The 57671-nt window shown below is 61.5% G+C and carries 45 protein-coding genes, 1 tRNA gene and 1 pseudogene (1 of these 47 running past the window's edge); 8 read left to right on the forward strand and 39 right to left on the reverse strand.

Annotation, left to right across the window (positions count from 1 at the left end; translation table 11 throughout):
* Positions 1 to 1829: 1829 nt before the first annotated feature.
* Together C8267_RS09345 and C8267_RS09350 are read right to left on the reverse strand one after the other, a co-directional pair.
* Positions 1830 to 2846 carry a helix-turn-helix domain-containing protein gene (locus tag C8267_RS09345; RefSeq protein WP_106634438.1) on the reverse strand — a complete coding sequence of 339 codons (1017 nt, stop codon included), beginning with the start codon at positions 2844 to 2846 and terminating at the stop codon, positions 1830 to 1832.
* Positions 2847 to 3838: 992 nt separating this feature from the next.
* Entirely contained in the window at positions 3839 to 4828 is a 990-nt protein-coding gene (locus C8267_RS09350; RefSeq protein WP_106634439.1) for a hypothetical protein, read from the reverse strand.
* Positions 4829 to 5514: 686 nt separating this feature from the next.
* Between C8267_RS09350 and C8267_RS09355 the strand changes: the two genes are divergently transcribed.
* Complete coding sequence (locus C8267_RS09355) at positions 5515 to 6114, forward strand: ribonuclease HII (protein WP_087361956.1); 600 nt, start codon at positions 5515 to 5517, stop codon at positions 6112 to 6114.
* A 628-nt stretch (positions 6115 to 6742) separates the two neighbouring features.
* On the opposite strand, the gene C8267_RS09360 is transcribed toward C8267_RS09355, so the two are convergent.
* The 8 genes from C8267_RS09360 to dprA all read right to left on the reverse strand — a co-directional run bounded on the left by C8267_RS09360 (position 6743) and on the right by dprA (position 13281).
* Positions 6743 to 7213, reverse strand: coding sequence for an ExbD/TolR family protein (locus C8267_RS09360; RefSeq protein WP_442778180.1), 471 nt, complete (start codon positions 7211 to 7213; stop codon positions 6743 to 6745).
* A gap of 3 nt (positions 7214 to 7216) precedes the next feature.
* Entirely contained in the window at positions 7217 to 7822 is a 606-nt protein-coding gene (locus tag C8267_RS09365; RefSeq protein WP_087361957.1) for an ExbD/TolR family protein, read from the reverse strand.
* Between the two features lie 9 nt (positions 7823 to 7831).
* Positions 7832 to 8251, reverse strand: coding sequence for a hypothetical protein (locus C8267_RS09370; RefSeq protein WP_106634440.1), 420 nt, complete (start codon positions 8249 to 8251; stop codon positions 7832 to 7834).
* A 27-nt stretch (positions 8252 to 8278) separates the two neighbouring features.
* Complete coding sequence (locus tag C8267_RS09375) at positions 8279 to 9082, reverse strand: MotA/TolQ/ExbB proton channel family protein (protein ID WP_106634441.1); 804 nt, start codon at positions 9080 to 9082, stop codon at positions 8279 to 8281.
* A gap of 424 nt (positions 9083 to 9506) precedes the next feature.
* On the reverse strand, positions 9507 to 10541 hold the full coding sequence (locus tag C8267_RS09380) for an asparaginase (protein WP_106634442.1): 1035 nt from the start codon (positions 10539 to 10541) through the stop codon (positions 9507 to 9509).
* Positions 10542 to 10544: 3 nt separating this feature from the next.
* Entirely contained in the window at positions 10545 to 11171 is a 627-nt protein-coding gene (locus tag C8267_RS11175) for a TIGR04076 family protein (RefSeq protein WP_106634443.1), read from the reverse strand.
* A gap of 20 nt (positions 11172 to 11191) precedes the next feature.
* Entirely contained in the window at positions 11192 to 12178 is a 987-nt protein-coding gene (locus tag C8267_RS09390; protein WP_106634444.1) for a TatD family hydrolase, read from the reverse strand.
* The gene (gene dprA, locus C8267_RS09395; protein ID WP_106634445.1) at positions 12175 to 13281 is read right to left on the reverse strand and encodes a DNA-processing protein DprA; all 1107 of its coding nucleotides are present in this window, start codon (positions 13279 to 13281) and stop codon (positions 12175 to 12177) included. Before dprA ends, C8267_RS09390 begins: the two co-directional genes overlap by 4 nt.
* 306 nt (positions 13282 to 13587) lie before the next feature.
* On the opposite strand from dprA, the gene C8267_RS09400 reads away from it, so the two are divergent.
* Positions 13588 to 13658 (forward strand) — tRNA-Cys (locus C8267_RS09400).
* 90 nt (positions 13659 to 13748) lie between these two features.
* Here the strand turns inward: C8267_RS09400 and C8267_RS09405 are convergent.
* From C8267_RS09405 to C8267_RS09415, 3 genes are read right to left on the reverse strand one after another with little or no spacing between them, the layout of a single operon-like run.
* Positions 13749 to 16769 (reverse strand): type I restriction endonuclease subunit R, encoded by a 3021-nt coding sequence (locus tag C8267_RS09405; RefSeq protein ID WP_106634446.1) that lies wholly within the window; start codon positions 16767 to 16769, stop codon positions 13749 to 13751.
* Between the two features lie 5 nt (positions 16770 to 16774).
* A complete protein-coding gene (locus C8267_RS09410) occupies positions 16775 to 18232 on the reverse strand; it encodes an AAA family ATPase (RefSeq protein WP_106634447.1) in 1458 nt (485 codons plus the stop codon).
* A gap of 16 nt (positions 18233 to 18248) precedes the next feature.
* On the reverse strand, positions 18249 to 18581 hold the full coding sequence (locus C8267_RS09415; protein WP_106634448.1) for a restriction endonuclease subunit S: 333 nt from the start codon (positions 18579 to 18581) through the stop codon (positions 18249 to 18251).
* Between the two features lie 176 nt (positions 18582 to 18757).
* Here C8267_RS09415 and C8267_RS09420 point away from each other — a divergent pair, with 176 nt between their 5' ends.
* Positions 18758 to 19738 (forward strand): IS30-like element IS4351 family transposase, encoded by a 981-nt coding sequence (locus C8267_RS09420; protein ID WP_005794072.1) that lies wholly within the window; start codon positions 18758 to 18760, stop codon positions 19736 to 19738.
* Here C8267_RS09420 and C8267_RS09425 read toward each other — a convergent pair.
* The 11 genes from C8267_RS09425 to C8267_RS09465 all read right to left on the reverse strand — a co-directional run bounded on the left by C8267_RS09425 (position 19707) and on the right by C8267_RS09465 (position 30969).
* Entirely contained in the window at positions 19707 to 20663 is a 957-nt protein-coding gene (locus C8267_RS09425) for a restriction endonuclease subunit S (RefSeq protein ID WP_106634449.1), read from the reverse strand. The genes C8267_RS09420 and C8267_RS09425 overlap by 32 nt on opposite strands.
* Positions 20660 to 21145 carry a hypothetical protein gene (locus C8267_RS10955; protein ID WP_158699770.1) on the reverse strand — a complete coding sequence of 162 codons (486 nt, stop codon included), beginning with the start codon at positions 21143 to 21145 and terminating at the stop codon, positions 20660 to 20662. Before C8267_RS10955 ends, C8267_RS09425 begins: the two co-directional genes overlap by 4 nt.
* Before the next feature lie 2 nt (positions 21146 to 21147).
* Complete coding sequence (locus C8267_RS09430) at positions 21148 to 22680, reverse strand: class I SAM-dependent DNA methyltransferase (RefSeq protein ID WP_106634450.1); 1533 nt, start codon at positions 22678 to 22680, stop codon at positions 21148 to 21150.
* Between the two features lie 134 nt (positions 22681 to 22814).
* Positions 22815 to 24173: an AbiH family protein gene (locus tag C8267_RS09435; protein WP_106634451.1), complete on the reverse strand. Its 1359-nt coding sequence runs from the start codon at positions 24171 to 24173 to the stop codon at positions 22815 to 22817.
* A gap of 91 nt (positions 24174 to 24264) precedes the next feature.
* A complete protein-coding gene (gene mobV, locus C8267_RS09440) occupies positions 24265 to 25689 on the reverse strand; it encodes a MobV family relaxase (RefSeq protein ID WP_106634452.1) in 1425 nt (474 codons plus the stop codon).
* Between the two features lie 245 nt (positions 25690 to 25934).
* Positions 25935 to 26120: a toprim domain-containing protein gene (locus tag C8267_RS11145; protein ID WP_326938171.1), complete on the reverse strand. Its 186-nt coding sequence runs from the start codon at positions 26118 to 26120 to the stop codon at positions 25935 to 25937.
* Entirely contained in the window at positions 26039 to 26806 is a 768-nt protein-coding gene (locus tag C8267_RS11135) for a CHC2 zinc finger domain-containing protein (RefSeq protein WP_326938170.1), read from the reverse strand. The genes C8267_RS11145 and C8267_RS11135 overlap by 82 nt, the downstream gene beginning before the upstream one ends.
* A gap of 2 nt (positions 26807 to 26808) precedes the next feature.
* A complete protein-coding gene (locus tag C8267_RS09450) occupies positions 26809 to 27099 on the reverse strand; it encodes a helix-turn-helix domain-containing protein (RefSeq protein ID WP_010262055.1) in 291 nt (96 codons plus the stop codon).
* A 245-nt stretch (positions 27100 to 27344) separates the two neighbouring features.
* Positions 27345 to 27749: a hypothetical protein gene (locus C8267_RS09455; protein WP_106634453.1), complete on the reverse strand. Its 405-nt coding sequence runs from the start codon at positions 27747 to 27749 to the stop codon at positions 27345 to 27347.
* A gap of 6 nt (positions 27750 to 27755) precedes the next feature.
* Positions 27756 to 29597 (reverse strand): RNA-binding domain-containing protein, encoded by a 1842-nt coding sequence (locus C8267_RS09460; RefSeq protein WP_106634454.1) that lies wholly within the window; start codon positions 29595 to 29597, stop codon positions 27756 to 27758.
* A 55-nt stretch (positions 29598 to 29652) separates the two neighbouring features.
* Entirely contained in the window at positions 29653 to 30969 is a 1317-nt protein-coding gene (locus C8267_RS09465) for a site-specific integrase (protein WP_106634455.1), read from the reverse strand.
* A 615-nt stretch (positions 30970 to 31584) separates the two neighbouring features.
* Between C8267_RS09465 and C8267_RS09470 the strand changes: the two genes are divergently transcribed.
* Entirely contained in the window at positions 31585 to 32727 is a 1143-nt protein-coding gene (locus C8267_RS09470) for a TlpA family protein disulfide reductase (RefSeq protein WP_106634456.1), read from the forward strand.
* Positions 32728 to 33056: 329 nt separating this feature from the next.
* Here C8267_RS09470 and xylE read toward each other — a convergent pair whose 3' ends face one another.
* From xylE to C8267_RS09540, 13 genes and pseudogenes are all read right to left on the reverse strand, one after another.
* Positions 33057 to 34445, reverse strand: a complete 1389-nt coding sequence (gene xylE, locus C8267_RS09475; protein ID WP_106634457.1) for a D-xylose transporter XylE — start codon at positions 34443 to 34445, stop codon at positions 33057 to 33059.
* Between the two features lie 142 nt (positions 34446 to 34587).
* A pseudogene (locus tag C8267_RS09480) lies at positions 34588 to 35435 on the reverse strand (xylose isomerase); the annotation flags it as partial.
* A 921-nt stretch (positions 35436 to 36356) separates the two neighbouring features.
* Positions 36357 to 36920 (reverse strand): sugar O-acetyltransferase, encoded by a 564-nt coding sequence (locus tag C8267_RS09485; RefSeq protein ID WP_087361991.1) that lies wholly within the window; start codon positions 36918 to 36920, stop codon positions 36357 to 36359.
* A gap of 779 nt (positions 36921 to 37699) precedes the next feature.
* Complete coding sequence (locus C8267_RS09495) at positions 37700 to 38848, reverse strand: amidohydrolase family protein (protein WP_106634459.1); 1149 nt, start codon at positions 38846 to 38848, stop codon at positions 37700 to 37702.
* A complete protein-coding gene (locus C8267_RS09500; RefSeq protein ID WP_106634460.1) occupies positions 38808 to 39635 on the reverse strand; it encodes a DUF4296 domain-containing protein in 828 nt (275 codons plus the stop codon). The genes C8267_RS09495 and C8267_RS09500 overlap by 41 nt, the downstream gene beginning before the upstream one ends.
* The gene (locus C8267_RS09505) at positions 39632 to 40843 is read right to left on the reverse strand and encodes an FtsX-like permease family protein (RefSeq protein WP_087361995.1); all 1212 of its coding nucleotides are present in this window, start codon (positions 40841 to 40843) and stop codon (positions 39632 to 39634) included. The genes C8267_RS09500 and C8267_RS09505 overlap by 4 nt, the downstream gene beginning before the upstream one ends.
* 34 nt (positions 40844 to 40877) lie before the next feature.
* Positions 40878 to 41216 (reverse strand): 30S ribosome-binding factor RbfA, encoded by a 339-nt coding sequence (gene rbfA, locus C8267_RS09510; protein ID WP_087361996.1) that lies wholly within the window; start codon positions 41214 to 41216, stop codon positions 40878 to 40880.
* A 4-nt stretch (positions 41217 to 41220) separates the two neighbouring features.
* Entirely contained in the window at positions 41221 to 42033 is an 813-nt protein-coding gene (locus tag C8267_RS09515; RefSeq protein WP_087361997.1) for a porin family protein, read from the reverse strand.
* Positions 42034 to 42057: 24 nt separating this feature from the next.
* Positions 42058 to 44100, reverse strand: coding sequence for an Ig-like domain-containing protein (locus C8267_RS09520; protein ID WP_442778181.1), 2043 nt, complete (start codon positions 44098 to 44100; stop codon positions 42058 to 42060).
* A 5-nt stretch (positions 44101 to 44105) separates the two neighbouring features.
* Positions 44106 to 45074: a hypothetical protein gene (locus C8267_RS09525; protein ID WP_106634461.1), complete on the reverse strand. Its 969-nt coding sequence runs from the start codon at positions 45072 to 45074 to the stop codon at positions 44106 to 44108.
* Positions 45068 to 45577 (reverse strand): 2-amino-4-hydroxy-6-hydroxymethyldihydropteridine diphosphokinase, encoded by a 510-nt coding sequence (gene folK / locus C8267_RS09530; protein WP_087362000.1) that lies wholly within the window; start codon positions 45575 to 45577, stop codon positions 45068 to 45070. The genes C8267_RS09525 and folK overlap by 7 nt, the downstream gene beginning before the upstream one ends.
* Before the next feature lie 18 nt (positions 45578 to 45595).
* Complete coding sequence (locus C8267_RS09535) at positions 45596 to 46741, reverse strand: DNA polymerase III subunit (RefSeq protein ID WP_106634462.1); 1146 nt, start codon at positions 46739 to 46741, stop codon at positions 45596 to 45598.
* Positions 46742 to 46824: 83 nt separating this feature from the next.
* On the reverse strand, positions 46825 to 48294 hold the full coding sequence (locus tag C8267_RS09540) for an oligosaccharide flippase family protein (RefSeq protein WP_087362002.1): 1470 nt from the start codon (positions 48292 to 48294) through the stop codon (positions 46825 to 46827).
* Between the two features lie 1068 nt (positions 48295 to 49362).
* Between C8267_RS09540 and C8267_RS09555 the strand changes: the two genes are divergently transcribed.
* Complete coding sequence (locus C8267_RS09555; protein WP_087362005.1) at positions 49363 to 49851, forward strand: DMP19 family protein; 489 nt, start codon at positions 49363 to 49365, stop codon at positions 49849 to 49851.
* Between the two features lie 753 nt (positions 49852 to 50604).
* Here C8267_RS09555 and corA read toward each other — a convergent pair.
* Together corA and C8267_RS09565 are read right to left on the reverse strand one after the other, a co-directional pair.
* The gene (gene corA / locus C8267_RS09560) at positions 50605 to 51558 is read right to left on the reverse strand and encodes a magnesium/cobalt transporter CorA (protein WP_087362006.1); all 954 of its coding nucleotides are present in this window, start codon (positions 51556 to 51558) and stop codon (positions 50605 to 50607) included.
* Positions 51559 to 51633: 75 nt separating this feature from the next.
* The gene (locus C8267_RS09565; RefSeq protein WP_087362007.1) at positions 51634 to 52410 is read right to left on the reverse strand and encodes an MqnA/MqnD/SBP family protein; all 777 of its coding nucleotides are present in this window, start codon (positions 52408 to 52410) and stop codon (positions 51634 to 51636) included.
* Between the two features lie 1832 nt (positions 52411 to 54242).
* On the opposite strand from C8267_RS09565, the gene C8267_RS09575 reads away from it, so the two are divergent.
* The 3 genes in view from C8267_RS09575 to C8267_RS09585 are tightly spaced (each overlapping or abutting the next) and all read left to right on the forward strand, a layout consistent with a single transcriptional unit that may run on beyond the window.
* On the forward strand, positions 54243 to 55229 hold the full coding sequence (locus tag C8267_RS09575; protein WP_106634465.1) for a hypothetical protein: 987 nt from the start codon (positions 54243 to 54245) through the stop codon (positions 55227 to 55229).
* Entirely contained in the window at positions 55226 to 57598 is a 2373-nt protein-coding gene (locus C8267_RS09580) for a hypothetical protein (protein WP_106634466.1), read from the forward strand. The genes C8267_RS09575 and C8267_RS09580 overlap by 4 nt, the downstream gene beginning before the upstream one ends.
* On the forward strand, positions 57595 to 57671 hold the beginning of the coding sequence (locus tag C8267_RS09585; RefSeq protein ID WP_087362765.1) for a hypothetical protein. 208 nt of this gene lie beyond the right edge of the window; only the first 77 of its 285 coding nucleotides appear in the window; the start codon lies at positions 57595 to 57597; the stop codon falls past the right edge of the window. Before C8267_RS09580 ends, C8267_RS09585 begins: the two co-directional genes overlap by 4 nt.

Raw genomic sequence — 57671 nt, forward strand, 5'->3', positions numbered from 1 at the left:
GCCGCGGTGTCAACAGGCGTCGTGCTGCGTTTGCGGGGTCCGGGCGGGTGGTGGAGCGGTGGAGCGAGCGGTGTTTCTGACGGCTGTGGGAACTTGTGCCGGGTTGCCGCGGGGGCTTCCGAGCGGTGACGCCGCGGTGTCAACAGGCGTCGTGCTGCGTTTGCGGGGTCCGGGCGGGTGGTGGAGCGGTGGAGCGAGCGGTGTTTCTGACGGCTGTGGGAACTTGTGCCGGGTTGCCGCGGGGGCTTCCGAGCGGTAGCGGCGCGGTGTTAACGGGACGCGTGTTGCGTTTGCGGGGTCCGGGCGGGTGAAAAATGGGAACCGGGGTGTGAAGCAGCTTTCAGCGGCAGGCAGCCGCGGGCCCGGGGATGTTTCCGGACGGCGGGTCTCCGGGATTGCGCGGTTGGGGTGGCTTGAGGGAAAAGGCGGCGCGGAATGAAGGGGCCGGCAGGAGCGGTCGGTTCGGCCGGAACAGCCGGAACAATCGGCGCGGTTGCTCCTTTGCGGGCCCAGGGCGGGGTGTTTCCGGGCGGCAGCTGAGTGAGGATGTTTCCGGGTGGCAGCGAAGCGGGGCGCCGGGTCTTCTGTGCGGATGTCCGCTGCGGAACGCAGAGCGGGCCAGCGGCGCGGTTGTGCCCTCCTCCTCCGCCGGGCTCTGGGCGGATGCCCGGAACCGGTACGTGCCGGGGCTGCGGGAACCGGGCGGCTTCGGAGCCGATGACGTGTGTCGTCTGCCGGGGCAGCGGTCGGGCCGGAGTTGGGGTCGAGGAGGTGTGTTGTGTCGGGGTCGGCGGGGGTGTGTTGGGGCTGATGGGGTCGTGCCGCTATTGCGGGGTGTCGGACGGATTTGATGGGTGCGGAGGGTTGCAAAAAGGTTTGTGCCGACGAAACGGCGACTCTTTTCGTTTGGTGCATCGGACCGATTCCGTTCCTGCGGTCAGGGCACAAAAAAAGGGGACCGCGTATACCTGCCGGTATCGGGGCCCCTCTGGTTAGGTTAGTTAGGTTAATGAGAAGCGGGAGATTCCCACGTTGTGATACACAAAGGTAAATCGATTTTTAGCGAAATCCAAATATTTTTCTTACAAAATTTACAATTTCCTCCCCTTGGATGCGATGATTTATAATTGAAATTTTTTAATTAGTGCAAAATTTGTAATTTTTTCAACTAATTCCGAACTCCGTTCTCAGCTCTTTGCAACGGGGCGAATCGCCGCTGTGCGGTCTGGGGCGGGGTTTTTCGGCCGTTTGGAAGGGACGAATCCGAGGGCGGGTGAGGCCGATTTGTTGCGTGCGGTTCGGGTTTCCGTTCCGCTTCGCTTCGGCAGCGGGATGGCCGATAGGGAGCTGGAGGGGTGAGGGAAGCGGCGGCCGGGGCTGGCGGTCGGTGGTATGGGCGCGGACGGGCGCGACAGTCTGGTGTCAGGCTGAGACCGGCAGGATGGAGGACAAACGAAACGGAGCTCCGGGGCCGGTGAGGCTTCGGGGCTCCGTCTTCGGAGGCATTTCCCGGTCTGGAGCGGGATGTGGGTTTCGGCCGTTCGTCCCGGCAGGAGCAGGGCCGGTGTGGACAAGGTACCGGGCTCTCCGCCGGCACGCCGTCCTGTCGTCCCGCCGTGCTGCCGTCCCGTCGTGCCGTCCGACCGTTTTCTTCGCTCCGCTTCCCCGGTGCGTGTCGTTCCGGCGTGAGCCTTAGCGGCGGGCGGACCTCAGGTCGTGGCAGCTTCGGCCGGCTCCATAGCGGCGGGCTGAGGCTGTTTGCGGGCCGGAGTCTTGCGCAACACTTCTCGCAGCATCGTTCCGGCGTGAGCCTTAGCGGCGGGCGGACCTCAGGCCATGGCAGCTTCGGCCGGCTCCATAGCGGCGGGCTGAGGCTGTTCGCGGGCCGGAGTCTCGTGCGGCGCCTCACGGGGCGGCGTTCCGGCAGCGCCCGGCCGTGCGGAGAGCGCCTCCTCCGGCTGCGTGCGGGGCTGGCTGTCCCCCTCGGCGGCGCGGAGGTGGCGGCTGCGGTAGGCTGCCGGCGTCATGCGGTACTCCTTCTTGAAGAGCTTGATGAAGTGCGACGTGTTGGGGAAGGTGCACTCCACGCCTATCTCCGAGATGGACTTCGAGGTCGAGATAAGCAGCAGCCGCGAGTGCATCAGCCTCTGGCGGATGTACCACTTGTGGGGCGGCATCTCGAAGTGGCGCCGGAACTCCTTCTTGAACGAGGTGAGCGAGCGGTTGGTCAGCCGCGCCAGCTCCTCGATGGAGATATCCTTGAAGATGTGGTCGTAGACCGTCTGTTCGAAGTTCTCCTTGGCCGTGTCGATGTTGCTCAGCAGCTTGCTCTTGATGCAGCAGTCCTCGTGCGAGGCGATGAGGTAAATCAGCTCCGTCATCTTGATGCTCTCGGCGGTCTCGTCCTGCAGGAAGCTCTCGTCGCGCAGGTAGTTGTTCGTGTTGACGAAAAAGTTGCGCAGCGAGCTCCATGCGGGCATGGCGACGTGGGTGCGGTTGTGGCAGTTTTCGCACGAATGGTCGTTCGAGATGTTGAGTCCGTAGGTGATGTTCAGGTGGAGCAGGATGCGCTGCAGGTCGGCGGGCGTGTAGTAGAAGAGCACCTGCTCGAAGGGCTGGCCGTTTTCGGGGACGTTCTCCACGTAGTGGTGGCCGAGCCCCAGGTAGAAGACGTCGCCGCGGTTGAAGGCCTGGCGTTTGTCGCCGTCGTAGACATACTTCGTGCCGCGCAGGATATAGCCTATGGCGTAGCGTGAGAGGGCCAGCGACTGGATGCCGTTGTGAAGCGTTTCGACATACTTCACAATCATCGGCTGTTGGGCCGAGGGAGTTGTAGAATTCTTCATGCAGTAATTGTGTTTTTGGTTTCGGTGAACAGGAAGTTGCGTCTAGGTGTTCACCTCCAAATATACAATATAATATTTAATAAATAAAATAATAAATACCCTATTTGTGTCATAATGGGGCGAATAGGACCGAACGAGGTGCGAGGGGGTCCGAATCGGGTATCGGCGCAGCGGCGCAGGCGCTTGTGCAGGGCTCTGCGTGGGGCTTTGTGCGGGGGTATGCGCGAGGGTGTGCGGGGGTATGCAGGGGTATGCGGAGGCGTCGAGTGTGTTGGAACAGGGCGGGTTGCGGGACGACTGCGGGGGAGAGTGTTGCGGGGGGGGAGTGTTGCGGCGGGAGGGCTATCGGGATGGAGGGCGGACGGGGCGGCGGGACGAAGGGGTGCGGGGGTGGTTGTGGTGAGTTGCGGATGGTCTCTTGCGCGGTTGCTGCGGGACTGCTGCGGTAGGCTGGCCGGTTGTGGAGGCAGTTGGGTGCAGGCCGGGGCGGCGGTTGCGGGGACTTGCTGCGGGAGTGGTTGCTTCGGGGAAGGAATGCTTCGGGGGGAGGAATGCGTGGGGATTGCCGGTTTTGTTGCGGTATGGGGCGGCGGATGGATGTGGAGGAGTTGACCGGAAGGCGGGGTTTCTGTCCCCGGGGCGGGCTATCGGGATGGAAAGCAGACGGGGCACAGCGGCGGGAAGGGCGGTCGTAATGAAGGGGGGCGGGAGTGGACGTGGAGGCTGTCGGGGGCCGACAGCGGGGATAGCAGTGTGGATGGTTTGAGGAGTGTCCCGGGGCAGGGCGACAGTGGGGTCGTGCGGCCCTTTGCCGCGCGTTATGACCGGTTCTTTTTGTTGGGAGGAAGACCCTTTGCGGCGGTGTCCCCTTTTATCGGGAGTGGACCTTTGCAGCGATGTTGGCAAGCCTTTTTGGGGCTGAACAATCCTTTGCCGCGGTGCGGTGCAGGTTTTTCCCGGACCGGAGGGGATGTGCTGTGGCGAGGGCCTCGTTACCGGAGTGCGGCGGTGAGCTGCGCCCAAAGGTAGGGGGCTGCAAGCGCCCAAACGAGCAGCAGTGTGTAGAGGGCCAGCGAGAGGGCGTAGTGCATCCGTACGAGCAGGAAGGGGGCCAGCAGCGCCGTGGGGAGTGCGCAGAGCAGCAGCGCCACGGAGGTGGCGCAGGGGAGCAGCGCGACGGCGACGGTGAGCAGCAGCATGCAGCCCGCCAGCGCGAGGATGCCGCGCGCCTTGAAGCCGACCGAGTAGACGCTGTTGAGGTAGGCGGCCAGCGAGGCGATGTCGAGCAGCAGCAGCGCTCCGGGCAGCAGCAGCGCGGGCCAGGGAAGGTTCCAGAGGTGCATGCCGTCGTTGTGGGTGAAGAGCTCGACGGCCTGCTGCAGCGGAGCGTCGAACGGCGCGCCCGTGGCCCAGTTGAGGTAGCAGGCCGTCAGCAGCGGCAGCAGCATGCCCGCGAGGGTGACGGTCAGCTCGCGCAGCGTCCGTTTGAGCAGCACGACGGCGGCCGGCAGCAGCAGCATCAGCGGTGCGGCGGGCAGGTAGACGAGCGGAACGAGCCCCAGATAGAGCCCTGCGCGGAAGATGTTGTCGAAGGCGTAGCCGTTGCGGAACGAACGGCAGAAGTTGTGGGTCGAGAGGGCGAGCAGCAGCAGCGTGACGGCGCCGACGAGCCCGGCGGCGGGCCAGGCGCAGGCGGCGGCGATGCCGAAGAGGGGAATGGCCACGCAGCTGTTGGTTGCGTAGAGTCCGTAGCGGACGGTGATGCGCCCCGTGAGCAGTCCGGCCCAGAGCAGCAGCACGAAGCTCATGACGCGGCTCCATACGGGGGCGCTCTGCTCGAAGTCGAGCAGCCAGCCGTCGAGCTGCGAGAGGGGCGCAACGGCCTCCGGCGCAGCCGTGGGGGCGACGCTGGCGACGCCGGCTACAAGCAGCAGCGTCACGAATGCCGGAATAATCGGCTGTCTTGCTATGTCGAAGTTCATTGCCTGTGCTTTGTGGGGCCACCGGTGGCCGGCGGCTTCCGGGTTTCGGTTTGGCCGGTTTCCGGAGTTCAGTTTGGCCGGTTTCCGGGGGAGCGGTTTGGCTCGTTTCCGGGGGCCGGGGAGCGGGTCGCTCCGGGCGGGTCCAGCTTGCTCCGGGCGTCTTGCCTCCTTCGATTCGGGCCCGGGGTGGAACCTTATCCGTCGGTCCGGACGGGCTCGGATGCGACGTGGCTTCGGTTGTTCGGGCGGCCTGGGGTTCGGGTGGCTTAGGTTGCGCTCTGCGGGCCCGTCGGGCCGGTGCAGGTCCGACGGGGCGTCCCCATTCGGTTCGGGCGGCTCCCTCTTCTCCGCTCTGGCCCCGGAAATCTTTTGACGGACGTCTCGGCTCCTTCGATTCGGGCCCGGGGTGGAACCTTATCCGTTGGTTCTGGCGGCTTCGGCTGCGCCGGAGGTCCCGCTTGTTCGGGTGGTTCCGGTTGCCTGTCGGGGTTCAGTCCGCCGGGCACCCGGCTACCTGTTCCGGGCCCTGTTTGTCTCCCGGTCCGCGATTCCGGAGGTCTGTCTGCCTCCCGGTTCGCAATTCCCGGGGCTGACTCGCTTCCGGCTCTCCGCTCTGCGGTTTCGCCTCGACAAAAGTAGCGAAAAAGCCTGAACGGGCCTAAATTATTCGTAACTTTGTTCCCGTCATGCTGGAGACCTCTTTCCAATACGAACTTCCTGAGGCGGGGTGCGACGAGGCGGGGCGCGGATGTCTGGCCGGGGCAGTCTTTGCCGCGGCGGTCATCCTCCCGCCCGACTTCCACCATCCGCTGCTCAACGACTCGAAGCAGATGAGCGAGCGCAATCGCGACCGGCTGCGTCCCATCATCGAGCAGGAGGCCGTGGCGTGGGCCGTCGAGGCGGTCTCGCCGGAGCGTATCGACGAAATCAACATTCTCAAGGCCTCGTTCGAGGGGATGTCGCTCGCCGTCGGGCGGCTCGGTGTGCGGCCCGGCTTTCTGGCCATCGACGGCAACCGCTTCTACACCTCGCTCGACATCCCCTACCGCTGCATCGTCAAGGGTGACGGCAAGTATGCCGACATTGCGGCGGCCTCGGTGCTGGCCAAGACCCACCGCGACGAGTACATGCGCCGTCTGGCGGAGGAGTATCCGCAGTACGGGTGGGAGCGCAACAAGGGCTACCCCACGCGCGAGCACCGGCTGGCTATCCGCCGTTACGGGCTGACGCCCTATCACCGTCTCTCGTTCATTCACGACAACGACCAGCTGGAGTTTTCTTTCTGATTCTGGCCGGCCGGGGTTTTTCGGGGAGGAGCCGGGGTTTTCCGGGTGAGCCGGGTTTTTTAAGGTGAGCCGGGTTTTCCGGATAAGTCGTGGTTTTCGGGGAGTCCGTGGTTCTTGTTCCTTGGATGGGCGGTTCTGCTTTTTCCCGGTGTGCTGCATCGTCTCCCCTGCATCGTCTCTCTCCTGCATCGTCTCTCTCCTGCATCGTCTCTCCCCTGCATCGTCTCTCTCCTGCATCGTCTCTCTCCTGCACCGTCTCTCTTGCACCGTCTCCCCTGCACTGTCTCCCCTACACCGCCTCTCCGCATTGTCTCTCCTGCACCTCTCCCCTCCTTTTTTGGGGGCTTTTCCCCTTTCGTGAATTCCTCTTCTCTTCCGGGCGGGGTGTCTTGTTGTCTGCGGCCCGACTCCGGGGCGCCCTCAGCGTGTGCGGGTACGAGAGGAAGGAAGCATTCTCTTCCGCCCGCAAACGGGCGGAGGCCTGTCGTTATCTCCCTCCCCCGAGGCGGGAGGACCTGTTCCCTGCGCCGGCGGGTGGCCAATGCATCCCCTTCCCATGTCGGCGGGCACAAAAAAAGAGCGGACCTCGCTGTGAGGTCCGCTCTTCGCTTTGAGGGTCGACCCGGGATTAGTAACCCAGCGACTTGGAAGCCGCATAGGAAATTTTCAGGGCGTTGGCACGGCGAAGCTCCTGCTTTACGTCGGTCACGATACCCATCTTGGTCTTCTCGTCGGCCTTGAGGCAAATCGTCATCGAAGCACGGTCGGCCTCGTTGAGCTTGTCTCGCTCGGCGGCGACGAAGTCCAGAATGTCCTTGGTCGTCTTATAGGAGTCGTTCAGCTGGATGCGGGGCGCGGTTCCGAACTTCGCCTGCATGGCCAGCGTCGGCTGTCCGATGTGGATGTAGCTGACGAGCGATTTCTTCTCCAGCTTCTGCACCTCGGTTGCTTCCGGAAGCTTGTATCTTACAAGAAGTTCCTGTTCGCGCATGGTCGTCGAAACCATAAAGAAGAAGAGAATCATGAAGATTACGTCAGGAAGCGATGCGGTCGAGATAGGGGGCAAGGTCTTGTTGCCCTTCTTTTTCATTACTGCCATAGCTTACTTCTTTATGTTACGCGGTTCGGCCTCCGAAATCTTCAGAGGTATTGCTTTCGAGATGACGTCGCGCTGCCCCTGCGTCAGGTCGGCAAACTTGCTGCCGAACTTGCGCATCGATACCTCGTCGCGGACCTCGTTGAAGGCGCGCGTGAGCTCGTTCTGAACCATGATGTACGACTGATAGCCGGTATCACGGGTCGTCTGCAGCGATACGACTCCCTGACTTACGGGGTAGGTCCACTTGCTGCCGTCGGGCAGGTCGAAGGTCTCATCCACCTTCTCCGGAAGATTTGCGTCCTCCATCGGGTTGAGGATGAACTCCTTCGTCTTGTCTTTGAGCTGATGGATATCAATAATCTCCTGGTTGCCCGACGTTCCTGCCATGATGTTGCCGCTGCCCGAGATGAGCACCAGGAAGAGGTTGCGCTCCTTGACCTTGATGTTCTCCTGTTGTACATCCTCGGGAGGCATCGGCGGAAGCATGCGCACCAGACCCGTGTCGGTGTTCATGGTAGTGGCCACCAGGAAGAATATCAGCAGCAGGAAGGCGATGTCCGCCTGCGAACCCGCATTGATATCCGGTGTTTTTCTCTTATCTATTGCCATTGTTCTCTGTTACTTGAAAGCTCTCCAAATTTCAGTAACAACGGCCGTCAGGAATGCAGCTGCGAAAGCGACATAGGTTACGATGATGCTCGTTTCGGTAATGACGGTTTCGCTGTGCCCGAAGAAGCCGTTGTTCTGAAGATCCACGATGTTGACCGTATGGCCAGCCGAATAGAAGTAGGCCACGCCAACGACTATGATTACCAGAGCCAGGGCCAGGATGGACCCCTTGATGCCTGCCGGGTTCTTGATCATCCCGAAGATGGCGCAGAAAAGTGCCGATGCAAGCGCGAACACGAACAGGGCGTAGCCCCATATCAGGTTGACGCTGATTGCATCTTCCGATCCTCCGGTCGCAATCGCGTAGACCAGAAGAGCAACCGTGATGACCATCAGAACGCTCAGCAATATGCTAAATGCCTTTTTCATATTTGCTTTTGGTTTTTCTGCGTTCGATTATTTCTTGCTGTAAGCAGTCAGGATATCCATCAGCGTGATGGACGAGTCTTCCATTGCGTTTACCAGAGAGTCAATCTTCGATACGATGTAGTTGTAGAACAGCTGGAGAATAACGGCTGCGATAAGACCCAACATGGTGGTCAGAAGGGCGACCTTGATACCACCGGCTACCAGCGTCGGGCTGATATCACCTGCTGCCTGAATCTGGTCGAATGCGTCAATCATGCCGACAACCGTACCCATGAATCCCAACATAGGCGAAAGGGCGATGAACAGGCCAATCCACGTCAGACCCGACTCCATCTGGCCCGTCTGTACCGAACCGTACGATACAACCGACTTCTCAACGGCGTCGAGACCCTGGTTGTAGCGGTCCAGACCCTGGTAGTAAATCGATGCGATGGGACCGCGCTTGTTGCGGCAAACATCCTTGGCTGCCTCGATGCCGCCCTTCTTCAGAGCCTCCTCAACGGCTGCGATGAGCTTCTTCGAGTTGATGGTCGACAGCGACAGGAAGAGAATGCGCTCGATGGCTACTGCAAGACCGAATACAAGGCAGAGCAGAATAGGGAGCATCCAGATCCAACCGCCCTCGAGGAACTTCTGCATCAGAATGTGGTGCATGCTCTCGCCGGCGATTTCGGTCTCGGCGGCTACTACGTCCTCGGCTACCGGGGTTTCCTCGGCTACCGTGGCCTCTTCGGTTGCCGGAGCAGCAGCGGCCTCGGCCTCCTGCGCAAACGCGTTAACAGTACCCAGCGAGAACAAGGCAACTGACAGAATCAAAAAAAGTTTTTTCATAGTTGTGTTAGATAAAATTAATTTGATTAGTTGAATTTGTAATCGTTTGTGGTTTTGTTTTAAAGTTTGTTTCTTCCTTTTCTGTTCCGTTGCCTGCCGCCGCCTCCCTCCATGCGGAGCCGGGTGCGGTGTCGGCTGATTACGGTTCCGTTAAATTTTTCCCGAAGTCCAAAAAAATCGAAAAAATATCGTTTTTCTCTCCTCCCGGCACGCTTTTTCGCCGCCGTTTTCTCCTTCGGAGGGTTTCCGAAGGCTCCGCGGGAGATGCGCTCCCGAGCGGGAAAAACGTCGCCGGAAAATTTGCAACTTCGTATCAATCAACTCGGTACCTTGCATCGCGGTCTGCTCCGACCCCGTTTCAGGGCTCCGAAAAGGCCGCTTTGCAGTGCGAAATATAGGAAAAATATTTAATCTGTGCAACGTCCTATCGAGTAAATTCGCCGTGGAGAGGGCGTTGCAGCAGCGCGCGGCTCTCCTCGTCCGGAAGCCCCTTGCCCAGCACGTACATCAGCTTGGTGACGGCCGCCTCGGTGGTCATGTCGTAGCCGCACAGCACGCCCGCCTTCTGCAGGCGCAGTCCCGTCTCGTAGAGCTCCATGGCGACCCGTCCGCCGCCGCACTGCGTGACGTTGAGCACCAGGATGCCGCGGGCGATGGCCTGCTCGATGAGGCGGATGAACCACTCGCTCGTCGGGGCGTTGCCCGCGCCGTAGGTCTCGAGCACCACGGCGCGGATGCCCTCGACCGAGAGGATGCCCTGCAGGATGCGGGCGTCGATGCCCGGGAAGAGCTTGACGATGACCACCCCGTCGTTGAGCGACGTGGCGATGCGCAGCTCGGGCGATGAGTCGGCGGGGTCGGGGTGGAGGATGGCGGCGTAGTTGTAGGTGATGTTGACCCCCACCTCGGCCAGCGGCGGGTAGTTGTAGGAGCGGAAGGCGTTGAGCGCCTCGGCGCTCCGCTTCGAGGTGCGGTTGGCGCGGAAGAGTCGGTTCTGGAAGTAGAGCGAGACCTCGGGCACCACGGGGCGGCTCCCCTGGCTGGCGCCGGCGATTTCGATGGCCGTGATGAGGTTCTCTCGGCCGTCGGTGCGCAGCACGCCGATGGGAATCTGGCTGCCGGTGAAGACCACCGGCTTGGAGAGGTTCTCGAGCATGAAGCTCAGCGCCGAGGCGGTGTAGGACATCGTGTCGGTGCCGTGCAGGACGACGAAGCCGTCGTAGCGGGCGTAGTTGTCGCGAATCAGGCGGGCGAGCGTCACCCAGTTGTCGGGCGAGACGTTCGAGGAGTCGATGACGGGGTTCATCGTCTCGACGTCGATGTCGACGTTGAGCCGCTTGAGCGAGGGGAACTCCTCGTAGATGCCGCTGAAGTCGAACGGGACGAGGGCGCCGGTGGCGGCGTCGGTCTTCATGCCGATGGTGCCGCCCGTGTAGATAATCAGGATGGATGCGCGCATAGCTTATGATTCGGTTTTTTCGTGTGGTCGGGTTTCGGGGTTGGCAGGGGCCGCGGCAGGTACGGCCGCCGGGGTCGCGGAGGTTGCTGGGGTTGCTGCGGCGGGTCTGCCGCGGTGTCGGGCGGCGTCGGAAGCCGAAGGGGCGGCCGCAGGTGCGGTGTCCGTTGGGGAGGCGTTGCTGCGGAGGGTTTCGGAGCGGTTGCCGGGCCGGGTGTCGGGTCGGCCGGGCTCTCCGCTGCCGGGTGTCGGGTCGGCCGGTTCTTTGCGGGCGGCGGGCTCTCCGCCGTCGGGGGTCTGTTTGCCAGGGGCCTGTCCGTCGGGCGTCGGTTCGTCGAGCGCCTCCACCAGAAAGCTCACCGGGCGGAAGCCGTCGTTGCACGAGAGCATCGCCGAGGCGGGGTTCTTCATCCACCCGTCGTAGAGGCCCGTCGCCCCGTGGGCCAGCGCCATGACGAAGGGCGAGAGGCTCTGCCAGGCGCTCTCGCACAGCCCCTCGGGGCGGCTTAGGCCGTCGCACTCGAAGCTCTGCCCCACGCTGAGGTCGCAGGGGTGTTCGAGCGGGTTCTCGTAGCGCTCCATCAGGTCGCGGTAGCAGGCCTTGCGGATGACGGTGATGCGGATGCGTTTCATGATATCCGGTGCGTTGTCATTCAGTTGTTTGCAGTCGTTCGGCCGGCTCCTTCGGAAGCGGGCGTTTTCATGGTGTCGGGGCCTTCGGTTGTAGCCTTTCCGGACCCCTCGGCTGCGGCCTTCCCGAGCTCCTCGGCTGCGGCCTTTCCGGGCACTTCCGCTGCTGCCCTTTCGGGCTCCTCGGCGGCCGGCAGCGCCCCGAGGCCGAACATCCGCTCGGCCGAGGCTGTCGTGCGGCGGGCCACCTCCTCGGGCGGGAGCCCCTTGAGGGCGGCCACCCGCTCGCAGACGAAGCGCACGTAGGCGGATTCGTTGCGCTCGCCGCGGTGGGGCACCGGGGTGAGGTAGGGGCAGTCGGTCTCGAGCACCAGGTCGTCGAGCTCCATTGCGGGGACGGAGGCGGCCACCTGGCTCCGCTTGAAGGTGACCACCCCGCCGATGCCGAAGAGCCAGTCGCCGCAGGCGCGGAGGCGGGCATAGCGCCCCTCATCCTCCGAGAAGGCGTGGAAGACGCCGCGCAGCGCGGCACCCTCGCTGCGGGCCCGGGCGCTCTCCTCCGCGATGATGCGCTCCATCTCGTCCCACGCCGCGCGGGTATGGATGGCCACGGGGAGCCCCCGTCGCCAGGCCATGCGCAGCTGTGCGGCGAAGGCCTCGCACTGCTCGGACACGAAGTCGCGGCTCCAGTAGAAGTCGAGGCCGATTTCGCCCACGGCGCAGAATGCTCCGATGCCCTCGGGAGGCGCGTCGAGCAGCCGCTCGACCAGCGCCAGCTCCTCGCGCCAGCGGGGGTTGTCGTTCACCGAGGTGGGGTGGAGCCCCATCATCGGGATGTAGCGCGCCGGGTCGCGGCGGCTGAGGGCGAAGAGGCGTTCGTGGCTTTCGGAGTCGATGGCCGGGAGCAGCAGCCGCTCCACCCCGGCCGCGGCGGCACGGGCGAGCGCCTCGTCGCGGTCGGCGTCGAACTCCGGTTCGTAGAGGTGCGAATGGGTGTCGATGAGTCTCATGGCAGTTTCATGTATCGGTTGCCGGGGAGCTGGCGGACGGCGCCGCTCAGCTCGAGCCCCACCAGCAGCGTGGCCAGCTCGCCCGGGTCGAGTCCGCTCAGCTCGCCGAGCGTCTCGAGCGAGAGGGGGTCGTCCGTGCGGAAGCAGCCCAGCAGCCCCCGTTCGTCGGGGGTCAGACGGCGGTCGCCCGGCGTCTCGGTGCGGGTGTCGCGCTGAGGTGCGGCGTTCTCCCACTGCAGCTCCGTGATGATGTCGTCGGCCGTGAGAACCATCTGTGCCTTCTGGTTGCGGATGAGGAAGTTGGTGCCGGCCGACATGCGGTCGGTGACCCGTCCCGGGAGGGCCATCACCGTGCGGTTGTAGCCGTCGGCGCAGTGGGCCGTGAAGAGCGAGCCGCCCGAGGCGGGCGATTCGACGACGAGCGTTCCGGCGCTCAGCGCCGCGATGATGCGGTTGCGCGCCAGGAAGAGGCTGCCGTTCTGCCGGGTCTGCGAGTGGAGCTCGGTGAGCAGCGCGCCGCCCTGCTCGAGGATGTCGCGTGCCAGTCCGGCGTGCTGCGTCGGGGTGACCCCGGGCAGCGGGTTGGCCACCACGGCGACGGTCGGCACCCGGCAGGCGAGGGCCGCGCGGTGTGCCGCGGCATCGATGCCGAAGGCCAGGCCGCTGACGATGGAGAGCTCATCGACCCGCTCGGCGAGCCGTTCGATGAGGGCGTGGCACATCGTCTCGCCGTAGGGCGTAGCCGTGCGCGTGCCGACCACCGAGAGGCAGCGCATGTGGAGCGCCCGAAGTTCGCCCCGCAGGTAGATGACGTGGGGCGGGTCCGGAATATCGCGCAGCAGGGGCGGATATTCGGGGTCGGTCGAGGCGATGGGCCGGATGCCGTTGCGGCGGCAGTAGAGCAGCTCGCGCTCGGCGGCGGGGAAGCCCTTGCGCTGGAGGATGGCCCGCAGCGGCTCGGGACGCAGCCGTGCAGCGCCGGCCAGCTCGTCGTGCGAGGCGGCGAAGATGCGGCGGGCGTCGCCGAACACCTCGAGCAGGTGTGCGGCGCCCTTCACACCGATGCCGGGGGTCATCTGCAGGGCGATGTCTTCGAGTGTCATGGTCGCGGGGACTCTTTTGCGGGAGATAAAGGTAGTGATTTCCGGGCGAAGACGGATGGGTTGGAGGCGGAAAATGCGTAAAGTTGCGAATAAGTTTTGCAGATATCGGAAAAGTGTGTATATTTGCGAACCGAAACGACCCGGAGCCGCCCCGAGGGGAGCCCGAGCGATATCCGGAGGGGGCCTGAGAAGGAGCCAAGGGGGCTGAGAAAGTCCCGAAGGTGCTGGAGAAGGTGCCTGGGGGGCTTGAGAGGGTCCCGGAGGTGCTGGAGGGAAAAGCTGAAGGGGGCGTTTCGAGAAAGAAATGGTCTGATGGCCGAGTGGCTAGGCAAAGGTCTGCAAAACCTTGTACAGCGGTTCGAATCCGCTTCAGACCTCACAGAAACCGCGTCGTAGATGTCTACGACGCGGTTTCTGTTTGAATTTGTACGGCATTTGTACGGCAGAGGGCCGGTTTGCCGTTTGGCTCAACTGTTTTCCGACCACATTTCGCACTGCTCCATGATGGTGTTCAGTGCGTCCTCCTGTCCCTCGGGCGGATATTTGTACTTCTTGAGCAGTCGTTTGACCAGCCGACGCATGCCGGCCCGGGCGCTCTCCTTCAGATTCCAGTCGATTGTCTTGTTTTTGCGCAGCGCATCGGTCAGCTCGTGTGTGATGGCCAGTAGCTGGTCGTTCGTGTAGAAGTCCCGCACGGCCTCGGGTTTGGTCAGCGCATCGTAGAAGGCCAGCTCTTCGGTCGTGAGGTGCAGCGCCTGGCCCGCCTTCTCGCCGTCGATAATCTCGCGGGCTGTCTTCAACAGCTCCTCGATTACCTCCTCGTTGGTCAGCATCCCCTTCAGGTAGTTGCTCATCGCCTGGGCGAGGATCTCCGAGAACTTCGCGGCCCGCACCGTGTTGGTCCGGCGGTAGAGCTGCACCTGTTCGGCAATCAACTTGCGCAGCAGCTCCACGGCCAGATTCTTCTCCTTCATGCGGCCGATCTCCTCGAGGAACTTCGGGTCGAAGAGCGAAAACTCCTCCTGCACGTCCGAGAAGAGGTTGATGACCCCTTCGCTCTGAATGCTCTGCCGGAGCAGCTCGTTGATGCGCTCGTTGATTTCGCGGAACGAAATCTTTCCCTTGCCCTCGACGCGCGTCAACAGCGTGCGCACGGCCTCGAAATAGGCCGCTTCGAGCCGCTCTTCGCGGTCGGGCATGCTCTGACACAGCGACAGCGCCTGCCGCAGCAGCAACGCCTCGCGGATGTAATCCTCCTTGACCTTCGCTCGCTCCGGAGCCTGCAGGAAGTCGGCGCCGCCGCTGATGGCCCGGGCACGTTCGAGGTCCGAATCGCCCCGGAATCCCGCGTAGTCGTAACCGTGCAGCAGGTCGCGGCACACCTCCAGCTTCTTCCGGAATTCCGGATAGGCCGTCTTGGCGATGTCGGGGTCGCCGTAGTTGCGGCGGTCGCGCAGCGTGTAGTCGTTCATCGCCTGCCTGAGGGCCGAGGCGATGCCGACGTAATCGACCACCAGACCGCCCTGCTTGTCGCCGAAGACGCGGTTCACGCGCGCAATGGCCTGCATGAGGTTGTGCCCCGCCATCGGCTTGTAGACATACATCGTCGCCAGCGAGGGGACGTCGAACCCCGTCAGCCACATGTCCACCACGATGACAATCTTCAGCGGCCCGGCATTGTCCTTGAACCGCCGCTCCAGCTCCTTCTTGTGGGCGTCGTTGCCAATCACGGCCCGCCACTCCTCGGGGTCCTTGTTGCTCGAAGTCATCACCACGGCCAGCTTCTCGCTCCACGCCGGGCGCATCTCCAATATCCGATGGTAAATCTTCATCGCAATCGGCCGCGAGTAGGCCACAATCATCGCCTTGCCGGTCTGTTCCCACTGGCGGAACTCCTCATAGTGCTTCACGATGTCCTCGCACAGCGACGCCACCGTCGCATCTGCCCCCAGAATCGAGTCGATACGCCCCAACTCGCGCTTGCTCTTCTCGATGGCGTACTCCTCGGCCTCCTCGGCCATCGCGTCGTACTCGGCATCGATACGGCGCAGCGTCTCCTCGTCGAGGTGGAGATTGACGACGCGGCTCTCGTAGAAGACCGGACGCGTGGCGCCGTCCTCGACGGCCTGCGTCATGTCGTAGACGTCGATGTAGTCGCCGAAGACCTCGCGCGTCGAGCGGTCCTTCTGCGCAATCGGGGTCCCCGTGAAGCCGATGTAGGTGGCATTCGGCAGGGCGTTGCGCACCAGCCGCGCCGCTCCCGTGCGCACGCGCCCCGTGCGCGGGTCGATGTGCTCTTCCAGCCCGTACTGGCTGCGGTGCGCCTCGTCGACCATCACCACGATGTTGCGGCGCTCCGACAGCGGCCCGTCGCCCTCCTCGAACTTCTGCATCGTCGAGAAGAAGATGCCGTTTGCCTCGCGCCCGGCCAGCAGCTCGCGCAGATGGGCGCGGCTCGACGCCTGCACGGGCACCTGTCGCAGAAAGTCGCTGCACTGCGCAAACTGACCGTACAGTTGCCCGTCGAGGTCGTTGCGGTCGGTCAGCACGACAATCGTCGGCGAGGCCATCGCCCGCTGCAACCGCTTGGCGAAGAAGACCATCGACAGCGACTTGCCGCTTCCCTGCGTGTGCCAGAAGACCCCGCCGCGGCCGTCCGTCTCGGCGGCGCGGAGCGTCGAATCGACGGCCTTGCGCACGGCGTAGAACTGGTGGTAGGCGCTCAATATCTTGATGTCTTGCCCGTCCTTCTCCGAGCAGCAGATGAAGCCGCCGAGCAGCTCGATGAAGCGGCTCTTCTCGAACATCCCGCGGAAGAGGACGTCGAAATTGGCGTAGCGCGCGTCCTCCAGCTTGCCGTCCACGGTCTTCCACTCCATGAATCGGTCCTCGCCCGCCGTGATGGTCCCGGCCTTGGTCGTAGCCAGGTCGCTCATCACGCAGAAGGCGTTGTAGACGAACAGCGAGGGAATCTCCTGCATGTAGTTGCGCAGCTGGGCGTAGGCCTCCGAGACGTCGGTCGCCTCGCGCGAGGGGGATTTCAGCTCGACGACCACCAGCGGCAACCCGTTGACGAAGACGACGATGTCGGCCCTGCGCACCGAACGCTCCTCGACCGTCCACTGGTTCGCGACCGTGAACCGGTTGCGCATCGGGAGGTCGTAATCCACCAGCCGCACCAGCCCTGCGCGCTGCTCTTTGCCGTCGAAGTAGTTGACCGCCACGCCGTTCTGGAGCATGTCGGTGAACCGGGCGTTTTTGCGGGCGAGCGAACCGCTTTCGTGGGTGCGGATGCGGGCGATTGCCTCGGCGATGGCGGCGCGCGGGAGCGAGGGGTTTATGCGGACGAGTGCATCTTCGAGAATCTCCAGACAGAGGGGCTCGGCGAAGTCCCTCACGACATCGGGGCCGTAGAGGTACTCGTAACCGAGCAAGTCTCGGAATATTTCGAGGATGGCGTTTTCGAAATGGGCTTCGGTGAAGGGCATAATGATTATAGAAGTTGTATTATTTTTAAGCAAGAAGTTACATATTGTCGTAATTCGTTATCATAAATTTGTTCTTCCATATATTTGGGATTGGAGTGATGATAAGTTTTACAATACTCATTGATGTCAGATATAGTATCATATATTGATCCTTTTAATCTATGTAGTGGAGATTGGGAGTCGCATTTTCTTATATGATCTAAAAAGTTTCCTAACCATTCATTGTCTGTTACTACATCGTAATATTTTAATCTAAAGATTCCTTCTATTACAGGTCTCATGCATCTAATTACATCCCGTCTTTCAATGTCTGATATGGCTCCCTTCTCAAGGTATTTTCTTAGCACATGTATATCTTTCGAAATACCAGTCATTGTTTCTAATTCTATATCATTTTTAATAAATCTACTGGAAGAATTACTCCAGACGATTTTTAGATTAGTACAATCTGGAACTTTTCCACAAAAATCTTTCACGAAATTTAAATCATGGCTAAGTAAAAAAAATTGAGCGGATTTTTCTGCTAAACGATTAAGAATCGATGTTGTAATGTTTCTTCGTCTTGTATCAAAAGATGATAATGGATCATCAAAAACAATAATTCGTTCGGCTATATCGGGAAGTAATTCAATTCGAGCTAGGAAAAATGATAGTGCTAAAGAACTTTTATCACCTTCGCTTAAAGAATGTTTTAATGAAATGCTAGATGAATCAGTTCTTGCTTCGATGTCGTTGATTAGTAGATGGTATACTAACTGGCGGCCTTTTTTGTTTAATTTGACTAATTTTAAGTTAGGATTAAATTTGCTTAAATATTTATTTACGGCAGTTAAATATTTTTCTCCATATTGCTCAACGAGATTGTCAAGTTCTTTTTCTATGGTAAGTCGTTTTTTTAGCCATTGTTCTCGGACTAATCGAAGCCTGGCGAGTCTTAACTTTAGCTCGTTTTCAATTGGGGTTCTTTTATTTTTCTTTATATTTTCTTGTAGTGTTTTGATGCTGTTTCTAAGGTTCTGACAATGTTTTATCGCTATTTTTAAGTTGGGCATCAGGTCCTTATTGCAGTATGGCAGAATTATATCGAAGAAACCAGTGGGGTTCTCATAATTCCCTAGGGAAATAATATAGGAATTGGATTCTGCGTAATATGTGTCGTAAACCTCTATTTTGTCTACATTATGATTCCATCGTCCATTGTTATATATAGTCGCCTTATGATTAATCATAAAGGAGATATTTATATTTTGAGAAGTTTGTAACGATTTCCTTTTGGACACATTTTCAATATCAACTTGAGATCCAGATAACGATTTTAAGATTTGGGTAAAAGTTGTTTTGCCGGATCCATTTTCTGCGTAGATGGTATTGATTTTACTGAATGTTCCATCCCAATAATTAGGACTTATGGTACAATTAATAAATCGTCCACAGTTTTTAATATATAATAACTTGTCAATCATGATTTAAGGTGGATAGTTAGTATGTTTCTCTGATTTTTATTTCTCCGGCCATCAATTTGGGCAGCAGGGTGTCGCGCAGGGCGGAAAGGGTCTGATTTTCGTGTGTAAGAAAATTAATTTTATTAAAAAATGGCTCTATTATGGAGTGAAATGCCCTTAATGTAGTTCTTGGGGGTAATATTATTGGTAGATTTTTAAAATCAGTTTTATTAAATTTGGGTTGTGCGGAACCGCTTTTTATTCCTTGTATTAGAGATTGTCCTTGAAACCATTTGAACCAAATATATAAATAATATAATATTTGGGATTCTTTAGGGCGTAACATAATAATGTTGTTACCCAAAGTCATTGGACGATCCTTGAGTTCAACTTATAAATGCAACTTTTTGGGTGCGGATAATAAGCAATAAAAACATTTATTTTTCAGAGAGGAAAGAGAGACAATGTCCCCCTTTCTCTCACTCTGAATGGATAAAGTTTGCTATCTTTGCTTTAATTGTCCGTCCAAAGAAAAAAAAGTTGCAGATGAGCAAACATATAACCGAGGAACAAAGGTATGCAATTTCTATGATGTTGCAAATACCGATGAGCAAAAAAGCAATAGCGGAAGCTATCGGAGTAGATAAAAGCACTGTTTACAGGGAGATAAAGCGCAATTGCGACGCCCGAAGTGGTAGCTATAGCATGGAGCTTGCCCAGCGAAAAGCAGACAGGCGCAAGCAGCAAAAACATCGCAAGGAAGTGCTTACACCGGCAATGAGAAAACGGATAATAAAGCTGTTGAAGAAAGGATTCAGCCCGGAGCAGATTGTCGGCAGGAGCCGCTTGGAGGGAATTGCGATGGTATCTCACGAAACGATATATCGCTGGATTTGGGAGGATAAGCGGCGGGGTGGCAAACTGCACAAATATCTTCGCAGACAAGGTCGCAGGTATGCCAAACGTGGTTCTAAAAATGCAGGGCGAGGATTTATCCCAGGCAGGGTGGATATTGATGAGCGTCCCGAGATAGTGGAACTGAAGGAGAGATTTGGTGATTTAGAGATAGATACAATTATTGGTAAGAACCACAAAGGTGCCATTCTTACCATTAACGACAGAGCAACAAGCAGGGTCTGGATACGCAAGTTGTCGGGAAAAGAAGCCATCCCGGTAGCTAAGATTGCAGTATGGGCACTGCGGAAAGTGAAAAACTTAATACACACAATTACGGCTGACAATGGAAAGGAGTTTGCAAAGCACGAGGAAATTGCGCAAAAATTGGAAATAAAATTCTATTTTTGCAAACCATACCACTCATGGGAACGTGGTGCCAATGAAAACACCAACGGGCTTATCAGGCAGTATATCCCAAAGGGTAAGGACTTTAGTGAAGTAACCAACAAACAGATTAAGTGGATTGAAAATAAACTCAATAATCGACCTCGTAAAAGACTTGGATACCTCACGCCAAACGAAAAATTTAAACAAATTATTAATCAGAATTCTGTTGCATTTGCAAGTTGAATTCAGCATCTAATTTAGGACATAAAAATACACTTCCTACATCGCCTACATTTGATATAATAATTTCATTGCCAAATAGTGCTGATTTTGAGAGGAATTCATATGCATGTTTATTAACATATGTTTCAAATTTTTTATCTTTTAAGTCTACATTACGAATAAAATATGCGTAATCTTTTTCTTGGAGAATAGTTACATTGTCTTTTAGTGAGGCGAAACTTCCATTTGCAACAAAATCGGTGATTATCATGGGAATTTCACCTGTTTTTATTATCTGAAAATCATTAGGGATTTTTCCTAATTCGGAATCGACAAAGGGGCCGTCGCGGAAGGGTTCGAAATCCACAAACCACGACCGGAAGAGGGCCTGCGCCTGCGCCTCCAAATTCGCATTGATCCGCCGATTCAATTCGATTTTATCGAATAGTAAATCCATCAAGTGAATATATCGTGCTTGCTCCTTTTGGGAAGGTAGGCTAATAGATAGATTTAAAAATCTTTTCGTGTCGATTTTCCCTGCTCCAATACCTGTCGTTTCAAGCATGGAAGACAATAACTCTTTATTACCGTACAACCAATAATATAAAAACTTAATGCTCGTAACGTCTTCTTGTTTAAGCACGATGTTTTTAACGTCTTGATTGTAGGCAACGTCAGATACTACATAGCAGACAGGGATTCTATTGAATAAACCGCTTCCGCGAGTTAATAACAAAATGCTATCCTTTTTTGCAATCTTACTTCCTGCTTGTAGGCCTTCTTCCGTAATAAATAAATCGGATGTAGAGATAAAATCATCGTACATTGATTTTGCACTTATCCATGGAATAGAACCTCCCCAATAATCTGGATTTGATTTATCGGGTGTTCCGCCGGATTTTAGTTGTATTATATCCCCCAGCCGATATGTTTTCCATTCACTCATTTTTTGGGAAATCGATAAGATAAATCAAGATCAACTATAGACAAATCGAAAAGATATTCTTGGGAATATGATTTACCGGATAAATCCATATAGGTATAGGACAAGGAAAGTTTGTGGCCTTTTATTTTATTCCACATCGTCTCTGTGGAAATAATCAATTCTTTTCCTGAAGCCAAGAAAAAAGAACCAGTTTCTAATCTTTCCAATTTTTGTCTTAATGGATCACCACTTTGCTTTTGTTCAATCAGATATGGGTCAATTTTGATTTGGATATTTGTTGCTGGGTATGCTCCAGAATTAGTGAACTTATAGCAGACAATATTGTCTATTCCGCAAATTTCAGCCAAAACTTTCGGTTTTGTAGCATCTTTCCGCAAAATATGATTTTGCCATCCCATATAGATATTGATGATGACGAGAATAAGTGTCAATAGAACCGTAAAGGCTCCATTGTATTCATTGAGGAATTCGATAAAACACATATCTACTTCATTTTATACCCTATACTCTCCAACTGCCGGCGGATCTCCGCCTCCAGATCGTGCGACCGCGCGAACAAACCCGAAAGCTCGCCCGTCAGCCGCTCCATCTTCGCCGCGAAGGGTTCCGAATCCTCCGCCTGCGCCGCGATACCCACATACCGTCCCGGCGTCAGAATAAACTCCTGCGCCGCAATCTCCGCGGTCGTCGCCACGGCGCAGAAGCCCTGCTCCGCCTCCAGCCGTCCCTCGGCGTAGGCCCGGTAGGTGTCGGCGATGCGCTGGATGTCGCCCCGACGGGCCGGCTCCTCCGACTCGCAGTCAGTTAGCTCGCGCAGCTTGCGCGTGACCATCGTCCCGAGGTTGCGCGCGTCGATGAAGAGCGTATGGCCCGGCTGCGTCTTGGCCTTGTTGAAGAACCAGATTGAGACGGGAATCTGCGTCGTATAGAACAACTGCGGAGGCATGGCCACGATGCAGTCCACCAGGTCGGCCTCGACCAGCCGCCGCCGAATGTCGCCCTCGCCGCCGCTCTGGCTCGAGAGCGAACCGTTGGCCAGCACGACGCCCGCACGCCCCGTCGGGGCCAGATGGTGGATGATGTGCTGAATCCACGCGAAGTTGGCGTTGCCGTTGGGTGGGGTTCCGTACTTCCAGCGCACGTCGTCGGCGAGTTTGTCGGCGCCCCAGTCGCTGAGGTTGAAGGGTGGATTGGCCAGCACGAAGTCGGCCTTGAGCGTCGGGTGGCAGTCGTGGAAGAAGGTGTCGGCGTTGTATTGCCCCAGGTCGGCCTCGATGCCCCGGATGGCGAGGTTCATCTGCGCCATCTTCCACGTCGTGGGGTTCGAATCCTGGCCGTAAACCGAGATGTTGTTGATGTTGCCCGCGTGGCTCTCGATGAAGCGTGCCGACTGCACGAACATCCCGCCCGAACCGCAGCAGGGGTCGTAGACACGCCCCCGGAAGGGTTGAAGCACCTGCACGAGGGTTTTGACCACGCACGCCGGGGTGTAGAATTCGCCGGCCAGCTTGCCCTCGGCCTCGGCGAAGCGCGAAAGACAGTATTCGTAGGTGCGGCCGAGGATGTCCTTCGAGTCGCCGTGCTGGTGCATGCGGATGTTGGTGAAGAGGTCGACGACCTCGCCCAGACGCCGTTTGTCGAGCTCGGGCCGTGCGAAGTTCTTCGGCAAGATGTCCTTCAGACGCCGGTTTTCACGTTCGATGGCCCGCATGGCGTTGTCGATGGCGGTGCCGATTTCGGGGGTGTGGGCCTGTGCGGCGATGGTCTCCCAGCGCGCCTCGGCGGGGACGTAGAAGATGTTCTCGGCGGTGTATTCGTCCTTGTCCTCCTCGAAGCCCTCGCCCTCGTCGACGAGCTGTCGGTATTTGGTCTCGAACTTGTCGGAAATGTATTTCAGGAAGATCAGCCCCAGCACGACGGACTTGTATTCCGACGCGTCGATATTGCCGCGCATCTTGTCCGCTGCGCGCCAGATCTCCTTCTCGAAGCCGATATCGGCCGTATTCATGGTTGCCATAGGTAATTGGAAAAGAATATTTCAAGTAAAGATAGCGGTTTTTCGGGAAAGTCCGTGCAATTTTTCATACAAAAACGGTGCGGCGGGGCAGGTGTATGAACGTACAGATCAATAATAAGCCCAGGATTTCGGGCTTATTCGACCAATGGTACCAGCGGAGAAGACAATGTCTTGTTCACGACGATGTCCCGCATTTCGGATTTGTCGTTGAAGTTTCGGGAGATATTCCGAATCAGATTGCTGTAGTCGTCGGTGCCATCTTTCCTTTGATGGTAGAATGCTTTTATTGAGAAACAGTTGCGATGTTCGAACAGTTTATGGAGGAGCGTCCGGTCCGAATTCCCGCAGGAATGCCCCATGATGAAGATCTGGTAGGGTTGGGACTCGATAAAGTCCAGCATTGCTCGATAGTTCCCGGTTTCGAAGTATCGCATGGACTTGATGTTCTCGAGAAATTCGTTGTCCTGCAGGTTCTCAATGTTACGATAATCGTCGTCCAATTCATCTCCATATCCGAAAATAATGGGATTGTCCGGATTGTTCAACTCTCCGTGAATATGGATTACTTCACAATTTTTGTCGGCATATAGCTGTTCGGCGGTTCGGGTATAATTGAAGTTTAGGATCAGTGTTTTTTCCGGCGTGAAATGCGTCTTTGTAAAGTTGCTGTTCTTATCCTCCATGTTTTTCCAGATATAATGTCGGACCTTGTCTTCCCTTGATTGGCAGAACAAATACTTTGAGTCGGTTTTTTCGTCTTCGGAGATGACATCCTTCCTGTTGAGAGAAACGATATGGCTCATAATGGATTCCAGCAGCATCTGGTATTTTGAACAAGCTACCTCGGCCAACTGGACCTGGCTGTGAAAAGCTTCTTGTATGGACGGGTGTTTTGTGATTTGGGCTGATGCCGTAATTTCCGTTAGATATTGTTCGAGTAGGTTTTTGATAGCTTCGAACTCCAGATTCAATTGTTTGGCCGAGGTGTTGCTTGAGATCCGTCTCATCTGCTTGCTGATCGTTTGCTTCAGAACTGGATCGTTTGCAGTATACGAGTCGGTCGACAGGATCTCTTTCAATTTGTTGTAATATTCATTCTCAATATCCACCCAGTTTTTCAACGAATAGAGTTCTGACAGGTGCTTCAGAAACTGATTCTTGAATTTTAAGGAGCATGATCCTTGGATGGTATCGTCTTGGTTTATTCCGTTTATGAATTCGCATATGTCGGCATATGCGTTGTCTGCTAACCTGGATTCGAAAGAAAAGCGCTCTCCATGCCCCTTTTCCCGAAAGACCTGAAATGAAATCAGGTCATCTTCATATGGGTCTGGCATATTGATCTGTCCGAAGTGTTCGGCCATCCAACGGTCGTAAGGCCTGAATATCTTGTAAGATACAGTTTCCCAATAATGGTTGATAAAATCGGTGTATCCTGTGGGTAGCTGGTGGGCCTTGTCAAAACCATTGCCGATAATGATGACTCTATTCATGCGTTTTATATTGATATGATTTTATCTATAAAATTAGGATAAAAAATGGATAGATGTTTTGTTTTACTACACAATTTGCAGAGGGATTGCTTTACCGCTTGATGGTGTGTCGCCGGATGACGGGGCGTTCGGGGCGGACGGGGTAGCCCAGGCGGGTCATGAGCTCCACGTACCGTTGGCGGAACCAGGCGTGTGCGGGCTGGCGGTCGATGAGCAGCTGGAAGCCTCCGGGGCCGTTCGGGTCGCGTTGCAGGCGGATCTCGGTATTCGAGACGTCGAAGCGGCGCGAATACTCTCGCGTATAGAGTTCGCCCGATACATAGAGGGGTTTCATGGCGATGATCTCGCGGGCGCCCGACTCCGGGATTCCCATGTCGCGGCAGTATTCGCCCCAGCTGAGGAGCGTCTGCGTGTCGGGCAGCCAGTGTTCGATGCGGTCGAGCTTTGCCTGCAGCTGCTGTTCGGCCTGCTCATGTCGGGCCTTCTCCTCGCGATTGGCACGGTTCAGCGACCCGATCTGTTCGTGCAGGGCGGCGTTTTCCGCGTTGAGTCGGTCGATCTCCTGCTGCTGCCGCTTGACGCGCGAGGTGCCGATCATCGCTCCGATCTCCTCGACGATATTCGACCCGACCTCCGCCGCGGCGTTTTTCAACCTGGCACCCTTCAGCTCGCCCTTCACGCTCTTCAACTCGGCCTCGGTGCGGTTCAGCTCGGCGCTCTTCTGCGCCTGGAGCGTGGCGGTCTGTTCATACTCGGTGCGCACCTGCCGCTCCTGTTGTTTGAGCTGCTCGACAGCCTTCCGCTTCTGCTCTTCGAGACGGAGCAGCGCGTCGATGTTCTCCTGCAGATCCTGCTGCTGGGCGATGGCCTGGCGATAGAACTCCTGCGTGGTGACGTGACGCGCCTCCGAACCGTCGATGCCGCGCTCCAGCCCGTATTTGGACATCGCCGCGGCATAGCTGTCCTGATACTGCTTGAGGCGGACGCGCGACATGACGTCGTCGGCGCAGAGGCGGGGCCGGGCGGCGGATTTCGGGCGGTAGTGCCGTTTGCCGGGTGTTTCGGATACAACAGCGCGGGCCTTACGGCGCTCGCCCGTGACGATGGGCACCACGGCGGCGTGGATATGCGGGGTCGATTCGTCGCGGTGTACAACGGCCGAGACGACGTTCTCCGCCCCGAAGGTTTCGCGCAGCCAGGCGAGGTTGTCGGCGCACCACTCCGGAAGCCGCCCCTCCTCTTCGATGCGCTTCATCGCGTCGTGCGAACCGGTCAGCATGACGCGGATCACCCGCACCTGGTTGGTCCCGATCTTACGTGTGAGACCGGCGTGTTCGAGGCGGTAGTTGATCGCCTCCGTACGGTCGGCCACCTCCTCGGGAAACTCGACGATCTCCTCGTTGAGGCAGGTGCGTTCGGGTGAGGCGTTGGTAGGTATCTTCGTGCGGGCGATGTGGGCGGTCATGGCCGCCTCGTTGCCCGGGGCTTTGTCGAGATGCAGGACGGCATATCCCATGGTACGGTCGTTTTTCGGAGGGTTGTGTGGTTGAAGAAGGGACCGCCCTGGCGGTCGGCGTGCGCAGCACGACAGGGGGTGTCCAGAGGGGCTTGACCCTTTGGCCTATTGGGGCTTTTTCAGCGTCGGCGGGCCGATGCGTCGGAAAAAGCCCTAATAGGCTATGGCTTTTTCCTCGGGGGAAAAGCCGCGGTCGCGAAGCGGCCGATGGGTGGGCGACGGTTCCGGCGTCATTCCGGGCGACGTTACAACTTGCGGCCGCGACGACGCGGCGTGCGGGAAACCTTCGCGGACGATCGGAGCGATTCGTTCAGATCCTTGTGGGCACGGTAGCTCTCCGCACGGTCGATCACGGTCGCATCGGGCAAGGCGTTGCGCAGCCGTTCGAGGGCGAGACGCCCCGCCGCGTCGTTGTCGAGGAAGGCGTGGATCGTGGCGTGGCGTGCGAAAAACGGAAGGGCGCGGGGAAGGTTGACCACGGAGTTGAGCACGGCGGTGTCGGCTCGTGCTGCAGCGTCAGGTAGGAGAGCAGGTCGAAGAAGCCCTCGAAGAGCAGCGCCGTGTCGCCGTGCCGGTCGAAGGTCGTGATGGATTTCGGGGTGTTGCTCCCCTTGAACTGTGGGTTGCACAGCTCCCAGCCTCCGGCGTCGTTGCGGAAGCCGATGGCGAAGAAGCGCCGCTCGCCGACGGCGTAGTGAACCTCGCGGCACAGCGCTCCGGCCACGGCGGGGGCGATGCCGCGTTCGCGCAGATAACCGATCAGCGCCGGGTGGCGAATCTCCCCGACACCGAGAATCCGCAGCGGAGAGTCTTCGCGTGTCAAGGCGGTCGTGAGAGGCTGGAAGGGGACTTCGTCTGCGGATCCTTTGCGCAGGCTCCGAATGGCTTCTGCCATGCCGCACCCTTCGAGGCGCATGACCAGCTGAAGAAGCGTGCCCCCTTCACCCAGCCCGAAGTCGTACCAGAGCCCCTTGTCGTAGCGGACGCTGAAACTGGGGGTGTGCTCCTCGCGCAACGGCGAGAGGAACATGCCGTGGGTGGCGGTTTCACGGTGGGGCTGCAGCCCCCGGCGGAGGAGATACTCCCGGATGCCGATGCACTCTGTTGTCGTCTTCATGGCTATCGGCTTTTGATGGGGACGATCCGGTGCAGTGCCGCCTCGACATCGCTGTCGCGGAAGAGTACGCGCCCGCCGATCTTGTGGGCGCGGATCCGGCCGCGATTCACCCAGTCGTTGAGCGTCACGAGCGAGATGCGCAGGCGGCGGGCCGTCTCGCGGCGGGTCAGATAATTCGGTGTCTCGGCGGAGGGTTCGGGGTGGAGCTGCCGCAACTCGTCGCGCAGCGATTCGCGAATCATCTCCGAGAGCTGGTCGGCGGTCATGCCGCTCAGAAAGATTTCCTTGGTCATAACGATTCGAATTTGGTTGATGACGCAAAGAAAGGCTTTCCGCACCCCTCCCGAAAACAGCGAATGGCGTTACAAATCAGCGCCAACCGATGCCAACCGGTGCCACGCCGAAGACATGCCGTTGTCTGTTTCCGGATTTTGGCATTCGTTTGCTTCGGTTGGCACTGCCGTGTAATCGGATTCTGCTCGGGACAAAAAAAGAGGGCGGCGGATGCCGTCCTCGTTGGTGATGCGGATTTTCGAGCCTATCGGAACCTTTCCAATACCTCACGAACGGCATTGGCCGCAAAGAGGGTGTCGCCGCTGCTTGAGATCTGAACGCGGCACGGCTCCAGCCATCCGTTTGTAATCCACCGGTCGAGTGTCGGACGTGCGACGCCCAGCGCCTCGGCCAGCTCCTTTTTGTTGAAGAGCCGGCTGCCGTTTGCCATTAGATACCGCTCGCCCTTGTGTACGCCCAGCCAGTAGTCGAAGCGGCGGAGGATCGCGTCGGCATCCTTCAGCTTCGGCTCATACCGTTCGTAAGCCCAGATGTGCAGGCTCGACGGATCGAATCCGGCAAACTCCGGCCGCTGGTGCAGCTCCCGGACGAGCGTTTCGAAACTCTCCAGCTCGGAGGCCCGGATCGTTATTTTTCGACGGCGCGGCATGGCTGGCTATCTCTTTTTTGCACGGTATCGCTGATGGGGATGTTTCGGCATATTGGGATATTCACGTTCCAACAACCCTTCGGCAACCATGATAGGGATGGCTCTGTTTTTCAGGTATCGCAGACTTTTCCCTACTTTGTTTGCAATGGTTTCCAGCGATTCAAAATCAACACATGCCTGCAGAATAGCTGTGTGTAATTCGCTGGAAGATAATCTTCTGCGCCTTTCCTTATCTGGAGAGCTAGCAACATTACTAGCAACATTACTAGCAACATTACTAGCAACATTCCCGGGGAGTCCCCCCTCCCGGAATTTTTTATTGATTCTGTAGTGCGTGCCGCGGCCGATTCCCTCGGGAATAAGGTATCGGTCGTTGCATAACTCTTTGAGCAACTTTGTGATATCGGCACTGTGCTTGTCCAATACCAATTGCATCCGGTAGTTGGTGACCTCGCCCTCGCTGCAACAGGTCGCCAGGGTCATCAACTTGTTGTGTTCTATGGACGTTATCTCCTCACCGAACAAGGATTTCAGATAGGAGATGACCTCATCGGATAACAAACTGACAAGGGGCAATGTCAATACGACTTTGTCGGGGTGGGTGATCTCCTCGATTCGCGGATTGCGGTAATTTGCCTTTTTCCAACCTTGCATGATCTTGTCGGCACCGCTTCCGGCCTTTTCCGCTGAACCGATCAGCATGAACATCGTTTGCAGGGCCTTGTTGCGGCATACGCTGTTGCCTCCCTGATAATATTGGGCAATGGAGAGCAGCAGGGAACCTGGATTGGAGAATATGTAACAATCCTTGTGTAGTTCGATCGTAATGTTCGAGTCGACCGAATAGTCGCAATGGACCAGTGCATTGATAAACGCTTCGCGTAGAGCCGTATGTGTCGGCGTTTCGTCCTCCCTGATGCCGTCCTTCAGGGCGAAAGGCTTGGGCAGGGCTGCGGCCAGCTTGGGATAGACCCGGTAGTAGAATTGGAACAGATTCGCCTCCCAGGTGCCGTCCGGGCAGATGCGGTCTGTCCAGCGGTCGTCGGGGTTGGAACTGAAATATTCGCGGTAATCGGGAAAGTATTGCGGACATCCGTAGGCGTCGGTGATGCTGTCCGTTTTGCCGAACATCAGCAGACCGGCAAGTGTCAGTCCCTCGATCTTTTCTCGCCGATCGATCCGGTAACCCTTCAATTTCATTAGGAAATGTTTGTCGTCCAGCAGCAGCCACGGATGATCGGGGCTTTTGGTTGCGACCAGCCGGCGGTATTGCTCAAGAGTTGCCTTGTCAATATCCTGCTCGATGGTAAATTCGGGCAGAATTTTGTAATCACGGGGATGCTCCGTGATATCGGCGTCGGCGAACATGCGTTGTATTTCGCTTGCATCGCACCGATAGTCTCCTTCGTAATTCCGCTTGAATGTATTCTCGGGGTTGTTATGCAGATATACGGGAATCTTGTTGCGGGGAGCCCGTGGCACATTGAATACCAGGACATAGCTCCCGTTGTACTCGCCATCCTGCACGTCTTTCTCCTGCAGAACGTTTGCGCTGCAATGAGCCTTGTTGTTTACGTTGTCCCAAAACTCCTTTTTGTATTTGCGCGCCTGCTCCAGAGTGATGCCGTCAAGTGTGAATTTCCCGTCCTTCTCTTTGACGCCCAATACGATGACTCCACCTTGCGTATTGGCGAAAGCGGAGTAGGTTTCCCACAAGCTGCCCGGAAACCCTCCCCTGGCGGATTTGAACTCCACCTCGGCCGATTCACAGTCGGCCATCAGAGACTCGATTTTTTCTATAAAATCGTAGTTGTCGAACAGCGTTAATTCCTTCGTATCGTCTTTCATTGCATCAGTCTGTTTTAACAAAGTTAAGAAAATTCCTGGACAACACTCTTTCAGATTATCGTGTTGTGTTGCTTGCCCCCGAAAAATAGGGGTGGCTCATCAGCTCCATAGCGGTTTGCTCCTCGGTGATTTTGATATACTTCATAAATTCCCGTTCGGTCTTGTGACCCGTGATCTTCATGATGGCGATGGTCGGGATCCTCGCCAGATACATGTTCGTTGCGCCGCTGCGGCGTGCCGTGTGGGTCTTCACCAGGTCGCACTTCTCGACCAGCCGGCTCTTCTTTTCGCCATTCTCGATGTAGGAGACCTCGACCTTCTCCGTGATGCCCGCCTCGCGTGCAATCTCCTTGATGAGGTGGTTCACCTTCTGCTCGTAAGTCCTCGGCAGCCGGTTGTCGTACTTCTCCAGGATGGCCTGCAGCTCGGGCCGGACCGGAATGACGACGTGGTTGCCGGTCTTCTGCTGCTTGAGGTCGATGACCTGCTGCCCGTTCTCCAGCGTGCGGATGTTGCCTTCGTTGATGGTCGAGTAGTCGCTGAAGCGCTGCGCCGTGTAACACCCCACCAGAAAGATGTCGCGGGCAACATCCTTGTGCCGGTTTTTCGAGAGGTCGAGCGCGGCGATGGCCCGGATCTCCGACTCCGTCAGGTAGATGTTCTCCACGTCGGCCGTCAGCACGCGGAACTTGCGGCTCTCGATCGCTCCGTTGTCGTGCAGACCCTCCTCGCGAGCCGCACGCATGATGATCTTCAGCTCCTTGACGTGGCGGCCGATCGTATTGACGGAGTAGTTCTTGGCGGAGAACCAGGCGACGAAGTCGTCGTAGAACTTCAGGTCGATGTCGGCAAAGTCGAACTGCTTGCGTTTGGCTTTGCAGTACTCGTCGAACTGCACGACGAACCCCTTGTAGTTCTTGATGGTCGAGGGGCCGTAGCGGAGTTTGTGGATGTTCAGCCGGGTGCCCTCCTCCATCTCGCGCGTGAAGCGGGCGATGTAGTCGCCGAGCGATTCGCGGCTGCGGACGCGACGCCCGGTGGTGAGGCTGCGCGGGTGGTGGAAGCTGTAGATGATCTTCTCCAGCCGCGTCTTCGTCATTGCGTGCTCGGGATCCTTGGCAATCTCTCCGAGGATGTGGCTGCGCAGTTCGGAAAGGTTTTTGGTCAGCTCGCGCCCCTGTTGCTCGGTGAAATCGTCGGTAAAGGTGAAGCGGCTCTTGACCGTCTGCTTTTTATCATCCCAGGCGTCGGAGAGCACCAGATACTGGGTATCGGCATAGAACGAGGTGTGCCGATCGACGTTGAATCGGATGAGGACCTTGGTCAGGATTCCCTTGCGGGTTGTGCGGATGCGGTAGGAGAAAGTAGCCATACGGTTGGGTTTTATCTTCGGGACAAAGATAGGAAATTTGTACGGCATTTGTACGGCATCGGCCGAATTTTCGAAAACTTCCAGACCTCTCAGTTGATGAAAAACGGCTGTAAAATATTGATATATAGATAAAATAAAATTAAAATCGGTAAAATTGGATTCGAATTTATGGCGTCCGCTTCAGACCTCACAGAAACCGCGTTGTAGGTGTCTGCAACGCGGTTTTCTTTTGTCCTGTTGCGACGTTGTCCTGCCACAGCGTTTTGGGGCGTTATGAAGCGTCGCGCTGTTCCCTCTGCCGGCGCGGAGTGTCGGCGCGGGGCCCGTGTGGGGTCCGTGTGGGGCCCGTGTGGGGCCCGTGTGGAATCTGTATGGGGCCTGCGTGTGGGGCGTGGGTATAGGGCATGTGCGTGTATGTGTGGGGCTTGGATGCGGGGCGTGCTTCGGTGCGGAAATTGATTTGCATCAATTCCTCGTTCGCGCGAAACACCTAATTTTGTCGTCGGGAGTCGCTGCCGGCATCGCGCGGCAGGGCTTCCGCTTCCCGTTCGCTGTCGGAAGTCTCTCCGGCAGGCGCCGGGTGGCAATCGTGGAACGAACAAAAAATCGTAGAGAATGAAAGGAGTTGCACTCGCTGTGGCCCTGCTGGCGACCATGGCCCTGAATCTGTCGGCCCGCAATTTTACGCTCAGGGGGCGTTTTACCGATGTTGCGAACGATACGCTGCGGATAGAGTACGTCGTGCGCGAACCGGAAAAGAGGGTGGTGAATGCCGCTGTTCCCGTCGATGGCGAGGGTCTCTTCACCTATGAATGCTCGCTGGTGCAGGCCTGCCAGGCCTCTCTGGCCGTTCGCTCGACCGGTGGGAAGGAGTCTCTCTTTTTCGTCCCCGGCGAGCGTGCGGAGGTGGAGGGCCCCTTTGCCTCCGCCAGCGACTGGCGCATCGGGGGCTCGGCCTTCTATCAGCGGTTCGACAGCCTCCGGCAGCAGCTGGTACCCTTCTACCGGGAGTTTGACGCCGTGCGGGCCCGGTATGAGCGGGATGTGGCCGGGGGGCTCGACCGCACGGAGGCCGACAGCATCCGCAAGGCGGCCAATCTCGCCATAAACAGGCGGTTGTGGGTGGTTGCCGGCCGATACCTGAGCAGCCATACCGACGACGAGCTTTCGGCCGTGCTCCTGCTCAACCAGAACTATACGGAGATACTGCCCGCCATCCGGAGGCTCTCGCCCGAGGTGCGGAACGGGCGTTTCAGAAGCTACATCGACGTGATAGAGTCCATCTTCTCCCGCGTGGCCCGGGAGCAGCAGGTGGCCGCAGCCGCGAGGCCGGAGCTGGAGGTGGGGCGCCCTGCGCCGGACTTTACGCTGAAGGACATCAACGGCGAGGAGTTCCGGCTGAGCGCTCTTTTCGGACGGGGCAAGTATGTGGTCGTCGACTTCTGGGGGTCGTGGTGCTCGTGGTGCATTCGGGAATTCCCCACCCTGGAGGAGTACTGTCGCCGCTATGGGGAGCGGCTGGAGATTGTCGGCGTGGCCTGCAACGACAGGCAGGAGCGGTGGCGGGCCGCTGTGGCGAAGAATCGGATGCCGTGGCTGCAGGTTTTCTCGCACGACGGAACCACGGAGGTGCGCTACGGCGTGACGGCCTATCCGTTCAAGGTTGTCCTGTCGCCCGAGGGGCGGGTGCTGGCGTGCTTCAAGGGGTCGGGCGAGGCTTTCTACCGGCTGCTCGACCGCCTGTTGCAGGGCGATTGACGGCGCCGTCGCTGTCGCTGTCGCGGGTGCGGCCGGGCGGCCGTGTGTGGCCGGGAGCGGCCGGGTGAGGCACCCCGTCTCCCGCGTGTGAAAGGCGGGCGTCCGGAAGCGGAACGGCCCGGTCGGATGAAATCCTGCGCTCCGGATAAGACAAAAACCCCTGTCCGCAACCATGCGGACAGGGGTTTTCGTTGAAGAGCGGGTCGAATCCGCGGCCCGGAGGCTTTGGGAACGGCCCGGGAATCGTTGGGGCCCCGTTCGGCGCTGGCCGGGTCCTCTCAGAGCCGGGTCTGTCCGGGAAAGGGCCCGGACGGCGGGCTCTGGGGTCATTACTTGCGCCAGAGGGCCGACAGGAGCGACATGAAGGCGTAGATGCAGTAGGTGCCCCCCACGCTCCAGCCGCTCAGCGACGGGAAGGTGGCCGAAACCAGGAAGTTCGAGACCCACTGCGCCGCCACGGCGATGGCTACGGCCTGCGAGCGAATCGTGTTGGGGAAAATCTCCGAGATGAGCACCCAGCAGATGGGGCCCCACGACATCATGAACGAGGCGGTGTAGAGGATGATGAAGACGAGCGCCGCAAGGCCGATGGCGTCGGTGAACGACAGCACGGCGAGGGCCAGCATGCCTATCATCATGCCCGTCGAGCCAATCATCAGCAGCGGCTTGCGTCCCACCTTGTCGACCGTGAAGATGGCCACCACCGTGAAGATGATGTTGACCACACCCATGACGACCGTCTGGAGCATCGAGGCGTCGCCCGTGGCTCCCATGTTGGCGAAGATGCGCGGCGCGTAGTAGAGCACCACGTTGATGCCGATGGCCTGCTGGAAGAACGAGAGCAGCACGCCCACGGCGATGACCATGCCTCCGTAGGCGAAGAGCCGCTCGCGCCGCTCGTGGACCGTCGACTTGATGTCGGCCAGAATCGAGTGTGCCTCCGAGGTGCCGTTGATGCGCTCCAGAACGGCGAAGGCGCGCCGGTCGTCCCCCTTGAGGGCGAGGTAGCGCGGCGTCTCGGGGACGAGCAGGATGAGCAGCAGGAAGGCGCCTGCGGGAAAGGCCTCCGAGAGGAACATCCGCCGCCAGCCGACGGCGACCATGGCCGTCTGGATGGCCTCGGCGGTGTCGCCCAGGTTGTTGTGGATGAGGTAGTTGACGAAGTAGACCACCAGCATGCCGAAGATGATGGCGAACTGGTTGCACGAGACGAGCGTGCCGCGGATGCGTGCCGGTGAGATTTCGGCGATGTACATCGGGCACAGGGCCGAAGCCAGGCCGACGCCCACGCCGCCGATGATGCGGTAGAAGTTGAACGATATGAGCAGCGCGCGCGAGGCTTCGCCGTAGGGCAGGATGCCGCTTTCGGGCCACCACGACCCGACGGCCGAGACGAAGAAGAGCACGGCGGCCACGATGAGCGAGCGCTTGCGGCCCAGCCGCGAGGCGCAGAAGCCCGAGATGGCGCCGCCGATGATGCAGCCCAGCAGGGCGCTCGAGGCGGTGAAGCCGTGCAGCCACGGCGTGTAGTCAAAGTCGCGCGCCGTGCGGAAGAATTGGTCGAGCGCCTGTTCGGCACCCGAGACTACGGCCGTATCGTAGCCGAAGAGCAGGCCGCCGATGACGGCGACCATGACGATGGAGAGCAGGTAGAGGCGGCTCCCCGTTTTGGGTTCCGAGGTCATTGTCGAGGGGTTGGTTTTGGCGGGGCGACGCATCCGGTACCGACACGCCGTTCGCCCGCCGCACGGGGCTCCCCGGGTGAGGGGGCGGTGCGGCGGGGGCGGAACAGCTTGTCGGAAGGCGCTCCGCATGCGGCGGAGCGCTCCGGGCAGGATACCGGCGGGTCGCCGGGTGTGGTTATGCGTACATGTTGACGATGGCCTCGTAGAGCTCCTGCTTGCCGCTGCGCTGCACGGGTTCATGCGTGCGGGCGTACTCGGCAACCTGCTCGAGCGTCAGGCGGCCCTCCTCGAAGAGCTTGCCTTCGCCCGAATCGTAGGAGGCGTAGCGCTCCCGGAGCATCTTCTCGTAGGGCGAGTTGTCGAGGATGTCGGCGGCGATGAGCAGCGCGCGCCATGACATCCATGGCCGAGATGTGGGCGATGAAGATATCCTCCAGGTCGGTCGAGTTGCGGCGCGTCTTGGCGTCGAAGTTCGTGCCGCCGGCCTTCAGACCGCCGCCGCGCAGGATGACCATCATGGCCTGAACCATCTCGTAGAGGTCAATCGGGAACTGGTCCGTGTCCCAGCCGTTCTGGTAGTCGCCGCGGTTGGCGTCAATCGAACCCAGCATGCCGGCGTCGACGGCGCACTGCAGCTCGTGCTCGAAGGTGTGGCCGGCCAGCGTGGCGTGGTTCACCTCGATGTTGACCATGAAGTCCTTGTCCAGGCCGTGGGCGCGCAGGAAGCCGATGACCGTCTCCGTGTCGGCGTCGTACTGGTTGCTTCATCGGCTCCATGGGCTTGGGCTCGACGAGGAACGTACCCTTGAAGCCCTTCGAGCGGGCGTAGTCGCGGGCCATGCGCAGCATCGTGGCCATGTGCTCCTTCTCGCGCTTCATGTCGGTGTTCAGCAGCGACATGTAGCCCTCGCGGCCGCCCCAGAAGACGTAGCACTGACCGCCCAGCTCGATGGTGGCGTCCAGCGCATTCTTGATTTGCAGCATGGCGCGGGCTGCGGCGTCGAAGTCGGGGTTGGTCGAGGCGACGCAGGCGCCCGTTTCAATGTCCATTAGCGACACCTTCACCGAAGAGGAGCCGATGTCTATGCCTAAACTTTTCATGAATGCGAAGATTGGGGTTGCCGGAAGTTCGAATTTCGGCACGTAAAAGCTTATCTGCAAACGTTAGGGCTCTTTTTCGTGAACGGAAAAGGTCGCACGGGAGGGTGTTGCGGCGCGTGGATGCTGTGGGGGCGGAGAGGTTCCCCGCAGCGGGGCGGTTCTCCGGCGCAGGTGAGGCGCTGTTGCGAGGGGGACGGAGCGGTTGGAGGGGTGCCGGAGCGGTGTGGCATGGGGGTGCGGCGTAAGGCGGTTCCCCGGTGCGGGTGAGGCCGGTGGATTGCGAAGGGCGGTGTCGAGGGTCCGGAATGGTTGGCGGGGTGCGGTGCGGGCTTCCGTTTCTCTGGCGGGCGCAGGGGGCCGGGTGCTGTCGCTTATTGCAATCTGACGCTGCCGACGAATAGGGGAGGCGAGGTCAGTGAGGTTAGGTGAACGGGTAAGAACATANGGCAGGGGCTTCCCGGGGCTCGGACGGGTTTCCCCGGGGTCGGATGGGTTTTTCCGGGGTCGGACGGCGGGGCGATTTTCCGGCGGCGGGGCGGGTGCGACGGCTTCTGCGAGGTCTGCGGTGCGTTCGGGCGGCTCTCATTGCGAAAAACCCCGGCTGAAGCCGGGGTGAGGGATGCCGCATGCGGGTTGCGGACCGAAGGGCCGGCATCGGCGCGGGGTGATTCATCGGGCGGGTACGGGCTCCGGTTGGCTCCCGGGCCTGTTCCCGGCTCCGTGGGGACCGATTCGGGCCTCTTTCCGAAGCCGGTTCCGATTCCCGGCTCCATCGGGCCCCGGGTTTTGTTCCCGGGTTCTGTCCCCGGGCTCGGGCCCACCGCCTCCCGTTCCGGGCCCTTGCTACTTGCGAATCGGGCGGATGACGCGCGCCGGATTGCCCGCCACAATGGTGTCGGCCGGGACGTCGTGCGTGACCACCGAACCGGCCCCCACGATGGCGTTCTCACCGATGGTGACCCCCGGAAGCACCACCGAGCAGGCCCCTATCCAGGCGTTGCGGCGGATGAGAATCGGCCGCCCGTAGACGTTGTGGCGCAGCTCGGGCTCCTCGGCATGGTTCTCGGTGATGAGGTTGACGTTGGGGCCGATGAAGACCCCCTCCTCAAGGGTGATGCCGCCGCGGTCCATGAAGGTGCAGCCGTTGTTGACGAAGACGCCCCGGCCGAAGCGGATGAACTGTCCGAAGTCGGTGTGGAACGGGGGAACGACCCATACCGAGTCGTCGAGTTGCTGGCCGGTCAGCTCGCTCAGGGCGGCGCGCACCTCGGCGGGGGTGCGGTAGGAGGAGTTGAGTTCGCCGGTGATGCGCATGCCGCGCAGCAGCGCCTCGTAGAGGCGGGGATATTCGGGGTCGCTGTCGAGGATGAGCTCGCCCGCTTTCATGCGTTCGAAGATGTCTGCCATGGTATTCGGATGTCGGGCGATGGGTCCGACGGTGCAAAGATAGCGCTTTGTGCGCTGCGGGGGATGACCGGAATTCCGGTTTGTGCAACCCCGATTCCGGCAGGGGCGATGGCGGGGAGCGGGACGGAGCTGCGGGGAAAGGAGCGGGGGGAGGCGGAGCGGCCGTGCGTGACTCTTTTATAATAAGGAGCCAGGGGGGGAGTGGATGGAGCCGGGGTGGCGGATGGACCCGGGGAAGCGGAAGGGGTTGTTCCGCCCCGGCCTTGGGCGTTCGGAATAGCGGACGGAGAAGGCGGGTAGGATTCGGGCTGCGGCGGCCCTTTTCCGGCGGGTTGGCGCGGGCGTCCTCCTCGCTCGGAGCGGCGGATGGCGGAGGTGAAAACCGGGTGCGGGGTCGACTTTTTGCGGCGGGCGGCGCGGGAGCCCTCCTCGTTCGGGGCAGCGGGTTGGTGCGGGCGCTCCCCTCGTTCGGAGCAGCGGGCGAAGAAGAAGAAAACCGAGTGCGAGGTCGACCTGTCGCGGCGGAGGTGGGCGGTGGTGTGGGCTCCGGGCATGCGGCGGGTCCTTTTGCGGCAGGCGGAGGCGGCGAAAACCGGGTGCGGGGTTGACTTTTTGCGGCGGGCGGCGCGGGAGCCCTCCTCGTTCGGAGCGGCGGGTGGAGAAGGCGGGTAGTACTCGGGTCTGCGGCGGTCCTTTTCCAGTGCGGCGCCGGCTTCGGGTCTGCGGCGGCCCTTTCGGGGCGGTGCGGGCGCTCCCCTCGCTCCCCTCGCTTCCCTCGCTCAGAGCAGCGGGCGGAGGCGGGCGGAGGGGCCCAGACGCATCGAGGCGTAGTCGATGCCCGAAAGCAGGCAGAGCCCCGGCCGTTTGCCCGGCTCGACGCTCCCCAGCTCCTGCTCCATCCCCAGCGCGCGGGCGCCGTGGAGCGTGGCCCAGGCGATGAGCTCCCCGAGCGGTACCTCCTCCAGCTGCCGCATCTCCTCGAAGAGCGACATGGCGGGGTTCGAGGCCGGCGAGTCGGTACCCAGGCAGATGAGGGCGCCGTTGCGCCGCAGCAGCTCGACGGGCGGGCGAAGCCCCGAGATGTGGCGGTTCGAGGTGGGGCAGAGGCACCAGTAGAGCGGTGCGGTGAAGTGTTCGCGCAGCTGGTCGATATCCTCCTGCGTCGTGCAGGTGGCGTGGACCAGCAGCAGCGAGCGGTCGCGGGGCGTCTGCTCGACCAGCCGGCGCGTCGGCGAGCCGTAGTGGAGGAAGTCGCACGAAAGCCCCTCGCTGCGGTACCACTCCCACAGCCCGCCCTTCCCGCGGAAGAGCTCCTTCTCGTCGGGCGTCTCGAGGTAGTGGAGCGAGAGGGGCGCGTCGCCCTCGCGGGCAAGCGCCGCGAAGGGGGCCTCCTGCACGGCGTAGAGCGAGTGGGGCGTGGGCGAGGTGTCGGGCTCGGCGAGCAGCGGCGCGAGGTGCTCCGTGGTGCTGCTCCGCAGTCCGAAGAGCTCGGCGAAGGTGTGGTAGCGCAGTGCGCTTTGCCGCTTGGTGGCGAACGAGGTCATCCCGTTGGAGGTGTCGCCCACGGCACGGATGCCGCGGCTGCGCATGGCGGCGTCGATGCGGTCGGCTGCGCGGTGGCGCTCCTCACCGCTCACGGCGTGGCGGTGGGCCCGCAGCGCGCGGATGAAGCCCCGGAAGCCGCACCCCGCGGGAATCATCCCCGCCAGGTGCGCCAGTTCGAGGTGGCAGTGGGCGTTGACCAGCCCCGGGAGGAGCACTCCGCCGTAGAACTCCACGCCGGCCAGACGGTCGGGCTCGGCGCACTGCTCCACGCCGAGGATGCGCCCCCCGGCGTCGATGCTCACCAGCGGGTGGCGCAGAAAGCCTCCCGGCTGCCAGAGCAGGTTAGAGGCTATCCGCCGGATGGGCTGCGCGGAAGAATTCATCGGCGAAGATGCGGATGTCGAGTTGGCGGATGTAGAGGCTCTCGACGGCCTGCGCCGTCGGGGGCGTGTAGTCGATGCGCAGGTCGCGCATGGTGACGGAGGGGCGCCCGGCCGCCTCGCGCGGCAGGAAGAGGTTGAGGTGCAGCCTGCGCGTGGTGCTGTCGGTGGTGAAGTGGCGCGAGAAGCGCTCCTCCTTGCCGCGGCGCAGCGTGAAGGTGTAGCCCCCCGTGCGGCTGCCGTCGCGGCGCTCAAGCCACGCCGAGCCCCGCAGTCCGGGGTTGCGGTCGAGCGAGTCGACCGTATAGCAGACCGAGAGGTCGTATTCGCCCGCAAGGAGGGTGTCGAGGCGGACGTGGAGCCGCGCCGTGTCGCGCAGCGTGCGCACGCGCACCAGCGAGTCGGTGTAGACGCGCCGCGTGAAGGTGCGCCGCGCCACGTTGTCGATGGTGTCGAGGATGGAGACCTCGTGCTCGTAGCGCTTGCCCTCCTCCTCGAGTATGCGGATGGACTCCTCGACCACGTCGCCCAGGCGGGCGCTCTTGCGCTTCGAGAAGTTGCCGATGGTGTACTGCACGTCCTCGGTCGTGTAGCCGTAGCGGGCGAAAATCGGCTCGTAAATCTCGAGCGAATCGAGGCGGAGCCGCTCCGTGGTGATGTAGGCGTTGGTCAGGAAGGCGTCGTGGAAAATCAGCGCCAGCTCATCGTCGGGGATGATTTTGTGGCGCGTGCAGGCTCCGGCCATCAGGCCGAGCAGCAGCAGCGCCGCCAGTCGGATGCGGTATTTCATGGTTCGGTACGTTTTATCATGCTGCGCACGGTGAGGTGCGTGATGAGCCCCGCCACAAGGGTGAAGGCCACGGCGACGGCCGCCAGGTCCGTCCAGCGGAACTCGACCGGGTAGCTCTGCATCAGGAAGCTCTCGGCCGGGATGCGGATGAGGCCGTAGTGCTGCTGGAGCAGCGTCGCGCCCACGCCCAACACCACGCCCAGCAGCGCCCCCGCGCCGCTGATGAGGGCCCCCTCGGCGCTGAAGAGCCTCCGCAGGAAGGAGGTGTCGGCCCCCAGCGCACGGAGCGTCGCGGCGTCGTCGCGCTTCTCGACGATGAGCATCGCCAGCGCCCCGACAATCGAGAAGGAGGCGATGACGAGCACCAGCAGCGAGATGAAGAAGATGCCCCACTTCTCGTAGCGCATGATGCGGTAGAGCGAGGCCTGCATCTCGGCCCGCGTGCGGAGCCGGAAGTCGTCGCCCGCGATGCGGGCCACGCGGGCGGCCACCTGTTCGGCATCGGCCCCGGGCGCGGTGCGCAGCAGCAGCGCCGAGGCGCGGCCCGGGTAGTTGAACAACTCCTGCGCCATGTGCAGCGAGCCGAGCACGTAGCGCCGCTCGGTTTCGAGGTCGAGGACGTAGACGCCCCCCACCGGCTCGCGCTGCCGCGTGTAGCTGTCGAGCGGCAGCAGCGTCGAGAAGGAGCTCCGCCGCAGGGCGTAGAGCGTCACCTCGGCGTCGGCCAGCGTGCGGATGCCCAGCGTGTAGGCCATCGTCTGGCCGATGACGAGCCGTTCGAGCTCGCCCACGTGCAGCCGTGCGTCGCCCCCCGCCACGATGCTGTCGAGCGGCAGCACCTTCGCGTAGGCGTCGTCGGCCCCCCGCAGCGTGGCCACCGCCTGGCGGCCGTGGCGCTCGAGCAGCAGGTTCTGCTCGAGGATGAACGAGAGGGCCTCGACCCCCGGCGCGGCGGCCAGCGCCGCCGTGTCGAGCCTCGCCGTTTCGAAGGTCATCCCCGCGGCGGGCGTGAGCGTCAGGTCGGCGTCGAAGGCCCCGCCCATCTGCCGGATGAGGCTCTCGAAGCCGTTGAAGACCGAGAGCAGGATGAGCATCGCCGCCACGGGCATGGCCACGGCCACGACGCTCAGCCCCGCGATGAGGTTGATGACCGAGTGGGACTTGGGCGCGAAGAGGTAGCGGCGGGCGATATGGCGGGGCAGGTTCATGCGGCGGCGAGGGGTGCGATGCGGAGCGGTCGGGTCAGTGTTTGAGCGCCTCCTCGATGTGCTCGATGTATTCGAGCGAGTCGTCGAGGAAGAACTGCAGTTCGGGGACGTTCTTCAGCTGGTTGCGGATGCGCTGGCCCAGCGCCCGGCGCACGAACCAGTTCTCGTGCTCGAGACGCTCCATGAGCTCGCGGCTCTTCTCGAAGGGGAAGACGCTCACGTAGATTTTGGCGTAGCTGAAGTCGGGCGAGACGCGCACCGCCGTGACGGTGACGAGCAGCCCGCGGACCAGCGCGGCCCCCTCCTTCTGGAAGATATCGGCGATGTCCTTCTGAATCTGACGGGCGATTTTCTGCTGACGGGTCGTTTCCATGGTGTTATCTGTTTTTCTTGTCGTAACTGAATTCGACGCCGGCCTTCTCGCGTTTGCGGCGCGGCGTGTTCCACGAGTCGAAGCCCTCCTTGTTGAAGCGGTAGCTCAGGCCGATGCTGATGTTGAGGTTGTCCATCGGCGAGCGCAGCGGCGTGGCCCAGAAGGGGTTCTCGGCGCCGTCGGTGGTGTTGTCCGCATACTTGTTGCGGTTGCGCACGATGTCCGAGTAGCCGAAGTAGTAGCGGGCCCGCAGGTTGAGCTCGAAGCGGCGGATGAGGATGGCGATGCCGGCGCCGCCGGCCAGGCCGTAGCCCCAGCGGTTGTCGCGCTCGACCTTGAAGGGGTAGTCGCCCCGCCAGTCGGGGCGCCCGGCGTCGCGCAGCACCTCGTCCTCGTAGGTCGACGAGATGTTGTAGGAGAAGGTGGCCGCCGCCTCGAGGTAGAGCCTTACGCGGTGCTTGAAGAGGTAGGCGTGGGGCTGCCAGACGATGGGCAGCACTACCGAGTTGACGCGACGCGTGTAGTACCTGTAGTCCTTCTTGTCCTCGACCTGCGAGGCGTTGAGGGCGAACGAGAAGCCCTGCTGGAGGAACTCCAGGTCGGCGCCGAAGCCCCCCACGAAGCGCTGCTTGCCGTAGTGGCGCCACGTCAGGCCGGCGCTGTACATGCCCCACACGCCGCGCGTCTCCTGCGTGGGCTGGAAACGGGCGCTGCCCATGCCGTAGCCCACGACGAAGCCCAGCGTGTGCTGCGCCCGCGCGCTTGCGCAGCCCAGCAGGGCCGCGGTCAGTAGTCCGATGATTGCAAATCGTTTCATTGGGTCTCTCTCTGCGGGGGCGCGTCAGCGCATGAACATGCCGCCCGTGGTATTCATGGTGTTGTTGAAGCGCTCCTGGTTGGCCTGGCGCTCCTGCATCTCGCGCTCGCGGCGCCCCTTGTCGCCCTCCTTGGCCAGCTTCTCGGCCTCGCGGCGCAGACGCTGCTCCTCGCGCTCGTCGAGCGTGCGGATGAGCGACTCCATCGTCACGGGGGCGAATATCCGCGACATGTCCATCGTGAACTCCATCTCCCAGTTGGCCTTGGTGGTGAAGGTGTCCTCCCCGTCGTCGTTGGCGTAGAGCTCCGTGCGCTCGGGCTGGCGCCGCTCGACAAGGTTGCCCGCATCCCACTTGCCGTTGCCGTTCCTGTCCTCGATGACGCGGAAGCGGATGTCGCCCGCCGGCACGTAGTTGAACTGGCAGAGGCCGCTGCTCAGGTCGCGCCGCTCCTGCTTGAGCTTGCCGCCGCCGTCGAGCATCTGGATGATGTAGCGCGTCCCGTCGTCGGGCGCCACGACGTTGATTTTCACCGTCGAGAACTTCTCGGGGTCCATCGTCGCGCGCGACTCCACGATGGAGTCGTTCGAGAAGCCGGCGATGTCGGTGATGGCCCCCGCGGGGATGGTGAGCGTATACTTCGAGGCGGGAACCCACTCGGTGCGGATGTGCCAGCGGCGCAGCTGCGCCGTGTCGCGCACGATGCGCAGCGGCACCTCCTCGTGGGTGCTGTCGGGGTAGTCGCGCGTGAGCACCAGCGAGGCCGAGTCGAGCCGCGCCAGCGGGTAGTCGAAGTCGACGACGAGGTCCTCTTCGGGGTTGATTTCGCCCGAGGTGACGAACTTCCAGGCGAAGGGGTTCTTCTCGGCCGGCGGGGTCCACTCCTCGCCCGCCTCCTCGGCCTTGCGCTTCTCGCGTTCGAGCTTCTCGCGCTCGCGCTCCTCGGCCTTGGTCTCGACGAGGCGCCATGCGAGCTTCAAATCCTCGGTCACCTCCTGCAGCTGGCGGATGGAGTCGTGCTTGAAGTAGGTGATGGTGCCGCGGATGGTGTCGGGAAGCGACTCGGAGGGCATGTTGAACCACAGCGCCACCGTATCGCGCCCCACGGTCTGGGGGTCGATGATGACCCGCTCGTCGGGGATGCTGTCGAAGTGGATGCGCACGATGCGCGGGTGGGCCGAGGCGAAGTAGAGCATCGCCTGGTGCTGGAGCGGACGGGCCGTCTCGGAGAGCATCTGGCGGCGGAAGGCCACGTCGGTGAACATGCGGAAGTAGAGCTGCGGCTCGGCCGTCACGTAGCGGCGCAGCGAGTCGTACCAGATGGCGAAGTCGGGCAGCTCGAGCGGGTTCTGCAGCTCCTCGATGAAGCCCACCTGGTCGACTCCGGGTTCGTACATCTGGTTGTCGTTCGTATCCTCGATGGCGTAGAGCCGGTAGGGGATGGGCTTGAGGTTCTGGGCGATGAAGATGCCGTTGGTCTCGGCCCGGGCGATGACCGAGGGCTTGCGGTTGAAGATGGTCGAGTCGTACTCGGGGGTCTCGTCCAGCGAGTCGGCCGGGTAGAACCAGATGAAGCTCTTCGACACGGAGTCGGTCTTGTAGCTGTCGGCCGTGTAGCCCGAGAGTATCATCGAGTCGATTTCGTCGCCCGTCGAGAAGACGTAGCGCATCGAGTAGAGCGGGTTGTTCTCGTTGTTGTCCTGGATGGCGCTGCCGAAGTTGAGCGCATAGGTGGTGTTGGGCTCCAGCGTGTCGCGCAGCTGGATGACCAGCCCGCGTCCGCGCAGCGTCAGCGTCGGCTTCTTCTTCATCTGCGGCGAGGTGAAGAACTCCTTCTGCTGGTCCTTGATTTGGACGAACTCGTCGAAGCCGATGTAGATTTTCATCCCCTTGGGGACGGTGGGTACGTTGCGCGTGTAGTTGTCGGGCGTCATGGTGAGGATGACCGGCGGGAGCGTATCCTTGGGGCCGCCCGTGGGGGTCATCATCGTGGCGCAGCGGCTCAGCAGCGTCGAGCCGAAGAGCAGCAGGACGCCCAGCCGGAGGGCGCGCAGGGTATGTCGGGGCATGGCGTTCATCGTTGTCTGGTTTTGAGGGTCGTCTCGGGCTCGGCTTCGGGGTCGTAGTTGTTGACGAAGCGCCAGCCGTCCTCGACATAGACCGAGTCGGTGCGCCACGGACGGAAGGTGAGCCGCGCCGAGTAGGGGCCTCCCGAGAGGTCGATGTCCTGGCGGCTGTAGGCGTAGCGGCGGTTGCGCGTGTCGGCGACGATGACCATCAGCGGCGTGCCCGAGACGGTCATCGTGAAGTTGCCCGTTCCGGAGTCGCGCGAGGCCGTGGCCATCGGGTTGCGCTTGGTCTCCTCCTCGTCGTACTTCGAGGTGATGATGCCCAGCGTGGCGTCGTCGTAGGTGGCCACCTTCCAGTCGGTGGTGTCGACCGCATAGGCGTAGGCCTTGAGCGCGGTGAGCTGCTCGGGCGTCGCCCCTTCGGTGGTCTCGACGTAGGGCTCGATGATGTACTGCGCCTCGAGCGGCGGGGTGTAGAAGTCGTTGCGCATGAACCACGACTTCGACTCGTCGTAGCTCTGCTTCCAGGGGCGGAAGACCACCGTCGAGTAGAGGCGCGGCATGTTCTCGCCGAAGCCCTGCTGGCGGTAGCCGTAGAGGCGCAGCTCGGGGTTGACGGCCACCACCAGCGCGCTCGACCGCCTGATGCGCATCGTCAGCCAGCCGCGTGTCCCCTCGGCCTCGTAGGGCTCGGCCGTGGCCAGCGGCGCGTTGTCCTTGAGCGAGGGGTCGCGCCGCGAGGTGATGATGCCCGCCAGCGCATCCTCGTAGCTCGTCACCTCCCACTCGGAGGTGTCGGCCGCAAAGGCATAGGCAAGGGTCCCCTCGAGCGCCTCCACGTCGCTGCCCGAGGCGCTCTGGAGCAGCGGCTTGAGCACGTAGGAGGTGTCGTAGGAGACATCCTTGAAGCATCCGCCCAGCGCTGCCAGGAGGCAGAGGGCGGCCGTTATTCTGAGTCGTTTTCCGTTCAGCATGTCGTCGGTTCGTTGTCGTGTTTGAGCGCCGCGAGCATCTCGCCCACCGTGAGCCCCGTGACCGGATGGCGGCGCGTGCGCATGATTTCGCAGAGCGGAACCAGCGCGAACTCCCGCTCGGCCAGAAGCGGGTGGGGAACCACCAGGCGCGGGGTGTCAATCACCCGGTCGTCGTAGAAGAGGATGTCGATGTCGATTGGGCGCGAGCAGTAGCGGCTCCCCGTGCGGGCACGCTCGACGGCCTCGGCCGCGCGGTTGCGCCCCAGCTCGTTCTCAATCTGCTCGATGGTGTCGAGCACCTCGAGCGGCGAGAGGTCGGTGGTCACCTCGATGGCCTGGTTCGAGAAGCGCTCCTCGGCCTCGAAGCCCCACGGGGCGCTCTCGTAGCGGTGCGAGCAGCGCAGCACCGCCCCCACCCGTTCGTTGAGCAACTGTTGTGCCCGTTGCAGGCGCCGTTTTACGTCGCCGACGTTTCCTCCTGTCAAAAATACCACACGTGCCATAACTCCATAGCGTTGACGTTAACGTAATCCTATCATTTTGCTCACCGCGAGGGCGAAGTGCGTGAAGACAATCGTGGGGTTGCCGTTCTGCGAGATTTGCGCCTGGGCGCTCTCGACCTGGGCCACCAGCGGCTCGATGTTGTGCGAGTCGACATAGGGGCAGAACTTGCGGCAGAAGTCCAGCTCCTCGCCCCAGAGGTAGCAGACCGAGTCGATGCCGGCGTGGAGCACGAAGCTCTCGCGCAGCAGCCGCGCCATGTCGCGCAGGAAGGCCCGCTGCTGCTCGCGCGTGAGGGCGGCCACCTGCTCGGCCCACCCCAGCAGCTCGAGGTGGCGGTTGTTGTAGCTCAGCCGCATGAGCGAGCAGAAGAGCGTGAAGTTTTCGTGGCGCAGCGTGTCGCTCTCGCCCGCCGCCAGGCGCTGCAGCTCGAGCAGGTCGCCCCCGGCCAGCCGCGCCATGTTGCGGGCGCGCAGCGGGTCGTCGACCCCCAGCCGGAAGGCCTCCTCCTCGAGCACGCGCGGCTCGAGGCGCGGCACGGTGACCTCCTGCGTACGCGAGAGGATGGTCGGCAGCAGCAGCTCGGGCTGCTCGCTCACCAGCAGGAAGAGGGTCCGCTCCCACGGCTCCTCGAGAATCTTGAGCAGCTTGTTGGCCGCCTCCTCGTTCATCGTCTCGGGCAGCCAGACGAGCATCGTCTTGTACTCCGCCTCGTAGCTCTTGAAGGAGAGCTTGCGGATGATGTCGTCGGCCTCGCGGGCCGAAATCATCCCCTTGAGCGTCTTGCCCAAATCGAGGCTGTCGTACCACATCTGGGGCGAGAAGTAGCCTCCGGTGCGGGTGAAGAGTTCGCGGAAGAGGGGAAGAAACTCGTCGCTGCGCACCGCCTCGCCCGACTTCTTGCCCTGGCGGTTGACCGGGAAGACCAGATGCAGGTCGGGGTGGGCCAGTTCGGCAATCTGCCGGCAGTCGGGACACTCGCCGCACGAGTCGCCGTTGCGGCGGTGGCGGCAGCAGAGGTACTGCACGTAGGCCACGGCCAGCGCCAGCGCGCCCCGTCCGGCGCTTCCCGTGAAGAGCTGGGCGTGGCTCACGCGCCCCGAGTCGATGCCCTGCACGAGGTGGCGCTTGAGCTCCTCCTGTCCGATGATGTCGGCAAATCGCATGCGAATCTTCTCCTTTCTGTTCCTTGTTTCGTTGTTTCGTTGTTTCGTTGCGGGGCCGGCTCTCCCCTTCCTGCCCCCCCCGGCTACCGGCGGTGAAGCGCCGAGCGGAGCATCGCCTTCAGGTCGATGTGCTCGCGCCGTACGAGGTAGGCCGCATAGCCCGCAAATGCCACTATGTTAAACGCATAGCTCAACCAAATATTGTCCAGGACGACCCCGGCCCGCTCGCAGACGAAGAAGAGCGCGAGGGCCGTGACGACATACTCGCCCATGCGCCGCCAGTCGTAGGGCGTGGGGAAGAAGCGGCGGTTGAGCCACCAGCTGACGGCCACCATCGCCGTTTCGCTGGCCAGCCGCGCCCAGGCCGCCCCGAAGTAGCCCCAGCGGGGAATCATCAGCCACCCGAAGCAGAGCATCGCCACGAGGCCCGTCCCCGTGACGACGATGGCCAGCGAGGTGCGCTCCTCGCGCTTGTACCAGAACGAGAGGTTGAGCCAGACGCCCGTCAGCACGTTGGCCCCCAGCACGACGGGCAGGATGTAGATGCCCTCGCGGAAGTCACGCCCCACAATCAGCGCGAAGAGGTCGCGGAAGAGGGCGATGCCCAGGAAGATGAGCATCGAGGCCATGACGTAGTACTTGAGTGCCGCGGCGTTCATGGCGACGAACTCCGACTTGCGGAAGTTCGAGAGGAAGAAGGGCTCGGCCGCCAGGCGGTACATCTGGTAGAAGAGCATCATCACCACGGCAATCTTGGTGATGGCGCCGTAGACGCCCAGCTGGGCCATCGCCCCCTCGGGGACGAGGTACTTGATGAGCTGGCGGTCGATGAACTCGTTGGCCGTGCCGGCCAGTCCGCCCACCAGCAGCGGCAGCGAGTAGGCGAAGACGGCCGTCAGCAGGCGGCGGTCGATGCGCGGAAGGACGCGGTCGGTGGTGAGGAGGATGACGCACCAGGTCACCACGCTGGCCGCGAGGTTGGCCACGAAGACCCACCCCACGCCGAACTCCGTGGCGAAGAGCCCCGCCATGCCGAAGGCGAAGGCCAGGGCGACGTTGAGCACCACGTTGAGCGCCTTGATGGCCACGAAGGTCATGGCGCGCCCCTGTTCGCGCAGCCGCGAGAAGGGGATGCAGGCCGAGACGTCGAAGAGGATGATGAGCCCCACCCAGACGATGTAGTCGGGATGGGCGGCGTAGGCCGGGCCCATGGCGGCGGAGATGCCCTGGCGGAAGAGCAGGATGAGGGCGAAGAAGAGCACGGCGGCCAGCGAGGTGGCGCCCCACGTGGTGGCGAAGAGCCGGCGCTTGGCGCCCTGTACGTCGCCGCCGGCCTCCTCGGCCTTGGCCGAGAAGCGGAAGTAGCTCGACTCCATGCCCATCGTCAGGAGGGTGAGGGCCAGCGGGATGAGGGCGTAGACATCGGTGACGATGCCGTAGGTCTCCTGCCCGAAGATGCGTGTATAGTAGGGCGTGAGCAGGTAGCTCAGGAACCGCACCACGATGGTGCTGATGCCGTAGACGGCGGTCTGTTTAGCCAGTTTTTCGAGCATGACGCGGATACAAGTGTGCAAATATACGAAAAGGCGCGGGCAAAAGGCCACGCTTGCGCGCGTTTTTTGCCGGTGGGCCGTCCATATTTTGCAAAGATAGCGATTTTGTCGGGAATAAGGGCCGCGTCGGCTCTTCTTTCTTTGAAAGAAGGGGGTGCGGAGGGGGCGCCGTGGCGGGGGAGGTGAGGAGCCGGCGACGGCGGGAGGAGGGGGAGACGACGGTGGTGACGGCGGAAGGCGGCGGGAGAAAGGATGGCGACGCAGAGAAGGGCGGGAGGCGGAAAGGCGACGGAGGGGGCATTGGCCGGCCACCCGGTCGGTGGGCTGCTGCGGGGGGGGGCGGTGATGGGGAAGACGGCAGGAGAGACGGCGGGGGCGGGGGCGAGTCGGGGTGTGGTTCCGGCAGGAGGAGGAGACGAATGTGGCGGCGGAAGGCGGGGAGTGGGCGGAGAGGAGTTTCGGCGGCATCGGGGAGGAGGCTGGATGCCGGGTATCGGGAAGAGGTGAGCGATGTGGGCGGGTTGCGGGCGGACGATGCGGGTGCTCCGGAGGGCGTAGACGGGGTGCAGGCGAAGGAGGCGGGCTGGACGGGTCGGGTGTTGCCGGAGAAGGGGGCTTCGGAGTGAATCGGGGTGTGGCGGAGCGGGCGGGGAGCCGGCGGCGGCAAAAAATGGGGGTGGAGGTGCAATTCGGAGGGGGTGCGGAGTACGGTTTTTGCAGGAATTTCGTAAATTTGTTTGGAAATGCGCTGCGATGACGCCGTACCGGGTGCCGCACCTTGCCGGCCCGAGGGTCGGGCGAAGGCTCCGGCCGGGGAAGGAGAGCACTGCCGGAGAAAAGGCTTCGGCCGATGAGAAAAACGCCGCCGGGAAGAGGGCTTCGCTCGGGAGAAAGGAGAAAAACATCCGTCGGGGCGGGGACTGCCGGCAGGGCGAGGCCTGACGTCGGGATGGAGCCCCTCCTTCGGGAAGGGATGTTCGACCGGGCGTAGGTCTCTGCCGGAGAGCTATCCTACCTCCGCAAGGGCGTGTGCAGCAGCCGTTTCTGACCCGTCAAAAATAACTGACCATGTGGAACTTTTTCGAAAAACTTTGTCATGAGGGACATCGCTCCGAGCCGGGGGCCGAGACCGAGTCGCAGGAGGGCGAGGCGCTCTACGACCGCATCTGGAGCTCGCTCGAGGAGAAGGGCATCTGCAACGAGCGGGGTTGTCCCGAGGGGCTGACCCACGGCGAGCGGCTCTTCTACGTGACGCGGGTGGTCGAGGACGAGGTGCGCGAATGCGGCTTCTTCGGCCTCTGCTACAACCGCCACGCCCATCTGCTGGAGCCGGCCGTGCGCTACTTCCGCGAGCTGGGTGCGGTGCGCCGTGCCGACATCGTCGAGCGGGCGCGCCGCGTGCTGGAGGGCATCGAGTCCCCCTGCTGCGAGCATGCCACGGAGGAGGACGAGGCGAAAATCGACGCGCTGCAGACGGAGTATCAGTCGCTCGACGAGAACTACGAGGCGATGCTGCTCGGCTACGTCAAGAGCCATCCCGAGGAGTTTCCCGCCTGAGCGGGGACGGCCTGAACGGGGCAGCCTGAGCGGGGCGGCCCGAAAGAGTGCGTCCGGAGCGGAGCGTTCTGGGCGTAGCGGTCTGCAGAAGTGCGTCCGGAGCGGAGCGTTCTGGGCGTAGCGGTCTGCAGAAGTGCGTCCGGAGCGGAGCGTTCTGGGCGTAGCGGTCTGCAGAAGTGCGTCCGGAACGGAGCGTCCTGGGCGTAGCGGTCTGCAGAAGTGCGTCCGAAGTGGGCGGCCAGAGTGAAGGCGGCCTGAGAGGGAGCAGCCTGTGCGGGGATGTTCCGGGCGGAGAAGGTCTGCGCAAGCGGGTTTTGAGTGCGGAGAGGAACCGTTGTCGGCATCCGGGCCGGAGGTTCGGGTCGGGTGTATTTTTCGTCCGGGGCTAAACCGGGCGGCGGCACGCTTTTCCGCCGCCTCGATGCAGGCAGAGGGCGCAGGCCGCGGCAGGGTGCGGGCATCAACGGACCCCCTCCGGCGCCAATGGACCCTACGGACCAACGGACCAATGGACCCGACGGACCCGACGGAGCAGGCCCGACAGACAAAATCGGCGAGCGGCCGGAGAACAGCCCGTGGAACGACCGGCCAACGACCTGCTGAACAGCTTGAAAACCGGACAAAACAGGCGGGATGTCGGCAAACGGTCGGCGGAGCAGCCGGCCAACGACTGGCCAAACAGACAAACGAAGAGACAAAAACAGACGAGGGACCCGTCGCACGACGGGTCCCTCGTCTGTTCGGTTCGGCTCTCTACAGCCACTTCTTGAAGCGGAAGAAGAGAATCGTCAGCGCTGAGCAGAGCACCATGAGCGCCAGCGCGAAGAGGTAGCCGTAGTCCCAGCTCATCTCGGGCATGAACTTGAAGTTCATGCCGTAGATGGAGGCGATGAGCGTCGCGGGCATGAAGATGACGGCCGCCACCGAGAATATCTTGACGATTTCGTTCTGCTCGATGTTAATCAGACCCAGCGCCGCATCCTGGATGTAGTCGAGTCTCTGGAAGCTGAAGTCGGCGTGGTTGATGAGCGAGTTGACGTCCTTAATCATCAGCTGCAGCCGCGGGTAGATATCGCTCGGGAAGCGTTCCGAGCGCAGAATGCCCGAGAGGACGCGCTGGCGGTCGAAGATGTTCTCGCGCAGCGACATGGTGCTCTCCTGCAGGGCGCTGATGCGGTGCAGCACCGCCTTGTCGATGGCATCCTCCGAATTGATGTCCTTCGAGAGGGTGCCTACCTGCTTGGAGACCAGCTCGACCAGGTCGGCGTCGAAGTCGATGCGCACCTCGAGCAGCGAGATGAAGACGTGGTAGCCCGTCGAGTAGCTGCGGTAGTTCATCTGCAGCCGCTTCTCCGTCTCGCGGAAGGTGCGGAACTCGGCGTTGCGCACCGAGACCAGCACGCCCTCGTTGGAGATGATGAACGAGACGGGCTCGACGAGGAACGACTCCCCCGTCGGAACGAAGAAGTTGGAGTTGGAGATGATGGCGTTTTCCGTCTCGGAGTACTTCGACGTCGACTCAATCTCCTCGACCTGCTGTTTGGTCTGGAGGCTGATTTCCATGAAGTTCTCCACGGCCTTCTGCTCCTTGATGGTCGGCAACAGCATGTCAATCCACAGAATGTCGTCGTAACCCAGGTCGTCGAAGAGCTTGGTGTCGGCGTTGCGGATGATTTTGTTGTATTGCTTGAGGTAGATGGTAATCATTGTGGCTCCCGTTTAGAAATTGCGTAATCCGTATCGGCAAATCGGGCGGTGCTCAGGCGGCACCCGTTGCTACCTTCAGCCGGGATTGGTCCGCAGCGCGTTCTTCACGCCGGAGGACCACAATCGTTTGAGAGCCTTGTGTTTCTCGAGGTCGAACAGGTAGTCGACCTCCGAGGAGAGATGTTCGTAGATTTCGAGCAGCGCCTCGTCGGGAACCGATTCGCGCACCGCCTCGAAGGTGTGCTCCAGTCCGAAGGTGAGGGCATACTCCAGCGCCTCGATTTGGAGCAGGTCGGTCCCCTTGCGGGCGACCCAGACGCCCAGCGCCACGGGCAGCTGCTCGGTGGCGCACCACTCGCCCGTGAGGTCGGTCACGTGGGTGAAGAGCCCCTCGGCGTCGGCGGCCTTGCCTCCGCCCAGCACGAAGCCGTCGCCCGTTTCGACGCGGAAGAGCAGCTCGGAGTCGTCGAGCGGAACATATTTGGGGGTGAGTCCCCAGCGCTTGCCCAGCAGGTAGGCGGCCAGATGGGCGGCCGTGGGCGACTGGGGGTCGAGGAAGAGGCGACGGAGTTCGCGCGGGGGGTCGTTGCTCAGCAGCAGCGCCGAGCGCGACGGGCCGGTGGCTCCGACGCAGTATTCGGTGACGATGTCGGCGTCGTGAAGGTCGGGCACGAGGGCGGCCGGAACGAGGGCCAGGTCGGTCTCCCGTTCGGCAAAGAGTTCGGCGCAGCGCTCCGGTGTAGCCGCCAGCAGCTCGCCGACGCGGAAGTCAGGAGCGTGCCGGATGCCATAGATGAAGGGGAGCGCGTCGGGATACGACGCTACGGCGATATGGGGTACTGTGACCATCATCCATGGGTTGTGAGCAATTGGTTCAACACGCAAAGGTAAGCAAAAATCGGAAGTTTATTCCACATTTTCGAGAAAATCTTGCCCGACCTCTTGACAAGGGGGGTGTCGGGGTTGTATATTTGCCGTGTAATCCACAGTCGGCCGCCTCCGTTCGGGAGGTTATCAACATCGCCAATCGGTTGATTCATAGAGTTACGGCCGAAGTTATCAACCCATTTCAACAGCTTTCGACACTTTATCGACACATTGTCGACACTTCCCTCCCCCTCGGGCGCACCGCCGCTCCGGTTTACAGCCGCGCCGCAGCATTGTTCCATCGGTTCACAGCCGCACCGCTACCCGGTTTCCCGCTGCACCGCTCACCGCAGCACCGTTTTATTTGCATCGCTCCGCCGTTTTCCCGCCGTGCCACAGCATTGCCGTCCTGCTTTTCGCTGTACCGCTTCTCTGTTGCACCGAAGCATCTCTGTCTTTTTCCCGCTTTACCGCGGCACCGCTTTACCGCTGCTCCGTTTCATCTCTGTACAGCGGCATTGCTCCACCGGTCTTCCCTTCGCGGCTCTGCCGCTTCGCCGCTTCGCCGGTTTCGGCCCCTTCTGCTCGAAAACCCTTTCCTGCTCTTTGTTTTTCCTTTTCCGGGATGCCTCTCCCCCCCCCTTTCCCGGGATGTCTGTCTGCCCGGCGTCGGCTCCGGCCGGCTACCCGGAGGCCTCGGCAACGGAGCCCCCGACGCGGCGGCAGCTCTCCGCTCCGCACCCGAAATCCCGTTCCACATCTTGGCTCGGGCGATTCCACCCCCGGCGGTCGAATCGCGGCCCCTGCGGCTCAGCCGCACCGGAACGCAGGATGGAGGGGCGGGGCGTCGGAGGGGTAAGAGGCGCCGGAGCGGTAGAGGAGAGGAGGAGGACATGAAGGGGGAGGAAAGGGGAAAAGGTGCGGTGGGGACCCTGACGTGGAGGGGTGGGGCGACCCTCCCGGGGAGGAACTCCGGCGGGCCGAGGCTCGGGCGGACCGGACCTTTGACGGGCCGAGCCCCGGATGAGCCGGGACCTTGATGGAACGGCCCTTAGGCTGACCGGGGGAGGGTGACCGAACGAACCCTTGACAGGCCGAGACCCGGGCGGGCCGGACCTTGACGGGGTGCGACTCTCTCGGGGAGGAACTCCGGCGGGCCGAGGCTCGGGCGGGTCGGGACTTGACGGGCCGAGCCCCGGATGAGCCGGGACCTTGACGGAACGGCCCTTTGCTGACCGGGGGAGGGTGACCGAACGAACCCTCGACGGGCCGAGACCTTGACGGAACAGCCCTTTGGCTGACCGGGGGAGGGACCGAACGAACCCTCGACAGGCCGAGACTCGGGCGGGTCGGGACTTGACGGGGTGCGACTCTCTCGGGAAGGAACTCCGGCGGGCCGAGGCTCGGACGGACCGGACCCTTGACGGGCCCTTTGGCTGACCGGAGGGGTTGTCCGAACGAACCCTTGACGGATCGAGACCCGGACGGGCCGGGACCTTTACCATTACCATCTTTTTCAGTCCGGCCTTGCCATCCCTTCCACTCTTTCACCCTTCCGTTCGGCCGCCCTGCCGCCCACCCGACCGTCCGCCCGCCTAACTGCCCAGGCCGCCTCTTCGGCCGCCCCACCCGTTCTCCCGCCCCGGGCCCAAACCCCGGCGCCCAACCCCGGGCCCAACCCCGGCGTCCAACCCGGCGTCCAAAGCTCGATGCTCAACCCCCGGCGCCCGACCCCCCGACCCCCCCCGGGTCCAACCCGGCGCCCTTCCCCGGACCCCATCTGCACCCTATCCCGAAAAACCAACACACCACGCGATATGATACAGTTTACGCAACTTCCCGAAAACAATGCGCCGCTCGGCGGCGAACTGCGCTGCATCTTCGAACTCGATGATGTGAGCGGCGAGGCCGAAGACCATCTTCTGCAGCTGCTCGATGCTCGGACGGGCAACACCCTCGCCACGCGGCGCTATGCCCGCTGCTTCGGCGGGTCGGCCGACATCGCCCCCATGCTCCGCCCGCAGGCCTGCTTCACCCCCGCCGCGGGGTCGACCGGATTCTTCGACGACGAGGTCCGGACGGTTCAGATTGTGGTGCGGGCCGACGATGCCCGCTCCGACGCCCTCCTCTTCCTGCCCGTGGGCGGGGTCTCGGCGCAGGAGGCCGGCAAGGCCGTGGCCCCCGGGCTGCGGACGACGATGCCCCTCTGCCGCCTCATCTCCCCCGTCGAGTGCGAGGAGCTCACCCTCTTTGCCGAAGAGCCCCTCCGCGTGACGGTGACGGCCCATATGGGGGGCGAGCGGACCGAGAGCAGCAGCTACCTCTCGACGCACGGCGGCTGGCAGCTCTTCCGGCTCAACATGAACGACCTGTCCGAAGAGACGGTGCGCGTGACGGTCGAGGCGGGCGAGTGGGGCACGGTGACCTACTCCGTGGCGCCGGCACCCCACGGAAGCCGCCGTCTGGCGTGGCGCAGCGCGGCGGGCTCCGTCGAGCACTACACCTTCCCCTTCGAGACGGTCGTGGCCAAGCAGACGGTCAAGGAGCGCGTCTACGGCGCCGCGGGCCACGAGGTGGTGCGTATCACCTCGGAGCGCCTCGTGACGCTCCGCTCGGCCTTCGAGCGGGAGGAGGTGATGGAGGCGCTCGCCGGCATCGTCTCCTCGTCGCAGGCCTGGCTGCTCTGCGGGGAGGAGTACCTGCCCGTCGACGTGGTCACCAGCGAGGTGGAAATCAACCACCACGGCACCTACGACGCGCTCGAGGTTGCGATTCGTCCCACCCGTAAGGAGGTTGCGCTATGAGTTCCGAAATCCGTATCGATGACCAGCCCTGCGACCTGAACGGTACGCCGCAGCTCCGCCCCGGATTCGATGCCGCGGCGCTTGCCGACCCGGCGACCGCCCGCGAGGGCTCCTCCATGGAGCTGCTGCTGCCCCGCTCGCCGCGCAACGACCGCCTGCTGGGCGACGCCTATGCGCCGCAGGGTACGCGCACCTTCAACCTCACCACGCGCCGCGTCGACATCGAGTGGAAGGGGGCGCTCCTCTTCAGCGGTACGGCGCGCCTGCTCTCGTGCGGCCCCGAGGGCTACCGCCTCGAGCTGCGCGACGGGGCGCCGCAGTGGGCCCGCAGCGCCGCGCTGGGAATGCTCCGGACGCTGCCCGTCTCCTTCCGCATGCAGCTCACGCCGGTCGACATCTGCGCCGGATGGAGCGACTCCTCGGCGGTGAAGTTCTTCCCCGTGGTGCGCGACGACTACCCCAAGCAGAGCTCCGGAACGGGGCTCTATCCCGCCGAGCGGCTCCTCTCGGTGGACGACTACCACCCCTTCCTGCAGCTGGCCCCGATGGTCGAGGCCATCTTCACCGGGGCGGGCTACACGGTCGAGAGCCGCTTCCTCGAATCGGAGTTCTTCCGCTCGCTCTACATGAGCGGCGCCTACACCTCGCACGACACCTCGCTCCTGCAGAAGCGCATGGGCTTCTTCGCCCGCCGCCTCAGCACCGCCCGGGCGCAGGCCGACTCCCTGGGACGGGTCTACGCCGACCCCTACCGCACGCAGTACAGCGTGGGCAACATCGTCGAGACGGCCCAGCCGCAGAGCGTCGACGAGGACGGCGAGCCGCTGGGCGAGCAGCTCTTCAACAACGGCGGCTGCTTCCGCCAGGAGGATGGCGGCATCGTCTTCCGCCCCCTGAGCGAGGTGACCGTCGGCTTCGAATACTTCCTCCGCTACACGACCGAGCACCGGATTCTGGACCGCAACCGCCTCACGGGCTTCGATTCGCTCTACCTGGGGACGGGGAGCCGGCTGCAGTTCTCGCTGGCCAACCGCTTTGTGGACCGGCGCAACAACCTGAGCCCCAACTACGAGTATCTGGTGGTAGTCTTCGGCCACAAGGAGGGGGCCGAGTACCGGCTCACCTACGTCACCGGGGGCAAGTCGCAGACCTGGTGCGAATTCTCGGGCCGCACGGCCAAGGTCTCCACCCCTCCGACCGGCTCCTTCTCGAACCCCATGCTCATGCGCCGGGGTCTGAACGTCTGGATAGAGTACACGCTCGACTGGGCGCTCTACGACGGCTACCTCGAGGAGCGGGGCACCACGACCGTCGAGCTGCGGGTGAGCTCGACGCCCGTCACCGCTTCGCCCACCTCGCCCGTGCGCTTCGACACAATCTTCTTCCAGGGCGCCGAGCCGGGAATGACCCTCACGCTCGACAAGGAGTGCTCGATGCGCCCCCTCTTCTCAGGACGTCCCGGCTACGACGAGCTGCTCGAATTCGGCGACGTGGCGCGCCACGAGGTGCGGCAGATGGAGCTGCTGCAGGCCGTCGGACACCTCTTCAACCTGCGCTTCTTCACCGAGGAGCCCTCGCGGCGGGTCTGGATTGAACCGGCCGACGACTTCTACGGCGCGGGGCCCGATGCCGACTGGCGCTCGCGGACCGACTTCTCGGAGCCGGTCGAGTTCGAGGAGCTCTCGCCCGGATTCCACGAGCGGCGCACGTGGTGCTACGCCGCCGCCGAGGGGGCCGTGGCCCGAGCCGACGAGGAGTCGGGCGAGGAGTTCGGCGCCTGGAGCTACGAGATGACCAGCCGGGCCACGAAGATGGGTGAGGAGCGGCTGCGCAACCCCCTCTTTGCACCGGTCTTCAGCGTGAAGGGTTACTACGCCAATGCCGCCTCGGCCTCGCTGCTCCAGGTGGGCGACCGCGACGCCGAGGTGCCCGACGGCAACATCGCCCCCACGGTGGTGCGCTACTGCGGCCTCCACTCGCTGCCCGAGGGCGAGCGGTGGGGATTCCCCTACGAGCAGGCCGAGTACCCGCTGGCGGCCTTCAACCATGCGGGCGATGACGAGACGGAGCCCTTCACGCTCACCTTCGGCGACCTGGAGGGGGCCGAGGGGCTGCGCAGCCGCTACCTCGCCCAGAGCGAAATCGAGGACCTCCGCCAGCGCATCACCCTCACGCTGAGGCTCGAACCCCACGAATATGCGGCGTTGTTCACCCCCGGGACGGGGATGCCCGACATCCGCTCGCGCTTCCGCCTGGATACGGGCGCGGGCGAGGTGGTCGCCATCCTCGAGGCCGTCGAGCGCTACGACCCCGAGCGGTCGTCGGCCCGCTGCCGCTTCATCCGTCTGATGGAGGACGGCCTGCGATGAGCGGTGAGGAACGGCTGGTGGGGATGCTCGCCCGGGAGCTCCGCGGACGGAGCCCCGAGGAGGCGGCGCGGCG

Origin of the sequence: Alistipes sp. Marseille-P5061 (genome assembly GCF_900290115.1) — a bacterium.
Lineage (GTDB): Bacteria > Bacteroidota > Bacteroidia > Bacteroidales > Rikenellaceae > Alistipes > Alistipes excrementigallinarum.

Bases quoted from the DNA above. Each gene is read 5' to 3' on its own strand.
- C8267_RS09345 (WP_106634438.1), bottom strand. From the start codon at position 2,846: ATGAAGAATTCTACAACTCCCTCGGCCCAACAGCCGATGATTGTGAAG.
- C8267_RS09350 (WP_106634439.1), bottom strand. From the start codon at position 4,828: ATGAACTTCGACATAGCAAGACAGCCGATTATTCCGGCATTCGTGACG.
- C8267_RS09355 (WP_087361956.1), top strand. From the start codon at position 5,515: ATGCTGGAGACCTCTTTCCAATACGAACTTCCTGAGGCGGGGTGCGAC.
- C8267_RS09360 (WP_442778180.1), bottom strand. From the start codon at position 7,213: ATGGCAGTAATGAAAAAGAAGGGCAACAAGACCTTGCCCCCTATCTCG.
- C8267_RS09365 (WP_087361957.1), bottom strand. From the start codon at position 7,822: ATGGCAATAGATAAGAGAAAAACACCGGATATCAATGCGGGTTCGCAG.
- C8267_RS09370 (WP_106634440.1), bottom strand. From the start codon at position 8,251: ATGAAAAAGGCATTTAGCATATTGCTGAGCGTTCTGATGGTCATCACG.
- C8267_RS09375 (WP_106634441.1), bottom strand. From the start codon at position 9,082: ATGAAAAAACTTTTTTTGATTCTGTCAGTTGCCTTGTTCTCGCTGGGT.
- C8267_RS09380 (WP_106634442.1), bottom strand. From the start codon at position 10,541: ATGCGCGCATCCATCCTGATTATCTACACGGGCGGCACCATCGGCATG.
- C8267_RS11175 (WP_106634443.1), bottom strand. From the start codon at position 11,171: ATGAAACGCATCCGCATCACCGTCATCCGCAAGGCCTGCTACCGCGAC.
- C8267_RS09390 (WP_106634444.1), bottom strand. From the start codon at position 12,178: ATGAGACTCATCGACACCCATTCGCACCTCTACGAACCGGAGTTCGAC.
- dprA (WP_106634445.1), bottom strand. From the start codon at position 13,281: ATGACACTCGAAGACATCGCCCTGCAGATGACCCCCGGCATCGGTGTG.
- C8267_RS09405 (WP_106634446.1), bottom strand. From the start codon at position 16,769: ATGCCCTTCACCGAAGCCCATTTCGAAAACGCCATCCTCGAAATATTC.
- C8267_RS09410 (WP_106634447.1), bottom strand. From the start codon at position 18,232: ATGATTGACAAGTTATTATATATTAAAAACTGTGGACGATTTATTAAT.
- C8267_RS09415 (WP_106634448.1), bottom strand. From the start codon at position 18,581: ATGACTTTGGGTAACAACATTATTATGTTACGCCCTAAAGAATCCCAA.
- C8267_RS09420 (WP_005794072.1), top strand. From the start codon at position 18,758: ATGAGCAAACATATAACCGAGGAACAAAGGTATGCAATTTCTATGATG.
- C8267_RS09425 (WP_106634449.1), bottom strand. From the start codon at position 20,663: ATGAGTGAATGGAAAACATATCGGCTGGGGGATATAATACAACTAAAA.
- C8267_RS10955 (WP_158699770.1), bottom strand. From the start codon at position 21,145: ATGTGTTTTATCGAATTCCTCAATGAATACAATGGAGCCTTTACGGTT.
- C8267_RS09430 (WP_106634450.1), bottom strand. From the start codon at position 22,680: ATGGCAACCATGAATACGGCCGATATCGGCTTCGAGAAGGAGATCTGG.
- C8267_RS09435 (WP_106634451.1), bottom strand. From the start codon at position 24,173: ATGAATAGAGTCATCATTATCGGCAATGGTTTTGACAAGGCCCACCAG.
- mobV (WP_106634452.1), bottom strand. From the start codon at position 25,689: ATGGGATATGCCGTCCTGCATCTCGACAAAGCCCCGGGCAACGAGGCG.
- C8267_RS11135 (WP_326938170.1), bottom strand. From the start codon at position 26,806: ATGAAGACGACAACAGAGTGCATCGGCATCCGGGAGTATCTCCTCCGC.
- C8267_RS09450 (WP_010262055.1), bottom strand. From the start codon at position 27,099: ATGACCAAGGAAATCTTTCTGAGCGGCATGACCGCCGACCAGCTCTCG.
- C8267_RS09455 (WP_106634453.1), bottom strand. From the start codon at position 27,749: ATGCCGCGCCGTCGAAAAATAACGATCCGGGCCTCCGAGCTGGAGAGT.
- C8267_RS09460 (WP_106634454.1), bottom strand. From the start codon at position 29,597: ATGAAAGACGATACGAAGGAATTAACGCTGTTCGACAACTACGATTTT.
- C8267_RS09465 (WP_106634455.1), bottom strand. From the start codon at position 30,969: ATGGCTACTTTCTCCTACCGCATCCGCACAACCCGCAAGGGAATCCTG.
- C8267_RS09470 (WP_106634456.1), top strand. From the start codon at position 31,585: ATGAAAGGAGTTGCACTCGCTGTGGCCCTGCTGGCGACCATGGCCCTG.
- xylE (WP_106634457.1), bottom strand. From the start codon at position 34,445: ATGCGTCGCCCCGCCAAAACCAACCCCTCGACAATGACCTCGGAACCC.
- C8267_RS09485 (WP_087361991.1), bottom strand. From the start codon at position 36,920: ATGGCAGACATCTTCGAACGCATGAAAGCGGGCGAGCTCATCCTCGAC.
- C8267_RS09495 (WP_106634459.1), bottom strand. From the start codon at position 38,848: ATGAATTCTTCCGCGCAGCCCATCCGGCGGATAGCCTCTAACCTGCTC.
- C8267_RS09500 (WP_106634460.1), bottom strand. From the start codon at position 39,635: ATGAAATACCGCATCCGACTGGCGGCGCTGCTGCTGCTCGGCCTGATG.
- C8267_RS09505 (WP_087361995.1), bottom strand. From the start codon at position 40,843: ATGAACCTGCCCCGCCATATCGCCCGCCGCTACCTCTTCGCGCCCAAG.
- rbfA (WP_087361996.1), bottom strand. From the start codon at position 41,216: ATGGAAACGACCCGTCAGCAGAAAATCGCCCGTCAGATTCAGAAGGAC.
- C8267_RS09515 (WP_087361997.1), bottom strand. From the start codon at position 42,033: ATGAAACGATTTGCAATCATCGGACTACTGACCGCGGCCCTGCTGGGC.
- C8267_RS09520 (WP_442778181.1), bottom strand. From the start codon at position 44,100: ATGCCCCGACATACCCTGCGCGCCCTCCGGCTGGGCGTCCTGCTGCTC.
- C8267_RS09525 (WP_106634461.1), bottom strand. From the start codon at position 45,074: ATGCTGAACGGAAAACGACTCAGAATAACGGCCGCCCTCTGCCTCCTG.
- folK (WP_087362000.1), bottom strand. From the start codon at position 45,577: ATGGCACGTGTGGTATTTTTGACAGGAGGAAACGTCGGCGACGTAAAA.
- C8267_RS09535 (WP_106634462.1), bottom strand. From the start codon at position 46,741: ATGCGATTTGCCGACATCATCGGACAGGAGGAGCTCAAGCGCCACCTC.
- C8267_RS09540 (WP_087362002.1), bottom strand. From the start codon at position 48,294: ATGCTCGAAAAACTGGCTAAACAGACCGCCGTCTACGGCATCAGCACC.
- C8267_RS09555 (WP_087362005.1), top strand. From the start codon at position 49,363: ATGTGGAACTTTTTCGAAAAACTTTGTCATGAGGGACATCGCTCCGAG.
- corA (WP_087362006.1), bottom strand. From the start codon at position 51,558: ATGATTACCATCTACCTCAAGCAATACAACAAAATCATCCGCAACGCC.
- C8267_RS09565 (WP_087362007.1), bottom strand. From the start codon at position 52,410: ATGATGGTCACAGTACCCCATATCGCCGTAGCGTCGTATCCCGACGCG.
- C8267_RS09575 (WP_106634465.1), top strand. From the start codon at position 54,243: ATGATACAGTTTACGCAACTTCCCGAAAACAATGCGCCGCTCGGCGGC.
- C8267_RS09580 (WP_106634466.1), top strand. From the start codon at position 55,226: ATGAGTTCCGAAATCCGTATCGATGACCAGCCCTGCGACCTGAACGGT.